This is a genomic window from Actinoplanes teichomyceticus ATCC 31121 (assembly GCF_003711105.1).
Classification (GTDB): Bacteria; Actinomycetota; Actinomycetes; order Mycobacteriales; family Micromonosporaceae; genus Actinoplanes; species Actinoplanes teichomyceticus.
Window position 1 is genome coordinate 6,956,792 of sequence record NZ_CP023865.1, and the last position, 56,681, is coordinate 7,013,472.

The 56,681-nt window shown below is 72.3% G+C and carries 52 protein-coding genes and 1 pseudogene (2 of these 53 running past the window's edge); 16 read left to right on the forward strand and 37 right to left on the reverse strand.

Annotated elements, in window-relative coordinates; all coding sequences use genetic code 11:
• From ACTEI_RS30460 to ACTEI_RS30470, 3 genes are all read right to left on the reverse strand, one after another.
• Positions 1-113 carry the 5' portion of a DEAD/DEAH box helicase gene (locus ACTEI_RS30460; RefSeq protein ID WP_425321059.1) on the reverse strand. 1,558 nt of this gene lie to the left of the window's left edge, so 113 of the gene's 1,671 nt are visible here — the first part of the coding sequence; it begins with the start codon at positions 111-113; the stop codon falls past the left edge of the window.
• A gap of 157 nt (positions 114-270) precedes the next feature.
• Positions 271-885 (reverse strand): trimeric intracellular cation channel family protein, encoded by a 615-nt coding sequence (locus ACTEI_RS30465; RefSeq protein WP_122980788.1) that lies wholly within the window; start codon positions 883-885, stop codon positions 271-273.
• A 7-nt stretch (positions 886-892) separates the two neighbouring features.
• On the reverse strand, positions 893-1,117 hold the full coding sequence (locus tag ACTEI_RS30470; RefSeq protein ID WP_187645876.1) for a DUF3039 domain-containing protein: 225 nt from the start codon (positions 1,115-1,117) through the stop codon (positions 893-895).
• Between the two features lie 189 nt (positions 1,118-1,306).
• Here ACTEI_RS30470 and ACTEI_RS30475 point away from each other — a divergent pair, with 189 nt between their 5' ends.
• Positions 1,307-2,257 carry a pseudouridine-5'-phosphate glycosidase gene (locus ACTEI_RS30475; RefSeq protein WP_122980790.1) on the forward strand — a complete coding sequence of 317 codons (951 nt, stop codon included), beginning with the start codon at positions 1,307-1,309 and terminating at the stop codon, positions 2,255-2,257.
• Between the two features lie 13 nt (positions 2,258-2,270).
• Positions 2,271-3,158, forward strand: a complete 888-nt coding sequence (locus tag ACTEI_RS30480) for a carbohydrate kinase family protein (RefSeq protein WP_122980791.1) — start codon at positions 2,271-2,273, stop codon at positions 3,156-3,158.
• 28 nt (positions 3,159-3,186) lie between these two features.
• Here the strand turns inward: ACTEI_RS30480 and ACTEI_RS30485 are convergent, their stop codons facing one another.
• From ACTEI_RS30485 to ACTEI_RS30550, 14 genes are read right to left on the reverse strand one after another with little or no spacing between them, the layout of a single operon-like run.
• Complete coding sequence (locus tag ACTEI_RS30485; protein WP_122980792.1) at positions 3,187-3,573, reverse strand: DUF3099 domain-containing protein; 387 nt, start codon at positions 3,571-3,573, stop codon at positions 3,187-3,189.
• Between the two features lie 60 nt (positions 3,574-3,633).
• Positions 3,634-4,209 (reverse strand): HhH-GPD-type base excision DNA repair protein, encoded by a 576-nt coding sequence (locus tag ACTEI_RS30490; protein ID WP_122980793.1) that lies wholly within the window; start codon positions 4,207-4,209, stop codon positions 3,634-3,636.
• Between the two features lie 4 nt (positions 4,210-4,213).
• The gene (locus tag ACTEI_RS30495; RefSeq protein WP_122980794.1) at positions 4,214-4,732 is read right to left on the reverse strand and encodes a GAF domain-containing protein; all 519 of its coding nucleotides are present in this window, start codon (positions 4,730-4,732) and stop codon (positions 4,214-4,216) included.
• Complete coding sequence (locus tag ACTEI_RS30500; protein WP_122980795.1) at positions 4,729-5,001, reverse strand: hypothetical protein; 273 nt, start codon at positions 4,999-5,001, stop codon at positions 4,729-4,731. The genes ACTEI_RS30495 and ACTEI_RS30500 overlap by 4 nt, the downstream gene beginning before the upstream one ends.
• A gap of 24 nt (positions 5,002-5,025) precedes the next feature.
• Positions 5,026-6,075 (reverse strand): methyl-accepting chemotaxis protein, encoded by a 1,050-nt coding sequence (locus ACTEI_RS30505; RefSeq protein ID WP_122980796.1) that lies wholly within the window; start codon positions 6,073-6,075, stop codon positions 5,026-5,028.
• A gap of 30 nt (positions 6,076-6,105) precedes the next feature.
• Positions 6,106-6,477, reverse strand: a complete 372-nt coding sequence (locus tag ACTEI_RS30510; RefSeq protein WP_122980797.1) for a response regulator — start codon at positions 6,475-6,477, stop codon at positions 6,106-6,108.
• Positions 6,474-6,749: a hypothetical protein gene (locus tag ACTEI_RS30515; protein ID WP_122980798.1), complete on the reverse strand. Its 276-nt coding sequence runs from the start codon at positions 6,747-6,749 to the stop codon at positions 6,474-6,476. The genes ACTEI_RS30510 and ACTEI_RS30515 overlap by 4 nt, the downstream gene beginning before the upstream one ends.
• A complete protein-coding gene (locus ACTEI_RS30520; RefSeq protein ID WP_122980799.1) occupies positions 6,730-9,093 on the reverse strand; it encodes a chemotaxis protein CheA in 2,364 nt (787 codons plus the stop codon). Before ACTEI_RS30520 ends, ACTEI_RS30515 begins: the two co-directional genes overlap by 20 nt.
• Positions 9,090-9,488 (reverse strand): response regulator, encoded by a 399-nt coding sequence (locus ACTEI_RS30525; RefSeq protein ID WP_122980800.1) that lies wholly within the window; start codon positions 9,486-9,488, stop codon positions 9,090-9,092. Before ACTEI_RS30525 ends, ACTEI_RS30520 begins: the two co-directional genes overlap by 4 nt.
• Entirely contained in the window at positions 9,488-10,360 is an 873-nt protein-coding gene (locus ACTEI_RS30530; RefSeq protein ID WP_122980801.1) for a CheR family methyltransferase, read from the reverse strand. The genes ACTEI_RS30525 and ACTEI_RS30530 overlap by 1 nt, the downstream gene beginning before the upstream one ends.
• Entirely contained in the window at positions 10,360-10,983 is a 624-nt protein-coding gene (locus ACTEI_RS30535; protein WP_203723540.1) for a HEAT repeat domain-containing protein, read from the reverse strand. Before ACTEI_RS30535 ends, ACTEI_RS30530 begins: the two co-directional genes overlap by 1 nt.
• 23 nt (positions 10,984-11,006) lie before the next feature.
• A complete protein-coding gene (cheB, locus tag ACTEI_RS30540) occupies positions 11,007-12,059 on the reverse strand; it encodes a chemotaxis-specific protein-glutamate methyltransferase CheB (protein WP_122980802.1) in 1,053 nt (350 codons plus the stop codon).
• 12 nt (positions 12,060-12,071) lie between these two features.
• Entirely contained in the window at positions 12,072-13,628 is a 1,557-nt protein-coding gene (locus tag ACTEI_RS30545; RefSeq protein ID WP_122980803.1) for a chemotaxis protein CheW, read from the reverse strand.
• Between the two features lie 20 nt (positions 13,629-13,648).
• Complete coding sequence (locus ACTEI_RS30550) at positions 13,649-15,586, reverse strand: methyl-accepting chemotaxis protein (RefSeq protein ID WP_122980804.1); 1,938 nt, start codon at positions 15,584-15,586, stop codon at positions 13,649-13,651.
• 250 nt (positions 15,587-15,836) lie between these two features.
• On the opposite strand from ACTEI_RS30550, the gene ACTEI_RS30555 reads away from it, so the two are divergent.
• Together ACTEI_RS30555 and dtd are read left to right on the forward strand one after the other, a co-directional pair.
• The gene (locus ACTEI_RS30555) at positions 15,837-16,169 is read left to right on the forward strand and encodes a hypothetical protein (protein ID WP_122980805.1); all 333 of its coding nucleotides are present in this window, start codon (positions 15,837-15,839) and stop codon (positions 16,167-16,169) included.
• 67 nt (positions 16,170-16,236) lie between these two features.
• Positions 16,237-16,659: a D-aminoacyl-tRNA deacylase gene (gene dtd, locus ACTEI_RS30560; protein ID WP_122980806.1), complete on the forward strand. Its 423-nt coding sequence runs from the start codon at positions 16,237-16,239 to the stop codon at positions 16,657-16,659.
• On the opposite strand, the gene ACTEI_RS30565 is transcribed toward dtd, so the two are convergent.
• On the reverse strand, positions 16,656-17,441 hold the full coding sequence (locus ACTEI_RS30565; protein ID WP_122980807.1) for a sporulation protein: 786 nt from the start codon (positions 17,439-17,441) through the stop codon (positions 16,656-16,658). The genes dtd and ACTEI_RS30565 overlap by 4 nt on opposite strands.
• A 246-nt stretch (positions 17,442-17,687) precedes the next feature.
• Between ACTEI_RS30565 and sigB the strand changes: the two genes are divergently transcribed.
• Positions 17,688-18,674: an RNA polymerase sigma factor SigB gene (sigB, locus tag ACTEI_RS30570; protein WP_122982511.1), complete on the forward strand. Its 987-nt coding sequence runs from the start codon at positions 17,688-17,690 to the stop codon at positions 18,672-18,674.
• Positions 18,675-18,712: 38 nt separating this feature from the next.
• Here sigB and ACTEI_RS30575 read toward each other — a convergent pair whose 3' ends face one another.
• A complete protein-coding gene (locus ACTEI_RS30575) occupies positions 18,713-21,265 on the reverse strand; it encodes a bifunctional acetate--CoA ligase family protein/GNAT family N-acetyltransferase (RefSeq protein ID WP_122980808.1) in 2,553 nt (850 codons plus the stop codon).
• 60 nt (positions 21,266-21,325) lie between these two features.
• Positions 21,326-22,510 (reverse strand): acetoin utilization protein AcuC, encoded by a 1,185-nt coding sequence (locus tag ACTEI_RS30580; RefSeq protein ID WP_122980809.1) that lies wholly within the window; start codon positions 22,508-22,510, stop codon positions 21,326-21,328.
• 229 nt (positions 22,511-22,739) lie between these two features.
• Here ACTEI_RS30580 and ACTEI_RS30585 point away from each other — a divergent pair, with 229 nt between their 5' ends.
• Positions 22,740-23,444, forward strand: a complete 705-nt coding sequence (locus ACTEI_RS30585; RefSeq protein WP_122980810.1) for an iron-dependent transcriptional repressor DtxR — start codon at positions 22,740-22,742, stop codon at positions 23,442-23,444.
• Positions 23,445-23,769: 325 nt separating this feature from the next.
• Here ACTEI_RS30585 and ACTEI_RS30590 read toward each other — a convergent pair whose 3' ends face one another.
• Positions 23,770-24,306: a hypothetical protein gene (locus ACTEI_RS30590; RefSeq protein ID WP_239082099.1), complete on the reverse strand. Its 537-nt coding sequence runs from the start codon at positions 24,304-24,306 to the stop codon at positions 23,770-23,772.
• Positions 24,307-24,429: 123 nt separating this feature from the next.
• Between ACTEI_RS30590 and ACTEI_RS30595 the strand changes: the two genes are divergently transcribed.
• Positions 24,430-24,906 carry a hypothetical protein gene (locus ACTEI_RS30595; RefSeq protein ID WP_203723541.1) on the forward strand — a complete coding sequence of 159 codons (477 nt, stop codon included), beginning with the start codon at positions 24,430-24,432 and terminating at the stop codon, positions 24,904-24,906.
• Complete coding sequence (locus ACTEI_RS30600) at positions 24,903-25,808, forward strand: alpha/beta fold hydrolase (RefSeq protein WP_122980813.1); 906 nt, start codon at positions 24,903-24,905, stop codon at positions 25,806-25,808. Before ACTEI_RS30595 ends, ACTEI_RS30600 begins: the two co-directional genes overlap by 4 nt.
• Here the strand turns inward: ACTEI_RS30600 and ACTEI_RS30605 are convergent.
• Positions 25,780-26,976 (reverse strand): MFS transporter, encoded by a 1,197-nt coding sequence (locus ACTEI_RS30605; protein WP_122980814.1) that lies wholly within the window; start codon positions 26,974-26,976, stop codon positions 25,780-25,782. The genes ACTEI_RS30600 and ACTEI_RS30605 overlap by 29 nt on opposite strands.
• Before the next feature lie 189 nt (positions 26,977-27,165).
• On the opposite strand from ACTEI_RS30605, the gene ACTEI_RS30610 reads away from it, so the two are divergent.
• The gene (locus tag ACTEI_RS30610; RefSeq protein WP_122980815.1) at positions 27,166-27,711 is read left to right on the forward strand and encodes a hypothetical protein; all 546 of its coding nucleotides are present in this window, start codon (positions 27,166-27,168) and stop codon (positions 27,709-27,711) included.
• Positions 27,712-27,979: 268 nt separating this feature from the next.
• Here ACTEI_RS30610 and ACTEI_RS30615 read toward each other — a convergent pair whose 3' ends face one another.
• The 4 genes from ACTEI_RS30615 to ACTEI_RS37505 form a co-directional block, all read right to left on the reverse strand.
• Positions 27,980-29,305 (reverse strand): hypothetical protein, encoded by a 1,326-nt coding sequence (locus tag ACTEI_RS30615; protein WP_122980816.1) that lies wholly within the window; start codon positions 29,303-29,305, stop codon positions 27,980-27,982.
• Positions 29,306-29,438: 133 nt separating this feature from the next.
• Positions 29,439-32,366: a vitamin B12-dependent ribonucleotide reductase gene (locus ACTEI_RS30620; protein WP_122980817.1), complete on the reverse strand. Its 2,928-nt coding sequence runs from the start codon at positions 32,364-32,366 to the stop codon at positions 29,439-29,441.
• 70 nt (positions 32,367-32,436) lie between these two features.
• On the reverse strand, positions 32,437-32,958 hold the full coding sequence (nrdR, locus tag ACTEI_RS30625) for a transcriptional regulator NrdR (protein ID WP_122980818.1): 522 nt from the start codon (positions 32,956-32,958) through the stop codon (positions 32,437-32,439).
• 341 nt (positions 32,959-33,299) lie between these two features.
• Positions 33,300-33,437, reverse strand: a complete 138-nt coding sequence (locus tag ACTEI_RS37505; protein ID WP_164466189.1) for a hypothetical protein — start codon at positions 33,435-33,437, stop codon at positions 33,300-33,302.
• Positions 33,438-33,687: 250 nt separating this feature from the next.
• Here ACTEI_RS37505 and lexA point away from each other — a divergent pair, with 250 nt between their 5' ends.
• Positions 33,688-34,482 carry a transcriptional repressor LexA gene (lexA, locus tag ACTEI_RS30630; protein ID WP_122980819.1) on the forward strand — a complete coding sequence of 265 codons (795 nt, stop codon included), beginning with the start codon at positions 33,688-33,690 and terminating at the stop codon, positions 34,480-34,482.
• 619 nt (positions 34,483-35,101) lie between these two features.
• Here the strand turns inward: lexA and ACTEI_RS37510 are convergent.
• Together ACTEI_RS37510 and hflX are read right to left on the reverse strand one after the other, a co-directional pair.
• Complete coding sequence (locus ACTEI_RS37510) at positions 35,102-37,069, reverse strand: NHL repeat-containing protein (RefSeq protein WP_187645847.1); 1,968 nt, start codon at positions 37,067-37,069, stop codon at positions 35,102-35,104.
• A 103-nt stretch (positions 37,070-37,172) separates the two neighbouring features.
• Complete coding sequence (gene hflX / locus ACTEI_RS30640) at positions 37,173-38,588, reverse strand: GTPase HflX (protein ID WP_122980820.1); 1,416 nt, start codon at positions 38,586-38,588, stop codon at positions 37,173-37,175.
• Positions 38,589-38,740: 152 nt separating this feature from the next.
• Here hflX and ACTEI_RS30645 point away from each other — a divergent pair, with 152 nt between their 5' ends.
• The gene (locus ACTEI_RS30645; protein ID WP_122980821.1) at positions 38,741-40,201 is read left to right on the forward strand and encodes an NAD-dependent malic enzyme; all 1,461 of its coding nucleotides are present in this window, start codon (positions 38,741-38,743) and stop codon (positions 40,199-40,201) included.
• 44 nt (positions 40,202-40,245) lie between these two features.
• Here the strand turns inward: ACTEI_RS30645 and ACTEI_RS30650 are convergent, their stop codons facing one another.
• From ACTEI_RS30650 to miaA, 3 genes are read right to left on the reverse strand one after another with little or no spacing between them, the layout of a single operon-like run.
• On the reverse strand, positions 40,246-40,968 hold the full coding sequence (locus ACTEI_RS30650; protein ID WP_122980822.1) for a glycerophosphodiester phosphodiesterase: 723 nt from the start codon (positions 40,966-40,968) through the stop codon (positions 40,246-40,248).
• Positions 40,968-41,813: a diaminopimelate epimerase gene (dapF, locus tag ACTEI_RS30655; protein WP_122982512.1), complete on the reverse strand. Its 846-nt coding sequence runs from the start codon at positions 41,811-41,813 to the stop codon at positions 40,968-40,970. Before dapF ends, ACTEI_RS30650 begins: the two co-directional genes overlap by 1 nt.
• Before the next feature lie 8 nt (positions 41,814-41,821).
• Positions 41,822-42,727, reverse strand: a complete 906-nt coding sequence (gene miaA, locus ACTEI_RS30660; RefSeq protein ID WP_164466314.1) for a tRNA (adenosine(37)-N6)-dimethylallyltransferase MiaA — start codon at positions 42,725-42,727, stop codon at positions 41,822-41,824.
• Positions 42,728-42,912: 185 nt separating this feature from the next.
• Here miaA and ACTEI_RS30665 point away from each other — a divergent pair, with 185 nt between their 5' ends.
• Positions 42,913-44,121 (forward strand): DUF349 domain-containing protein, encoded by a 1,209-nt coding sequence (locus ACTEI_RS30665; protein ID WP_122980824.1) that lies wholly within the window; start codon positions 42,913-42,915, stop codon positions 44,119-44,121.
• Positions 44,122-44,200: 79 nt separating this feature from the next.
• On the opposite strand, the gene ACTEI_RS30670 is transcribed toward ACTEI_RS30665, so the two are convergent.
• The 4 genes from ACTEI_RS30670 to ACTEI_RS30685 form a co-directional block, all read right to left on the reverse strand.
• A complete protein-coding gene (locus tag ACTEI_RS30670; protein WP_122980825.1) occupies positions 44,201-44,698 on the reverse strand; it encodes a hypothetical protein in 498 nt (165 codons plus the stop codon).
• Positions 44,699-44,735: 37 nt separating this feature from the next.
• Positions 44,736-46,526, reverse strand: a complete 1,791-nt coding sequence (locus ACTEI_RS30675) for an NAD-binding protein (protein ID WP_122980826.1) — start codon at positions 46,524-46,526, stop codon at positions 44,736-44,738.
• A 177-nt stretch (positions 46,527-46,703) separates the two neighbouring features.
• Positions 46,704-48,191 carry a tRNA (N6-isopentenyl adenosine(37)-C2)-methylthiotransferase MiaB gene (miaB, locus tag ACTEI_RS30680; RefSeq protein WP_122980827.1) on the reverse strand — a complete coding sequence of 496 codons (1,488 nt, stop codon included), beginning with the start codon at positions 48,189-48,191 and terminating at the stop codon, positions 46,704-46,706.
• A 70-nt stretch (positions 48,192-48,261) separates the two neighbouring features.
• Complete coding sequence (locus tag ACTEI_RS30685; RefSeq protein WP_239082100.1) at positions 48,262-48,726, reverse strand: hypothetical protein; 465 nt, start codon at positions 48,724-48,726, stop codon at positions 48,262-48,264.
• Positions 48,727-48,861: 135 nt separating this feature from the next.
• On the opposite strand from ACTEI_RS30685, the gene ACTEI_RS30690 reads away from it, so the two are divergent.
• The 4 genes from ACTEI_RS30690 (at position 48,862) to ACTEI_RS30705 (ending at position 52,283) form a co-directional block, all read left to right on the forward strand.
• Positions 48,862-49,605 (forward strand): amino acid ABC transporter ATP-binding protein, encoded by a 744-nt coding sequence (locus ACTEI_RS30690; protein ID WP_122980829.1) that lies wholly within the window; start codon positions 48,862-48,864, stop codon positions 49,603-49,605.
• 61 nt (positions 49,606-49,666) lie between these two features.
• Entirely contained in the window at positions 49,667-50,551 is an 885-nt protein-coding gene (locus ACTEI_RS30695) for a glutamate ABC transporter substrate-binding protein (protein ID WP_122980830.1), read from the forward strand.
• A 56-nt stretch (positions 50,552-50,607) separates the two neighbouring features.
• Positions 50,608-51,318 carry an amino acid ABC transporter permease gene (locus ACTEI_RS30700; RefSeq protein ID WP_122980831.1) on the forward strand — a complete coding sequence of 237 codons (711 nt, stop codon included), beginning with the start codon at positions 50,608-50,610 and terminating at the stop codon, positions 51,316-51,318.
• The gene (locus tag ACTEI_RS30705) at positions 51,315-52,283 is read left to right on the forward strand and encodes an amino acid ABC transporter permease (RefSeq protein WP_122980832.1); all 969 of its coding nucleotides are present in this window, start codon (positions 51,315-51,317) and stop codon (positions 52,281-52,283) included. Before ACTEI_RS30700 ends, ACTEI_RS30705 begins: the two co-directional genes overlap by 4 nt.
• A 3-nt stretch (positions 52,284-52,286) precedes the next feature.
• On the opposite strand, the gene rny is transcribed toward ACTEI_RS30705, so the two are convergent.
• Both rny and ACTEI_RS38755 read right to left on the reverse strand, forming a co-directional pair.
• Entirely contained in the window at positions 52,287-54,011 is a 1,725-nt protein-coding gene (gene rny / locus ACTEI_RS30710; RefSeq protein WP_122980833.1) for a ribonuclease Y, read from the reverse strand.
• A 2,336-nt stretch (positions 54,012-56,347) separates the two neighbouring features.
• Positions 56,348-56,681, reverse strand: a pseudogene (locus ACTEI_RS38755) (regulatory protein RecX); it runs 402 nt beyond the window's last position.

A 56,681-nucleotide genomic window follows, 5' to 3' on the forward strand; every position in this document is an offset into this window, starting at 1 on the left:
GTGCCGTCGACCAGCATCTGCGCGGCCAGCCGCAGGGCGAACGTGGTCTTGCCGGCGCCGGGGGTCGCCACGGCCATGAAGTCCTCGGAACGGCGGCGGAGGTACTCCACCATCGCCTTGCGCTGCCATGCCCGCAGGGGCGGGAAGATCTCCAGATTCGGCAGTGTCGGGCTCAAGCTCCGGTGATCCCTTCATCCATGGAAAAACCTCCGCGGCGTAGGTCGCGGAGGCGAGGTATCAGCATAGCCGCGGATCCGGGCGATCCGCCGGTTACGGCACCGCCACGGGGGCCGACCAGCGGCGGTACAGCGCCAGCAGGCGCAGCCCGGTCATCAGGACCGCGGCGGTGACCAGCGGCCCCAGGCCGGTCAGGCCGAGCCGGTGGCCGATGGTGACGAGGATCGCCCCGCCGAGGGCGACGACCGCGTAGATGTCGCGTTGCAGCACGATCGGGATCTCTCCGGTGAGCAGGTCACGGGTCAGCCCTCCGCCGATGGCGGTGAGCATGCCCAGCAGACACGCGCCGACCGGCGGCACCCCGGCGTCGAGCGCCTTGAGCGTGCCGGTCGCGGTGAACAGGCCCAGCCCCGCGGCGTCCAGGACCAGCACCGTCCGGCGCACCCGGTGCAGCTTCGGATGCAGCCAGAACACCGCGACCGAGGCGAGCACCGCGGTCACCGCGTAGCGCCAGTCGGCGAACGCCAGCGGCGGGACGGCGCCGATCACCAGGTCGCGCGCGATGCCTCCGCCCAGAGCGGCGGCGAAGCCGACGAACGCCACCCCGAACAGGTCGAAGCGTTTGGCGACGCCGGCCGAGGCGCCGGAGGCGGCGAACACCGCCACCCCGATCAGATCCGCGACGAGCAGTCCGTATCCGCCCGTCACGCCCCGGTCAGGCCTTCATGGCTTCGTAGATCTCCTTGCACTGCGGGCACACCGGCGAGCCGGGCTTCGGCGTCTTGGTGACCGGGAAGGTCTCGCCGCACAGCGCGACCACGTAGGTGCCCATCACGGCACTCTCCGCGATCTTCTCTTTACGCACGTAGTGGAACATCTCCGGACCGGTGTCGGCGTCCTTGGTCTCCGGACGCTCGAGGATCTGGGTGCTCACAGATATCTGCCCTTCAAAAAGATCACTAAAGACATGGAGCAGGCTCCAGCCGACAAGTCTGACACCTCACGCCTGGCCGGTCCAACGACAACGCAGCAGCCCAGCCCCGTACCGTTGCCAGTCCCGGCGGCGCGACGCCGCGCCGGCCCACCGCCTCACCGGCGCGGGCCGGCCGGGCAGGACAAGGAGAACTCTGTGACCGACTTCGCTATTCGCTACGGCGACCACGTGACCCGTGCGCGCCGGGACGGCCGGCCGGTGGTGGCCCTGGAGAGCACGATCATCTCGCACGGCCTGCCGCACCCGGACAACCTGCGGGTGGCCCGGGAGATCGAGCAGACGGTCCGGGACAACGGCGCCGTCCCGGCCACCATCGGCATGATCGGCGGCGAGCTGGTCGTCGGGCTCGACGACGCCCAGATCGAGCACCTGGCGCTGGCCACCGACGTGGCCAAGCTCTCCGTGCGGGATCTGGCGATCGCCGCGGCCCGGCGCGCGGACGGCGCCACCACGGTCGCGGCCACCAGCGCGGTCGCCGCGGCGGCCGGGATCAGCGTCTTCGCCACCGGCGGCCTGGGCGGCGTGCACCGCGAGGCGAACCTCACCTTCGACGAGTCCGCCGACCTGACCGCGCTGGCCCGGACCCCGATCGTGGTGGTCTGCGCCGGGGTCAAGTCGATCCTGGACGTGGGCGCCACCCTGGAGCGGCTGGAGACCCTCGGCGTCTCGGTGGCCGGCTACGCCACCAGGCGCTTCCCCGGCTTCTTCGTCACCGACGGCGGCTTCGACGTGGACTGGCAGCTGGACTCGCCGGAACAGGTGGCCGACTTCATCCGGGCCCGCGCCGACCAGGCGGTCACCCGGGGCGCGCTGGTGCTGGCCAACCCGCTGCCCACCGACGAGCAACTGGACCGCGACCTGCACGACCGCACGCTGGCCTCCGGGCTGGCGCTGCTGGCCGAGCAGGGCGTCACCGGCAAGGCGGTCACACCGTTCCTGCTGGCCCACTTCCACTCCAGCACCGAGGGCAGGAGCCTGGCGGTGAACGTACGGATCATCCTGCGCAACGCGGCCCTGGCCGCCCGGATCGCCGCCGCGGCGAACGCCGGCGACGCGGCCCCGGTGGGCTTCGCGGTCCCGGCCTGAGCGCCGGACCGCGATGGGCACCGTGATCGTCGTCGGTGACCTGGTCACCGACGTGCTGGTCGAGCACGACGGGCCGATCCGGCCCGGCACGGACACCGCCGCGGCCATCCGGGTGAGCGGCGGCGGCCAGGCGGCCAACACGGCCGCCTGGCTGGCCCACGCCGGGCAGGCGACGATCCTGGTGGCCGCGGTCGGGGACGACCCGGCCGGCCGGGACCGGGTCGCCGAACTGGTCGCGGCCGGAGTAGGCGACGCCATCCAGGTGCTGCCGGGCGCGGCCACCGGCAGCGTGGTGGTGCTCACCGGCGCCGACGAGCGCACCATGATCACTGACCGGGGCGCCGGCCTGCTGCTCGACCCGGCGCACGTGAGCGCGGTGATCGCGGCCGCGGCGCCCGGCGGCCACCTGCACCTGTCCGGCTATCCGCTGCTGCACGGCGGGTCCCGGCCGGCGGGCCTGGCGGCCCTGGCCGCCGCGCGCGAGCGCGGACTCACGGTCAGCGTCGACGCGGCGTCCGCGGCCCCGTTGCGCGATGCCGGGGCGGCGGCCTTCCTCGCCTGGGTACGGGCGACCGACCTGCTGCTGTGCAACGCCGACGAGGCGGACGTGCTGGCCGGTCCGGGTGATGCCGGCGAGCAGGCGCGGCGGCTCACCGCCCATGTCGGCAACGTCGTGGTGAAGCGGGGCGCCGGTGGAGCCGTGTGGGCGGCGCGGGACGGCTCGGCGTGGCGGGAGCAGGCGGTACGCGTACCGGTGAAGGATCCGACCGGCGCCGGTGACGCCTTCGCGGCGGGCCTGCTCACCGCGTGGTTGTCGGGTGCGGAACCGGGGGCGGCGTTGCGGTCCGGAGCCGTCCTCGGCGCCGCCGCGGTTCAGCGGGTCGGCGCCCGGCCGCGGTGAGGCCCGGCGTCGTCGCGCCCACCGCGGCTCAGCGGGGCGGCCCCGGGTCGGCCGGGTCGACCACCTCGGCGTCGATGGTGACCGGCTCGGCGCGGGCGGGCTCGGCAGCCGGGTCGGCGAGAGCCATCCGCTGCCGCTCCCGCGCCGCCGCGTCGGCCGCCCGCTCCGCCTTGGTCTTCGGCGGCCGGTCGTTGGCGATCAGCACCGCGGCCCAGGGCAGGAAGACCATGCCGGCCGCGCAGAGGATCAGCCAGACCGGCAGCAACGGCACTTCCAGGCTGATCAGCACCCCGCCCAGGATCAGACAGCCGGCCCGGACGCTCATCATCGCCACATAGCGGATCTCCCGGCTGCGGAGCTGATCGCTGGGGCTGCGCGCGGCGTCGGTGATCACCACCGATGGCTGCTTCTTCACAGGGGTCTCCCGTTCGACCCCGCAATCCTCGCACCGGTCAGGCGTCCACGCCCAACCGACCTAATCTTTGGCGGCTTTCGCCTCTGCCTTGACCGCCTTCTTGTACTCACGCACCCGGGCCAGCGACTCGCCGTCGACGATGTCGGCGACCGAGCGGTACGCGCCCGCCTCGCCGTACCCGCCGGCAGCCTCGCGCCAGCCGGTCGGCTGGACGCCGCACTGCTTGCCCAGCAGCGCGACGAAGATCTGCGCCTTCTGCTTGCCGAACCCGGGCAGCGCGAAGATCCGCCGGTACAGCTCCGCCCCGGTCGGCACGTCGCGCCAGAGCGCGGCGACCTCACCGTCGTACCGGTCGGCCACCACCCGGCAGACCTCCTGCACCCGGGTCGCCATCGCTCGCGGGAAGCGGTGCAGCGCGGGCGGCGTGGCGAAGATCTCCAGCAGCGCGTCCGGGTCGAAGTCGGCGAGTTCGGTCGCGGTCGGCTCGTGCCCGAGCCGCTGGGCCAGCACGAGCGGCGAGGTGAACGCCTTCTCCATGGTGATCTGCTGGTCCAGGACCAGGCCGAGCAGGATCGCCAGCGGGTCGCGGTCCAGCAGCGCGTTGGCCTCGGCGGGGATGGGCAGGGAGAAGCTCATGGGATCATGATGCCGGTCCGGCGCGCTCCTCGATGCGGCGGACCGCCTCCCCGGCCATCCGGGTGAGGTACTCCAGGTCGGCGTCGCCGAAGTCGCGCGGCTGGACGTCCAGGGCGCACAGCCCGCCCAGCACGTGCCCGGTCGACGAGAGCAGCGGGGCGCCGATGTACGACCGCACCCCCTCCACCCGCACCAGCGGGTTGTCCTGGTGCTCGGGGTCGCTGCTGAGGTCGCCGACCGCCCGGGGCGCCCGGTCGCGCAGCAGCGGCACGCAGAACGCCCACTCCATCGGCGTCCCGCCGACCTCGGCGATCCAGTCCGGTATCGGCCCCCGGCCGGCCAGGAACACCTGGGCGTCGTCGAGCAGGGCGTCCACCACGGCGAACGGCGTGCTCAGCCGGTCCGCCACCGCATCCAGGACGTCGGCCAGGTAGGCGCGCTCCTCCTGCCGGTCCAGACCGAGCCGGGCCACGTCCCGCAGCCGGTCCCGGTCGCGCAGCTGTGGGTAGTCCGACAGGTTCACGCGCGCACCGTCCGGGCCAGGGCTTCGTACGTGATCAGCCGCACCTTGAGCGAGCGCCCGGCCACCCGGCTCAGCTCGCCCACCTCCATCACCTGCTCGGCCACCCGCCGCAGGTCGGCGGTGCCGGTGACCGGCCGCTTCAGGCCGAGCGACTGCACGGCGAGGCTCCACAGCCCCTCGGCCATCTTCGGCCCGATCAGATCCGCGAGTGCTCGTACCGCGTCCTGCTCGGTCGGCAACTCGTGGCCGTACTCCTCGATGCGAGCCATCGCGGCGCCTTTCCTGCTGCTCTTTCAGAACAATTCGATGAACGGTTCGGTGCCGTTCTGCGCGGTCGCGCCGGTCTGCTCCGCGTGGGTGTGCCGCTGCCGCGCCATGACGTGCCTGGCGCGCAGGTCCTCCACGTCGATGGCGCGTTGCCGGACCTCGTCGGCGTCGACTTCGCCGCGCGCGTACGCGGCGACGTCCTCGCACTGCCGGCGCACGTCCGCCACGGCGTTCCCGACATGTTCCAGCATCTGCCGGCTGATGTCCTGGAACTGCACGTGGCCGACCGCGCCGGTGGTCTCCGTGGTGAGCGCGTCCGAGCTCTGCTGCACCTGCCGGGCCGCGGTGACGGTGTCCCGCAGGATGCCGCTGACCATCTGCGACATTTCCCGCTGGGCGTTCGCGATGCCGCCGAGCCGGCGCGTCATCGCGGTGTCCTCCTTCATCGGCGGGGTCTCCCGGCCCGCGTCGAAGTGGCTGTCGTCGGAGAGCACCGCGTCCAGCTTGGCGGTCAGGTCGGCGATGCTGCTGCCGATGCCCTGCGCCGCCTCGGACGAACGGTGGGCCAGCTTGCGCACCTCGTCGGCGACGACCGAGAAGCCCTCGCCGGCGTCCCCGGCCCGGACCGCCTCGATCATCGCGTTCAGCGCCAGGATGTTGGTGGCCCGGCTGACCTCCTCGATCTGCGTGACGTGCTGGTTCAGCTCACGCATCTGGTCGACGAGCGCCCGGATCTGGTGGTCGCGGTACAGGAAGTAGGAGATCAGTCGTCCGACCAGCTGGTCGTTGGAGGCGCTCACCTGGCTGAGCTCGGTCTCGGTGCGGCTGAGGGTGCCGGCGAGCTGGGACACGTCGCCGGCCATCACCTCCGCCAGGGAATCCACCTTGACGAGCTGCTGCAGGATGCCACGCGCGGCCTCGTTGGTCTGGTCGATGACGTCGCGCACATGGCCGTCGATCACGTCGCAGTAGGACGGGACCGGCTGCAGCGCTTCGGCCACGACGTCTCCGCGTACGCCCTGCTCAGCCGGTTCGGGCGGCGAGGTGGGGGCGAACCTGCGGAGAAGGCTGGGCATGGGAACCTCCGTTGCGGTGGGACGAGCGGGTCAGGCGCCGGGCAGTACCTGCTTGATGACGCCGAGCAGCTGGTCCGGCCCGACCGGCTTGACCAGCCAGCCGGTGGCGCCGGCGTTCTTCGCCTCGACCCGCTTGGACTGCTCCGACTCGGTGGTCAGCATCAGAATCGGCGTGAACCGCATACCCGGGGTCTTGCGGGCCTCACGGGCGAAGGTGATCCCGTCCATCTGGGGCATGTTGACGTCGCTGATGATCAGGTTCGGCTTCACGCCCCGGCCCAGCTTGTCCAGCGCCTCCTTGCCGTGGCCGGCGGTCTCCACCGCGTACCCGGCCTTGGTGAGGATCGCCTTCAGGCTCATCAGCATGGTGGCGGAGTCGTCGACGAGCATCACGGTGGTCATGGTGGTTCGGTCCCCTGTCGGCCGTTGTCGCCCCTGCTCCCGCTGAGCAGCGGCAGCACCCGGGTCGCCAGGAAGGCGTCTCGCGGTGCTGCTGAAATCTTCGGCCGGAAAAGCAGCAATGCCTGGAGTGCGCCGGTGTGCAGATGGTTGCATCGGCGCAGGCTGACCCGCGGTTTCCGGGTGGAGCGCAGCCAGCCGACCAACTGCTCCACCTCGTCGACGGTGATCACGCCGATCAGCGTGGCGTTCTCGTCATGCAACTCGAGCGGCAAGGCCGAGCACCTCCTTCAGGTTCAGCACCAGCAGCACCAGGCCGTCGCCGAGCAGCGCGGTGCCGGAGAACTCGTCGGCGTAGGCCAGCAGGCCCTCCATCGGCTTCAGGATCACGTCGACCTCGCGGTGGAACTGCTCGACCAGCAGCCCGATCCGCTGCCCGTTGACCGACACCACGAGCACCGCGCGGTCCGCCCGCGGGTCCGGCGACCACGGCATCTCCAAAGTCCGGGCCAGGTCGATCACCGGCACCACCTCGCCCCGCATCACCACCACGTCCTGGTGCAGCACCCGGCCCACGTCGGCGGCCGGCACCCGCACCGTCTCGACCACCAGGTCGACCGGGATGCCGAACCGCTGCCCGGCCACGCTGACCACCATCACCTGGGTGACCGCCATGGACAGCGGCAGCCGCAGCCGGGCGGTGGTGCCGGCGCCGAGCTCGGAGCGCATGGTGACGGCGCCGCCGAGCTTCTCGACGCTGGCCCGGACCGCGTCCATCCCGACGCCCCGCCCGGACAGGTCGGAGATCTGCTCGGCGGTCGAGAACCCCGGCCGGAACACCAGGTTGACCGCGTCGGCGTCGCTCAGCGACTCCAGCTCCTCCTCCGAGATCAGGCCCTTCTCGTACGCCTTGCGTTTGACCCGTTCCGGATCCACGCCCCGCCCGTCGTCGGTCACCTCGACCAGCACCGCGTCGCCGTCGGCCACCGCGGCCAGGGTGAGCCGCGCGGCGCCCGGCTTGCCGGCCTCGGCCCGCTCCCGCGGGGTCTCGATGCCGTGGTCGAGGCTGTTGCGCACCAGGTGCACCAGCGGGTCGGCGAGCGCCTCGATGACGTCCTTGTCGGCCATCGTGTCCTCGCCCTCGGTGACCAGCTCGACGGTCTTGCCGAGGCGCCGGCTCAGGTCGCGGACCAGCCGGGGGAAGCGGCCGAACGCCACCGACAGCGGCAGCATCCGGATGTCCATCACGGCCGCCTGCAACTCCTCGGCGATCCGGTGCAGGCCGGCGTACTGGTCCTTGATCCGGCGGCTGAGCGTCCGGCTGCCGAACTCCTCCTCGGCCGCGGCGGCCAGGAAGGTGAGCCCGTTCTTGGCCACGTTCAACTCGCCGACCAGCTCCATCAGCCGGTCCACCTTCTCCTGGTCGACCTTGAGCACCCGGGTGCCGACCTGCCCGCCCGCGTCGTCGGCCCGGCCGGCCGGCTCCGCGACCGCGGCCGGCGGGGCGGCCAGCGCGGCCGTGACCGGCGGGTCGACCGCCGGCGGGGTGGCGGCCGGCTCGACCGGCGCGCGGCCGAGCACGCCCTCCACCGCGGCGTTCACCGCCTCCCGGTCCGCGCCGGCCAGATCCAGTGGGACACCGAGCGCGTGTGCCGCCGCGGTCACCGAGCCGATCAGGGCCAGCAGCTGGGTGCCGGTCGGCTCGCCGACGGCCAGGGTGCGGTGCGCGGCGGCGAGCACCGCCCGCGCGTCGGCGGCCAGCTCGGCGTCCACGTGCAGCGGCTCGGTGGCCGGGGCGGGCGCCGGGGCGGCCTCCGGCTCCGGTTCGCCCTCCAGGTGCCGGTGGATCGCGGCGGCGTCCAGCTCGACGACGTCGACCTGGTCGGCGACGTAGCGGAAGAGGTGCGTCAGCTCGCCCACGGCGGCCCGGGTGGCGAGCACGAAGGAGAGCAGGCAGGCGTACTCGTCGTAGTCGTCGCGCGGCGGCCAGACCCGCGGGCCGAGCACCGCGAGCTTGTCCAGGCCGGGCACCTGGCGGACCAGGTACAGCGGGTCCTCGGCGCGGAAGAAGCAGTCCCGGTCCGGCAGGTAGCGGACGAACCGCAGGGTGGCCGAGGTGGTGTCCAGCCAGGCGGCGGTCTCGATCAGCCATTCGGTGCCCAGCTCGGCGAGCCAGTCCGGGGGCGGGTCGATCGGGCGTACCGGAGCGGGCCGCTCCGCGGCGGCGGCGGGCTCACCGCCGAGCGGGGCCCGCAACCTGGTGATCAGTCCGGCCGCGTCCTGGCCGGCGGTGGCCGGCAGCCGCTCGTGCGCGGTGACGTGCGCCAGCCAGCCGCGGATCAGGTCGAACGCGGCCAGCAGGTCGTCGGTCATGCCGGAGTCGAGCGCGAGCCGGCCGCCGCGCACCGCGTCCAGCAGGTCCTCGGCCGCGTGGGTGAGCCGGGTCAGCTCCGGGAAGTCGAACAGCCCCGACGAGCCCTTGAACGTGTGTGCCGCCCGGAACACCTCGTTGACCAGCTCCGGGTCGCCGGGGTTGCGTTCCAGCTGGAGCAGGCCGTCGTCGACCGAGGCGAGCAGGTCGTTCGCCTCGGCGAGGAACTGGGCGAGCAGCGGGTTCATGCCACCGGGCCCTTCGCCGCGGTCAGCATCGTGGCGACCCGGACCAGACGCTCCGCGCCGACCGGTTTGACCAGGTAGAGGTTCGCGCCGGCCTGGTACGCCCGGTCGGCGTCCCCGGGCCGGTCCTCGGTGCTGATCATCAGCACCGGGGCGGCCGTCCCGACGGCCTCCGAGCGCAGCGTCTCCACGCACGTGTAGCCGTTCATCTTGGGCATGTTGACGTCCACCACGAACAGGTCGAACGGGGTGCTCATGGCCGCCTCCACGGCCTCCAGCCCGTTCGCCGCCTCGGCGACCTCGAATCCGGCGTCGCGCAGCAGGCTGGTGTGGTAGAGCCGCACGGTGGCGGCGTCGTCGACGACGAGCACCCGGGGATGCGTGGTCTCCGCGGTCATCAGTTGGCTCCGGTCGGTCTCTGGTAGACGATGCCCTCCGGCAGGCGGGTCGGGGTGAAGATCGGCGAGATCCGGCTCATCGACTCGGAGTGCCCGAGGAAGAGGTACCCGCCCGGGCGCAGCGCGCCGTACAGGTTCTCGGCGGCCCGGCGGCTGGAGAGCTCGTCGAAGTAGATCAGCACGTTGCGGCAGAAGATCACGTCGTAGTCGCGGAACGCGCGCATCGACGCGGTGTCGCAGACGTTCACCCGGTGCAGGGTCACCGCGCTGCGGATGCCATCGTCGACCTGGTGGCGGCCGGACCCGACCGGCACGAAGTACTTGTTCAGCCAGGCCTTGGGCACCCGTTGCAGGGAGCGCTCGCCGTAACTGGCGTGCGCCGCCTTGGCCAGCACCGCGCTGTCGATGTCCGCGCCGTGGATCTCCACGTCCACGTGGTCGATCTGGTCCCACTCCTCCAGCAGGCGCAGCGCGATGGAGTACGGCTCCTCGCCGGTCGAGCACGGCAGGGACAGGATCTTGAGGGCGCCGGTGATCCGGCGCACCCCGCCACGGGCCGAAAGGACCTGCGGCAGGACCGTGCTCAGCAGCGCATCGAACTGGTAGTCCTCGCGCAGGAAGTACGTCTCGTTGACGGTCAGCTGGTTGATCAGCTCCTGCAGCAGCTCCGACCGGTCCCGGGTGCGCAGCGCGGCGAACCAGCTGGCGAACGTGCTGTGCGAGGAGTTGCGGATGCACGCCTCCACCCGCTTGTCGACGAAGTACCGCTTGCCCGCGGTGAAGTGGATGCCGGTGCGCTTGTAGAAGTACTCGGTGAACCTCGCGAAGTCGGCGTCGGACAGGCCGGCGCCGGTGCTCGTCGCGTCGGCCATCACGCCGTACCGGCCAGCCGGGGCAACGCCGAGCGGACGGTGAACTGCAGGAACGGGTCGTCGGGAAAGCGCCGGGCGGCGGCTTGCAGGACCGGGACGTGCTCGGCTGTGGCGGCGGGCAGCAGCGCGTCGATGGCCGCGGTGACCACGTTCGCGTGCGGATCCTCGTCGATCATCCGGGCCAGCCAGGACTGGGCGTCCGGGTGCGGCAGGTCGGCGAGGACCATGGCGGTCATCACCCGTACGTCGTGATCCGGCGCCGCGAGCAGGTCCGGTATCAGCGCGGGCGTCGAGCGCGGCATGGTGGCCAGCGCCTCCGCCACCGCGGTACGCAGGCCGGCCTCGTCGCTGGCCAGGTGCACCGCCAGACCGGCGGCCACCGCCTCGGTGTCGTGCGCGGCCAGCGTGGTCAGCACCGCGTCGCGGACCCGCGGCTCCTGCTCGGGCCCGAGCCGGGCCAGCAGCTCGGGCACCGCCTCGGGCATCCCGTCCAGGTCCAGCGCCGCCTCCCGGCGCCGCTCCGGGTCCGGGTCGTCGAGCCGCCGGATCAACTCGTCGGGCGTCGCCGACGGCGGCGCGGGCTCCTCGGGCGACTGCGGGATCTGCTTGCGGACCAGTCCCATAGTGATCAACCCCTTCCGCGCGATCAGCGCACCCAGTCGGCGAGCCGGTCGGCGATCTCGTAGGCGGGCAGCACCTCGGTGGCCCCGCCCCGGCGGGCCAGCTCGCCGGGCATCCCCCAGACCACCGCGGTCTCCTCACTCTCGGCGATGGTCCGTCCGCCACCGGCCTCGACCGCGGCCATCTCGGCCGCGCCGTCGTCACCCATGCCGGTCAGCAGCACGCAGACCAGCCGTTGCGGATCGATGTGGCGCCGGGCGGAGGCCACCATCCGGTCCACGCTGGGATGCCAGCGGTACTCCGGGGCGGCCGGCACCGACTTCACGATCAGTCCGTCGGTACGCCGGGCCACCACCACGTCGGCGCCACCCCGGCCGATGTAGACGTTGCCGCGGCGGACCGTCATGATCCGGGCGACCTCGTGCACGCCCAGCGCGCACTCCTCGTTGAGCCGGCGGGCCAGCGCCGCGGTGAACGAGGCCGGGATGTGCTGGGCCAGCACCACCGGGGCGCCGAGCGTGCCGGGCAGCCGGGGCAGCAGCTCGGACAGCAGCGCCGGGCCGCCGGTGGACGAGCCGATCAGCACCAGGTCGACCACCCGTCGCGCGCCCGGTGGCGGCCGCTCGGCGACCGGCGCGGCGGCCCGCATCCGGGCGGCCGGCCCGCCGGCGCGCTTCAGCTTGGCCTTGGCCGCGCCGCGCACCTTGCGCACCAGCTCGGTGGAGACCTCGTCGATGTTGAGCGACACGGTGCCGCCCGGCTTGGGTACGTAGTCGACCGCGCCCAGTTGCAGGGCCTCCAGCGTGACCAGGGCGTTGTGCTCGGTCAGCGAGGAGACCATGACCACCGGCGTGGGCTGCCTCTCCATGATCCTGGCGAGGCAGGTCAGCCCGTCCATCTCCGGCATGTTGACGTCCAGGGTCACCACGTCCGGGCGTAACCGGTCCAGCTGCTCCAGCGCGTCGAGGCCGTTGCGGGCGGTGTGCACCTCGAAGTCGCCGGCGTCGGCCAGCATGCCCTTGAGCGCCCGGCGCATCAGCGCGGAGTCGTCGACGACCAGTACCGACGTGGGTGCCACCCCGGCCTCCCGTCAGACCCCGGCGAGCGCTTCGTCGCCGACCGCCTCGCAGACCTCGGCCGCCATCGCGGCCTGCTCGGCCGCGAGCAACTGATCGACCTGGACGAGCAGGAGCATCCGCTGCTGCTCGGGCAGGTTCGCCACCCGGGAGATCACCCGGGCCTGCTCGGCGGACAGCTCCGGGGCCGGTTCCAGCACGTTGCGGCCGACCCGGGCGACCTCGGCGACCGAGTCGACGATGAACCCGGTCCGGGCGCCGCCGATGATCAGCACCACGATCCGCTGCCGCTCGTCGCGCTCGGTGCGCCCCAGCCCCAGCCGGGTCCGCAGGTCGACCACCGGCAGCACGCTGCCGCGCAGGTTGACCAGACCCTCCACGAACTCCAGCGACTTGGGCACCCGGATCAGCGCCTCCGGCACCCGGATGATCTCCTGCACCGCGTCGACGTCGACCGCGTACTCCTCGTCGTCCAGCCGGAACACCACGAACAGCTCCTCGTCGCCGCGCCCGTCGTCGGCCACCTGGATCGGCTGCGTGCTCATCTCCTGGTCGTCCTCCCGGTATCCGGCGAGCTCGTCGCGCACCTCGGGTGAGTCGAACATCCGGTTCACGCTGAGCACCGAGACCAGCCGCCTGCCGTCCTCCAGCCGGCACACCGACTCCACCTCGGTCACCCGGCCCGCCCCGGCCACCACCGCGGGCAGCGGGGCGACCAGATGGTGCGGCACCCGCAGCACCTCACGCACGGTGTCCATCACCACCCCCACCACGCCGCCGGCCAGCGACACCACGACGATCCGGTTCTGCGGCTGCAACGGGGTCACCGGCAGTCCGAAGACCTGCCGCATGCTGACCACCGGCAGCAGCCGGCCGCGCAGGTCGATCACGCCGAGCACCCGGCTGCCCGCGTTCGGCACGTGGCTGACCGACTCCGGGGCCTGCACGATCTCCTGCACCTGGTCGATCGGCAGGGCGTACTCCTGGCCCTCGACCGCGAAGCTGACCAGCTCCAGGGTGTCGTCGAGCTCGCCCTCCGGCTCGGCGGCGCCGGCCGTGCGGGCGGTCACCTCGCGCCCGCCGGCGCCCCGCTTCTCGGCCAGCCGGGCGAACTGGCTGCCGATCAGCCGGTCCACGTCGAGCACCGTGGTCATCTCCCCGCCGTCCGACTTGATCACCCCGACCAGCACGTCGGAACGGAGGGTCGACTGCACCGCCTCGGCCGGCTCGACCGCCTGCGGATCGATGCTGATCACGCTGGCCACCCGGTCCACCACGAAGCCGAGCGGCACCCCGCCGTCCACCACGATCACCCGGGTGGTCTCGTCGTGCGCCGCCGGCGCCATCGAGCAGCACAGCCGCAGACTGACCACGGGCAGCACCCGGCCGCGCAGGTTGGCGAGCCCTTCCAGGGACGGTGGCCCGAGCGGAACCTTCACCACCGCCGGCATCCGGATGATCTCCTGGACCCGGCGCATCGGGAAGGCGTACCGCTCCCCCGCCATGTCGAAGGTGACGTAGTCCGCGGTGTCCTCGTCGAGCTCCGCGACGTCGTCGATGCCGGCGCTCATCAGCTGGTGCCTCCCGCCGGCTAGGCCGCGTTCTGCAGCTCGTCGGCCAGCGCGGCGATCTCCTCGACCGCGGCGGCCAGTTCCTCGGCTCCCTGGGCCTGCTCACGCGCGGCGGTGGCGGCCTGCCCGGCCAGTTGCTCGGCCTGGTTCGCGGACGAGGCGATCTGCCCCAGACCGGTCTTGACCTCGCCCAGCACCTTGGCGATCGAGTCGGCGCCCTCCCGGACCTCCACGTTGCCGCTGCGCACCTGCTGCATGTCGCGTTCGATCTCGTCCAGCCGGGCGGTGGTGGACTTGGCCGCCTCCACCTCGGCCAGCGAGAGCCGGCTGGTCTCCTCCAGCGCGCCGCGCACCTCGACGACCCGGTCCTGCACCGCCTTGACCAGGTCCTTGATCCGGTCGGCGTTGTCGGCCGAGTCGCGGGCCAGATTGCGGATGTCGGTGGAGACGACCGCGAACCCCTTGCCGAACTCGCCGGCGCGCGCCGACTCCACCGAGCCGTTCACGGCGAGCATGTTGGTCTGGATCGAGACGTTGGCGATGGCGTCGACGATCTTGTCGATCCGCCGGGAGATCTGCTCCAGCTCGGTGACCCTGCGGACGTTCTCGATGCCCTCCCGGGCGGCCCGGCCGATGGCCTCGATCATCGAGTTCACCGCGTCCTTGTTGGTCGCCAGGAGCTCCAGGATCGCGTCGGAGCGCTCCACCGCGGTGGTGCCCCGCTCCGCGGACAGCTGCGCGCCCCTCTCGATCGCGGTCACCGCCTCGGCGGTCTGCTCGCCCTTCTCGGCCGCCGTCCGCGCCCCACTGTTGATCTCGTTGATCGCCACGTTGATCTGGCCGGCCGCCCGGTTGATCTCCTCGACCGCCGCGGACAGCTGCTCCGCCGCCGACGCCACGTCCTCCGCGCTCTTGGCGATGTCGGTGCTGCTGCGCAGCGTCTCGGCCACCTCGGCCAGCGCCTCGGCGGCCTGCTCGCTCTGGCGCAGCGCCTGCGACTGCTGGCTGACCGTCTGCAGCGACTGCTCGCACGCCGCGGACTGCTGCTCGGCCGCCGCGGCGATCTCCTCGGACCGCTGCCGGGCGCTGCCGGCGGAGCGTCTGGCCTGTTCCGCCGCGCCGGCCATCTCCATCGCGCCGGCCATGATCGAGCCCATGTCGGCCCGGATGGTCTCCAGCTGCGTGGTGATCGCCTTGCCCTTGTCGGCCTCGCCCCGGGCGGTCTCCGCGGAGGTCTGCACGGCCGCCGCGATGTCGGTCACCGAGTTGCGCACCTCGTCGATCAGATCCCGGATCTGCCTGGCGCTGCGCTCGCTGGTCTCGGCCAGGGTACGGACCTCGTCGGCCACCACGGCGAAGCCCTTGCCGTGCTGGCGGGCCCGCGCCGCCTCGATCGCGGCGTTCAGCGCCAGCAGGTTCGTCTGGTCGGCGATGTGCGCCACGGTCTTGACGATCTCGCCGATCTCGTCGGCCTGCTTCTCCAGCTCGGTGATCGTCGCGACCGAGTTGGTCTGCCGGGCGGACGCGCTCTCGACGTTGGTCAGCAGCCCGACGATCCCGGTCCGGGTCTCGTTGAGCAGGGTCTGCAGCACCTGGCTGAGGTCGGCGACCTGACGGGTGGTGGCCTCCTGGCGGCCGACCTGCTCCTCGATCTGGTTCACCGCGGCCAGGCTCTGCTGGGTGGCGCCGGAGGCCTCCTCAGCGCCCGCGGCGATCTGCTGCATCGACTCGGTGAGCTGGCGCGACGCCTCGGCGGCCTCCGCGTTCTGCGCGGAGATCTGCGCGGTGGCCGTGGCGATCCGCTCGGCCGCCTGCTGCTGCTTGGCGACCGACCGGGCCTGTCGCCGGGTGGCGTCGCCGTCCGCTGCCCGGGCGGTCCGGGCCGGCGCCGCGGCCCCCGGCCGGGCGGTCCGTCCGATTTCGGGGGAACGTCCGCTGGCGGTGCTGGTGAGGGGCATGGGTGGTCTCCCGTCTGAGTCCGGTCGATCCGGCGCGGCGCAGGGTCCCGGAGCCGTGCTCGCCTCGATCTCCCCGGGACGTGCGCCGCACCGTGGTCGCCGGGCTCGACACCGTCTCCGGCCAGGAAAATCGTGGCACTCACGGGAACAGCTACGAGCATCTATTGGCCTACTTCAATGCAGCCGGGTGCGGGTTTGCCGGGCGCGCGGGTGGGCACTCCGGGACGAGGCGAGACACCGGAGGTGCACGATGAGCGAATCACCCGTCGAGGACGAGATCGTCGGTACCGACTACGCGGCCGACGCGGTGCGCGAGCCGAATTCGTACCGGGCGGACCGGGGCTCCGCGGAGGACCCCGGGCTGTCCAGCACGATCGCCGCCGGCACCGACCCGGAGGAACTGCGCAACGGCGGGCCGGCCACCGGGGGCGTGATGACGACGACCGGCGGGACCGCCGGGCCGGCCAGTTTCCCGGACCGGCCGCGGACCGGCCCCGGCGTGGCCAACACCACCACCGGCGACGCCACCACCGGGGCCCTGCACACCCCGGCCGACCAGTACACCAGCGACAGCGCCGGCTGATCCGTCCGATACCGTCCGGACCCGGGCCGCCGCGAACCGCGCGGCGGCCGGGACGGGCGGGAGCGGCATGCGGGCGCTGGTACAGACGGTCAGCCGGGCGAGTGTCACGGTCGACGACACGGTCGTCGGCGAGATCACCGACGGCCTGCTGGTGCTGGTCGGGGTCACCCACGACGACACCCCGGCGAAGGCGGCCGAGCTCGCCCGCAAGACCTACGAGCTGCGCATCCTCGATGCCGACCGGTCAGCGTCGGACGTCACCGCGCCGCTGCTGGTGGTCAGCCAGTTCACGCTGTACGGCGACGCCCGCAAGGGGCGCCGCCCGACCTGGAGCGCGGCCGCCCCCGCCGAGCTGGCCGAACCGCTGGTCACCGCGTACGTGGAAGCGCTGCGCGCCCGGGGAGCGACCGTGCAGACCGGGCGTTTCCGGGCACACATGCTGGTGGAGAGCGTGAACGTGGGACCCCGCACGATCCTGCTGGAGCTCTAGAACAGGCCCCGGCGGCGGGCCGACTGGCGCAGCCAGCTGTCCAGTTGAGCGGTCCAGTCCACCTGGTCCACGGTGGCGTAGTCGACGTCGAAGCTGCCGAACGCGTCGTGACCCTCGGTGAACAGGCCGCCGCGCTTGTCCGGCTCCAGCACCACCTGCAGCTTGCGCGGCGTGGGCAGGAAGGTCAGCTCCAGCTGGTTGATGCCGCTCGCGTACTGCGCCGGCGGGTAGAACTCGATCTCCTGGTAGAACGGCAGCTCCTGCTCGACGCCGTAGACCCGGCCGCGCTCCACATCCGCCCTGTGGAAGCGGAACCCGAGCCGCAGCAGCGCCTCCAGGATGCGCTCCTGCGCCGGCAGCGGGTGCACCTGCACCGCGTCCAGATCGGACTTGTCCACCGCGCGGGCCACCTCCAGTTCGGTGGCCAGGCCCATCGTCATGCCGTGCAGGTGCTGGCCGTACACCTCGGTGATCGGCGTCTGCCAGGGCACCTCGAAGCGGAACGGCACCTCGTGCCGGGCGCCCTGCTCCAGCCGGAACGAACCGGTCAGCCGCTGCCGGTGGAACTCCTGATCGGTCTGGTACTCGTTGTCGCCGCTCTCCACCTCGACCCGGGTCATCAGGCCGATCGCGACATACTCGACGTCGACCGGGTGGTCGCCACCGAGAATGTGCACCCGACCCTCCAGCGAGCCGCCGGGACGGCAGTTCGGGTTCGTCAGCACGGTGTCGACGGACGGGCCGCCCACGCCGAGCGCCTGCAACATGCGCTTGAAGACCACGATGATCCCTCCTCGGCCAGCACATTATCCCGGAGCGACAACCGCGAAGCGTCCCTTTCACCCGAGCTTGTCGGCTTGCCGGGCTCAGGGTTCTCCCTGATTCATGCCACCTGGACGCTGGCCTCACCTCCGCTTAACGCGGATGCGACGAAGCTTCTCGGCACCGGCACGGATGTGGCTGGCAGGCACGAGAGCGGGGAGGGGACTCAAGTGGTCCTGGAGACGAAGGCGATGGTTGAGGACATCATGGCCGGCACTGTCGAGCCGGAGGCCGACCTGACGACCGGCGACGCCGAGCCGCTGGCCGACCTCGACGCGACCGACGAGCGGGGCGTCTCCGCCGACCTCGTCCGGGCGTACCTCAACGGCATCGGCCGCACCCGCCTGCTCACCGCCGTCGAGGAGGTCACCCTCTCCAAGCGGATCGAGGCCGGCCTCTACGCCGAGGAGAAGCTGCCGTCCGCCGGCGCCGACCTGGCTCCGCTGCTGCGGATCATCGTCGCCGAGGGCCGGGCCGCGAAGAACCACCTGCTCGAGGCGAACCTGCGGCTGGTGGTCAGCATCGCCAAGCGGTACACCGGTCGCGGCATGGCCTTCCTCGACCTGATCCAGGAGGGCAACCTCGGCCTGATCCGCGCGGTCGAGAAGTTCGACTACACCAAGGGCTACAAGTTCTCCACGTACGCCACCTGGTGGATCCGCCAGGCGATCACCCGCGCCATGGCCGACCAGGCCCGCACCATCCGCATCCCGGTGCACATGGTCGAGCAGGTCAACCGGATGGTCCGGGCCCGCCGCGACCTGGCCGCCCAACTCGGCCGGGAGCCGAGCATCACCGAGATCGCCACCGCGATGAGCGTGCCGGAGTTCCAGGTGATCGAGCTGATCTCCTACGACCGGGAGCCGGTCAGCCTGGACCAGGCGGTCGGCGAGGACGGCGAGAGCGCCCTCGGGGACTTCGTCGCCGCGGTCGACCCGAACCAGCCCGGTGAGGGCGTGGCCCAGGGCGAGCTGCGCAACGAGGTGGAGATCGTGCTGGCCACCCTGACCGAGCGGGAGTCCGCGGTGATCCGCCTGCGCTTCGGCCTGGACGACGGCCGTCAGCGCACCCTCGACGAGGTGGGCCGGGAGTTCGGTCTCAGCCGTGAGCGGATCCGCCAGATCGAGAAGGTGACGATGCTGAAGCTGCGCGACCCGGAGCGGGCCTCCCGCCTGGAGGCGTACGCGGTCTGAGCGGGTCCGGGGCCCCGGCGGTTCGCCGGGGCCCCGCGCTATGCGCTGCGCAGACGTCGGGCGCCGGTGTCCGGGCGGACCCTCGGGTCGCCGAACTCGACCGCCGCGTGCAGCACCGAGAAGCCGTCCGGCCGGGTCAGCACCGGGTTGAGCAGCAGCGACCGCACCCGCGGCTGATCGTCGGCGAGCCGGCCCACCCGCAGCAGCAGATCGATCAGCGCGGTCCGGTCCACCGGCGTCGACCCGCGGTACCCGTGCAGCAGCGGGGCCGCCCGCGGCTCGTCGACCAGAGCCTCGGCGGCCCGGTCGGTCAGCGGCGCGGCCCGCCACGCCAGGTCGCCGAGCAGCTCGCTGGCCACCCCGCCCAGGCCGAACCCGACCACCGGGCCGAACGCCGGGTCCTCGACCACCTCGATCACGCACGCCACCCCGGGCGCGACCATGGTCTGCACCAGCACCTCCGGGCCGAAGGTGGTGGCCAGGTCGCGGTAGGCGGCGCGTACGTCGTCCTCGTCGGCCAGGGCCAGCCGCACCGCGCCGAGGTCGATCCGGTGCCGCAACCCACCGCCGGCCGCCTTGAGCGCGACCGGATAGCCCAGCTCGGCCGCCGCGGCGACCGCCTCGTCCGCGCAGCGGACGAGCGTCGAGGGAACCACCGGGATCCCGTACGCGGCCAGCAGGTCCGTCGCGTTCGTGGCGCTCTCCGCGGCGGCCGGGTCCACCCCGGGCAGCGCCGGCAGGACGCCCGGCGGGCGGCGCAGCCACTCCGCGTAGTTCACCACCCGGGCCAGCGCCCGCACCGCCTCCTCCACCGACGGGTACACCGGCACACCCGGCGGCGCCGGGCCGAAGACCGTCGTCGCCACGGTGGGCTTCTCGCCGGCCAGCGCCACACTCGCCAGCGCCACCGCGAAGTCCGCGTCCTCCTCGGAGAGCTGCTGACCGGGCACGGCCGGCGCGAAGACCACCACCAGGGCGTCCACCCGGTCGTCGACCGCCGCCTCGGCGAGCGCGTCGGCCAGCTCGTGCGCGGTCGCCAGCGGGCTCAGGTCGTACGGGTAGCCCTCGGCCACCACCAGGCCGGCCGCCCGGCACGCCACCTCGGCCAGCGCCGCCAGCGCGGACGAGTTGCCGACCACGGCGACCCGCCGGCCGGCCGGCAGCGGCTGGTGCGCGAGCAGCATCCCGACGTCGAAGAGCTCCTGCACGGTGTCCACCCGGATCACCCCGGAACGGGCGAACAGCGCGGTCACCGCGTGCGCGTCCGGACCGGGCATGTCCCCCGCCAGCCCGGGCGGGCGGGTCGCCGAGGCCACCGCGACCACCGGTTTGACCCGGCTCATCCGGCGCGCCAGCCGGGCGAACTTGCGCGGATTGCCGAACGTCTCCAGATAGAGCAGCACCACGTCGGTGCCCGGATCGTCACGCCAGTACTGCAGCAGGTCGTTGCCGGAGACGTCGGCCCGGTTGCCGGCCGAGACGAAGCTCGACAGCCCCAGGCCGCGCCGGTCCGCCTCGGCCAGCAGCGCCACCCCGAGGGCGCCGCTCTGCGCGAAGAAGCCGACCCGCCCGGCGGCCGGCAGCCGCGGCGCCATGGTGGCGTTCAACCGGATCGCCGGATCGGTGTTGGCGATCCCGAAGCTGCTCGGGCCGATCACCCGCATCCCGGCGGCGTGCGCGGTCTCGATCAGGCTCCGCTGCCGGGCCGCGCCCTCCGGGCCGGACTCGGCGAAACCCGCCGAGCCGATCACCACGCCGCCGGCGCCCGCGGCCGCCGCGTCGGCCAGGGCCTCCGGCACCCGCTCGGCCGGGACCGTGATCACGGCCAGGTCGATCGGGACCCCGGCATCCGCCGCTCTCCGGTACGCCGTGAGCCCGGCCACCCGCTCCGCCGAGGGATGCACCGGCACGATCGCGCCGGTGTAGCCGCCGTCGCGCATGTTGCCCAGGATCGCCGCGCCGATCCCGTGCCCGCTGGCGCTGGCGCCGTAGATGGCGATGCCGCGCGGGGCGATCAGCCGGGCGATCGACCGCGACTCGGTCAGGTGCTCGCGCGACTCCTGCACCTCGCGCGACTTCTCGGTGGGCGCGATCGGGAAGCTCAGGTGCACCACGCCGTCGGCGTACCGGCGCTGCACCTGGTAGCCGGAGTCGCCGAAGACACGCAGCATACCGCCGTTCTCCGGGAGCACCTCGGCGACGAACCGGGTGATGCCGTGCTCGCGCGCCGCGTCGGCCAGGTGCTCCAGCAGCACCGAGCCGATCCCGCGACCCTGCTGGGCGTCCTCCACCACGAAGGCGACCTCCGCCTCCGGGGAGTCCTGGCCGAGGCGTTCGTACCGGCCGACCGAGGTGATCCGGCCGTCCGCGGTGACCGTGACGAACGCCTCCCGGTCGCGGTGGTCGACGTTGACGAACCGCTGCAGGTCGCGTTCCGGGATGCGCGGGTAGGGCGAGAAGTACCGCAGGTAGCGGGTACGGTCGCTCATCCGGGAGTGGAACTCCACGATGGCCGGAGCGTCCTCGGGACGGATCTGTCGCAGGTGCACGGCACTGCCGTCGGCCAGCAGGACGTCTGCGCTGCGCTCCACTTCGCCGCCTTCCTTGCCTCGCGGAGGTCTCCGGGGTGTCCGCCCGCCGCGGGGCGTTGCTCAGTCGCGGGGGTCGTGCGGGTCGAGGCCGTGCAGCGGGAAGACCGCGAGCCGGGCGGCCAGGATGGCGCGGTCCACCGGATCGTTCTCGGTGCCCGGCGACCACGGCTGCACCGGCGGCTGAACGCCGTCGGTCATCGTCTCCGGCACGACCGCGCCGGGGCGGCGCTCGGCGGCCAGCGCGCGCCAGCCCGGCGGGATGGGCAGTCCCGGGTCCAGGGGCGCCCCGCTGGCCACCGCCAGCAGGTGCGTCCAGGCCCGGGGCACCACCTCGACCAGGGCGTACCCGCCGCCACCCAGGGCCACCCAGCGGCCGTCGCAGAGCTCGTCGGCCAGCGCGCGCATCGCGACGTACGCCGCCCGCTGGCCGTCCACCGACAGCCGCAGGTCGGCCAGCGGATCCAGCCGGTGCGCGTCGGCGCCGCACTGGCTGACGATGATCTCCGGGGCGAACGCCCGGACCACCGACGGCACGATCGCGTGGAAGGCCCGCAGCCAGCCGGCGTCCCCGGTGCCCGGCGGCAACGGCACGTTCACCGCGCTGCCCTCGGCGCCCCGGCCGCCGGTCTCGTCGCAGAAGCCGGTGCCCGGGAACAGTGCCAGCGGCGTCTCGTGCAGGCTGACCGTCAGCACCCGCGGGTCGTCGTAGAAGATCGCCTGCACCCCGTCGCCGTGATGCACGTCGACGTCCACGTAGGCCACCCGCTGCGCACCGTGGTCGAGCAGCCAGGCGATGGCCACCGCGGGATCGTTGTAGACACAGAAACCGGACGCCCGCGCGGGCATCGCGTGATGCAGCCCACCGGCCACGTTGACCGCGCGGCGGGCGGCGCCGTGCCAGACCGCGTCGGCGGCCGCGATGCTGGCGCCGCAGATCCGCGCCGACGACTCGTGCATGCCGTCGAAGACCGGGTTGTCCGGGGTGTTCAGCCCCCAGCCCATGAAGAACGGGTCGATCGGGGCCTGGCGTACCGCGTCCAGGTAGTCCGCCCGGTGCACCCGGGTCAGCTCGTCCTCGGTGGCCGGCCGCGGCGTGATCAAGTGCACACCGGGACGCTGCAGGACGCCCAGCTCGCCGGCGAGCGCCATGGTCAGCTCGACGCGCACCGGGTTGAGCGGGTGATCGCCCATGTCGTAGTCGAGCAGCGCCGAGTCCCAGACCACCGCCGTCGTGTCGTCCGCCATGCGGACATGCTCCCACGCCGGAGCCCCGCCGAGGGTTTCCCTCGTCCGTGCGGCCGGTGGCGGGAACGTCGCGGTCGTGTCTCCGGTAGGGTCTCCTGGCACTTGTTCGCGGCGGATGGCCACCCTTCGCAACGCGGTAACATCGCTGCTAGGAGGACCGCATCGTGAACGACCTTGTCGATACCAGAAGTAGGCTGGACGTTCGCCGTAGCCGCTGGGAGGTCGGAGCATGAAGGCGTCGATACACAAGCACGACCTCGTCGACACCACCGAGATGTATCTGCGGACCATTCTCGAGCTCGAGGAGGAGGGCGTTCCTCCACTGCGCGCCCGGATCGCCGAGCGTCTGCACCAGAGCGGTCCCACGGTCAGCCAGACGGTCGCCCGCATGGAGCGGGACGGTCTGCTCACCGTCGAGGGAGACCGCCACCTGGTGCTGACCGAGCAGGGGCGCAACACCGCCATCTCGGTCATGCGCAAGCACCGACTCGCCGAACTGCTCCTGGTCAACGTGATCGGCATGCCGTGGGAGGAAGCCCACGAGGAGGCGTGCCGGTGGGAACACGTGATGAGCGACTCGGTCGAGCGCCGGGTCTACGAGCTGCTGAACAAGCCGACCCGCTCGCCGTACGGAAATCCGATCCCCGGCCTGGAGCAGCTCGGGCTCCCCGAGGACGACGCCACCGACCTGCCCGCGCACGGTGAGCGCAACCTGGCGTTCCCCGGCCTGACCGGCAGCGTCGTGGTGTCCCGGATCTGCGAGAGCGTCCAGACGAACTCCGACGTGCTGCGGCAGCTGCACGCCGCGGGCATCGATCCGGGCACGATCGTGACGGTCGCGCAGGAACGGGACGGCGTCACCATCGACAAGTCGGGTGACAAGATCCGGCTGCCGCGCGAGGTCGCCTCGCGGGTGTTCGTCGCAGCTCACTGAGCCAGCGTCTCCCGGGTTTCGCGGGTCCCGGGCCCCGGAGGGGTCGCGGGCCCCGGGGCCGGCGACCGCTGCGGGGGCGGCGCGTCCGCCGTGCTGCCCGGCGCCCGCTGTCCCGGCCGCCGGCGCGGCGCCCTGGGATCGGCCGCCGGTGCGGCCCTCGGATGGCCGCCGGTGCGGCCCTGGGATCGGCCGCCGGTGCGGCCCTCGAATGGCCGCCGGTGCGGCCCTGGGATCGGCCGTCGGTGCGGCCCTCGGATGGCCGTCGGTGCGGCCCTCGGATGGCCGCCGGTGCGGCCCCGGGAGCAGCTGCCGGTGCGGCCCCGGGTCAGCCGTCGGTCGTGTCCATCGCCTTGGCCAGATCCAGCAGCCGGGCGTTCATTCCGGTGACGGCCGCGGCGCTGGCGCCCTCGGCGAAGGTGAACTTCAGCGTCTGCAGCTGCTCCGCCTCGCTCAGCCAGCCGATCTCCACGGACGGGCCGTGCCCGCCGCTCGCCGCCGTGTTCAGCCGGTAGCCGGCCTTGCCCAGCCCTTTGACCTTCACCGCCTTCTTCGGCATCCGGTCGGCCAGGAAGATCTTGGCGTCCGCCTTGGTCTGCTCCACCACGGAGATCGACAGGTCCGGCCAGGGGCCGTCCACCGTCTGGACCACGCAGGTGGAGGTGTCCTCGACCTGGTCGGCGGCCGCGATCGAGAACCGGACGCCGATCTTCTCCTCGATGAACGCCCAGTCCCACAGGATGCAGGCGCCACCGGCGGAGGCGGCCGGCACCTCGGCGACGGTGACCGGCGGCAGCGCGGCGGGGGCGCGCTGCGGCCTCCCGGTGCAGCCCGACACGGCAAGCAAGGCGACGACGCCAAGCACGGCGGAAACCGTACGCACTAGTGACCCCTCCCCGGCTCGGGGCACACCCTATTGCCCGCCCGGCCGGGAGCGGAAGTGGCATCCGCTTGACACCATCTGTCAAGTAGCGGAAGGATACGGTGGGTGACGAAGTCGGACGCGCTCGCCGAGCAGATCATCCGGCTGCTGGAGACCCGCCTGATCGATCCGCTGGAGATCCTGCTCGACGGGGACGCCGGCGTCGGACAGGTGCGTGAGCGGCTGCACCGGCGCGCCCTGGACTGGGCGACCGTCATCGTGCACGGCTCCCGGCCGGAGGCGGTGCACACCATCGCCCGGCTGATCGCCACGCTGCACACCGACGCGCACGCGTTCGCGCCGCCGGTCGAGTGGTGGCGGACGCCGCTGGGGCAGGCGGTGGTCCGCCGGATCGGGCACCCGTTCGCCCAGTCGGTGTCCTACGCGACCGCCGGCGCCATGCTCGGCATCACCCGGCAGGGCGTGCACGACCTGATCCGCCGGGGCCGGCTGCCCCGGCATCCGGACGGCGGCGTGCCGGTCAGCGCGGTCCAGCAGCGGTTGCTGGAGACGGAATCAGGTCAGGACGAGGAGAACCAATGATCCACGACAGTCTTGTCGACGCGGGGAACGTGCAGATCGCGGTCCGGGACTTCGGCGGCGACGCCCCGCCGCTGCTGCTCCTGCACGGCGCGGGCGGCAACCTCGCACAGATGACCACGCTGGCCCGCGCGTTGCGGCCGCACCACCGGGTGGTCACCCTCGATCTGCGCGGGCACGGCCGTTCCGCGGACGGCCCGTGGAGCTGGGACGCCGCGCTGGGCGACCTGGCCGCGGTCTGCGTGCAGCTGGAGCTCACGCGGCCGGCGGTGGTCGGGCACTCGCTGGGCGGGATGCTGGCCGCGCTCTGGGGCGAGCGGCACCCGGAGTCGCCCGGCGTGGTCAGCCTGGACGGCAACCCGCCGCCCACCCGTCCGGAGCAGCTGCCCGGACTGGACCGGGAGAAGGCCGAGGCCGAGCTGGAGCGGCTGACCGGGGCCTTCGACATGATGCAGGCCGCGGCCGGCCAGACGGTGGAGGCGGCCGAGCTCGCCGACCTGGTCGAGCGGCAGCAGATGGCCGCACGCGACATGGGCGCCAACGAGAAGGTGTGGATCGAGGGCTTCCGGCGCAACATGGTGCACGGCAAGGACGGCCGGACCACGTTGCGCCCCAGCTTCGAGACCACGACCGCGGTACGCGCCCTGATGAACGAGCTCGACCTGGCCCCGGTCTACGCCGCGACCACCTGCCCCGAGCTGCTCGTGCTGGCCACCCGGGACCTGCCCGAGCAGGAGCCGTTCGCCGATCTGTACGCCGCGCACCGCCGGTTCCTGCTCGCCCAGGCCCAGGCGGCGCCGAACCTGCGCTATCTGCAGCTCGCCGACGCCTCGCACGCCATGGTGATCGAGCAGCCGGCGGTACTGGCCTCGCTGATCACCGGCTTCCTGGACGAGCACCGCTGAGCGGCTCGGCGGCATGGGCGGCGGCCAGGCCGACGGCCAGCGCGCCGAAGACGCACAGCAGCCCGTTCCGGACGCCGACGTGCTCGGCGAGGAACCCGATCAGCGGCGGCCCGGCCAGGAAGGCGCCGTAGCCGATCGAGCCGGCGACCGAGACCCGCATGGCGGCCCGGACCGGGTCGTCGGCGGCGGCGCTCATCCCGATCGGGAAGCCGAGCGAGGCGCCGACCCCCCAGAGCAGCGTTCCGGCCAGCGCGAACGGAACCGAGCCGGCGAAGACGACGAGCAGCAGCCCGGCCACGGCGCAGCACGCGGTCAGCCGCAGCACGCGGACCCGGCCCCAGCGGTCGGTGGCCGCTCCGCCGTACATCCGGCCGAGGGTCATCGCGCTGACGAAGACGCCGAACCCGATCGCGCCCACCGCCTCGCCGGCGTGGTAGCCGTCGACCAGGCTGATCGCCAGCCAGTCGTTGGCGGTGCCCTCGGTGAACCCGAAACCCAGCAGGATCAGGCCGATCAGGACGGTCCGCGGCTCGCGCCAGGCCTGCCCGGCGGTGAGCGCCGGCCGTGCGCCGGGCTCCGGCTCGACGTGCGGCAGGAAGCGGCGGACCACCGCGACCTGGACCGCGACGATGGCCGCGGCGGTGAGGTAGAGCTGTGCCCCGACCGGCACGCCGATCGCCGCGGTGAGCGCGCCCAGCCCGGCGCCGCCCACCGTGCCCAGGCTGAAGCCGGCGTGGAAGCGCGGCATGACCGTCCGCCCCAGCCGGCGTTCGACGTCGGCCGCCTCGACGTTCATCGCGATGTCCCAGGTGCTGGTGCCGAAACCGCAGAAGAGCAGGCCGAACCCGGCCACCCCGACCGACCCGGCCAGCGTGCCGGTGGCCAGCAGGGCCAGCCCGGCGGCCATCGCCACGCCGCCGGACAGCACCGAGCGGGCCGGACCGATGCGCTGCACCAGCGGGCCGGCCAGCGGGATGGATGCGACCGAGGTGGCGGTCATGCAGAGCAGCAGCAGGCCGAATCCGGCGGTGGAGAGCTCCAGCGCGGCGCGGATCGCCGGGGCCCGGGCCAACCAGCCGGCGATGGCGAGCCCGTTCATGGCGAACGTGATGCCGAGGGCGGTTTTCGCGGAGCTGACCCGGGCGGGCTGGAGGTCGAGGCTGGTCACGACGTCAACTTACACGTTAAAGCAACAATCGTGACCGGGCTTTCTCCGCGGGCCGGACGGCCGGACGGGTGATCATGGTGGGCGCAGGCCCGGCAGCGGGGGCGTTCCGGGCACATCCCACAATGGGCATTGGCGACACGAACGCGCCGGCTGCGCCGAGCGCGTCGATGGATACGGAAGGAGGGCGACATGGGCCGGCCCGAGGAACTGCAGGCGGAGGCACGATCCGTGCTCGCGCTGCTGGAGCCGCTCGGACCGCTCACCCCGACCGGCAGCTACGTGTCCGGGCTGATGGTCTGGCGCGACCTCGACGTGATGCTGCTCGGCGGCCCCGGCTTCGCCCCGGCCGACGTCCTGGCGCTGCTCGGCAAGGCGGTCGACATACCGGGCCTGACCGGTTTCTCCTACGCCGACGAGCGCGGCGACCGCTCCCCCACCGGTGAGAAGCGCGATGAACGGTTCCGGGTCACGCTGACCGTCGGCGAGTGGCGGATCGACCTGTCCATCTGGTTGCACGACGACCACGCGAACGTCAGCGAATGGCACCGTGAGCTGGCCGGCCGCCTCACCGATGAGGAGCGCCAGGCGATCCTGGCGATCAAGAACATCTGGCACCAGCGTCCGGAGTACCCGGACGAGGTGAGCGGCTTCGACATCTACACGGCGGTCCTCGAAGGGGTCCGCACCGCGGTCGAGTTCGGCGTCTGGCTACGTGAGAACCCCACCAAACGCTGAGCCGCCACGGGCCCGCCACGCCCACGACGGCGAAGACCCGGGCGGGCGGTACGCAGCAGCGCACCGCCCGCGGCGAACCGGCCGGAAGCGAGGCCACCACAGGAGGCACGCGCGCCGGTTGTCACCCGATCGCTCGATCCCGGACACCGATACGGGCGCCGGGTACCGCCCGCTACGGCAGGACGAGTTGCATCAGCAGGCCCTCAGCGGTCACCAGCAGCGTCTGGGCGTACGTGACGGTGGCCGCGCCCGGAGCGTGCTTGATGCCCTACGCCCGCGTCTGCAACTGGGCGACGAGGCCGGCCAGGGCGGCCTCCTGGTTCTGCACCAGGAGGCGGTCGCCGGGCCGGTCGCGGAGCGCGTAGGCGATCCGGCCCCGCCGGGTGGGCTTCCCGCCATCGAAGTCGGTCTTGGCCGGTGAGCGGCCGTCCCGGCGCAGCCACGCGGCGGCAGCGTCGGGTGCGGCGAGGGCGCGCAGCGTGTGATCGACGGCCTCGACGACACAGTGCGCGATCTTCGAGGCCGCAGCCGCGCCCTTGCGCTCGACGTCCTCCCAAGCGCCGATCAGGAAGTCGGCGATGCTGGGATCGATGGCTCGCAAGGCCGCGTGCAGCTCCGTCCGGGCGGCGACCGTGCCGGCGTGCCACGGCTCGACGACCTGTGCGCCGATGTCGCCGGCGAGTTCCTCGGCATCACCGTCCTCGGTGGCCAGCAGCAGGTCGCCGCCGATGATGCCGCCGACGACGCTGCCCGCGGCGGCCGACATCCGCAGGCGATGAGCCGTCGGCTTCAGCGCGGTGTAGCGCTGCCACGCCCGCGCGGTCCGCGCGGTGGCCCGGTCCACGGCTGCGCCCGGGATGCTGACCGCCAGCCTCTCGGCCAGGCCGGCGGCCACGTCGGTGCGCGCGGCGAGGACGCCGAGCAACGCGGGCGGGACGCCGGGCAGCCGCACGTCGGCCAGGCGGGCCACGTTCGACCGGGTGAGCAGCGACACCCGCCACGTCTCCACGCCGGTGCCGGGGAAGACGGCGCGGGCCAGTCCGGCGGTCGCCGACAGCTGCGACCGGTGCGACGCCGCCGGGGTGATCCGATCAAAGAGCTTGAACTGGTCGACCGCCAGCGACGCGGCGTTCGGCATCGCGGCCCGGCTGATGTCCCGGATCATCCGGTCGAGCCGCATCACGTCGGCCAGGACGGGATGCGTGGCGCCGCCGGCGAGAGTAGCCAGGGCCGTCGTGCGCACATCCAGCACCGGGGGCCTCACCAGGTTCGGCAGGCTTGCCGACAGCCGGTTCAGGCCGATGGCTGACCGCGAGACCTCCTGGATCAGGCGCATCCGGGCGCCGGCGCCGAAGTCGTAGCCGCGCAGCACGGAGCCGATGGCACGCTCGGCATCGCGCACCCGGCCGGCGGCGGCACGGATCTCGCCCGGGCTCGGTGCGACCCGGCGTGCCGCGGCCCCGGCCGGCTCAGCCGCCTCGGCGACCGCGTCGCCGGTGAAGTGGTCGGCGTACCCCGGCTCAGGCGGTACGCCCGGGTCGACCGACGCGTCCGGTCCGGCCTCCGGATCCGGCTCCACGTCCTGGAACGACATGAGTTCCTCCTGGCACGTGTCCCCCCGGAGCAGATCGCTCCGGGGGGACCCCGGTGGTGTCAGAACCCGCTCGCCGAGCCGCGCTGGTCGTCTCGGCTCAGTCCCCCGGAGGGGACCCGGCGGAGACGGCCGGTCAGCTGCAGCCCGAGGTGGAGCCGCAACCCTCGCAGACGTAGCAGCTGCCCGCGCGGCGCATCTTGGTGCCACAGGTGAAGCAGAGCGGCGCGTCCGCGGCGTGCCCGGTGACCAGCTCCAGCAGCTCGGTCGAGGAGCCCGCGGTGGCCGGCGCCGCCTTCTCCTCGGCCGCCGCCGGGGCCGAGCCACCCGCCGACGCCTTCGCCTCGGCGACCGTGACGGTGGACGAACCCGCCGGGGTGGCGACCGGTGCGGAGGCGGCCATGCCCGCCAGGTCCACCCCGGCGGCCTCGGCGGCCGCCTCGGCCTGCGCCTGCGCGGTCCGCTCCTTCGCGGTGAAGATGCCCAGCTCGGAGCGGGTCTCGTAGGGCAGGAAGTCGAGCGCCAGACGCCGGAAGATGTAGTCCATCACCGACGATGCCATGCGCACGTCCGGGTCGTCGGTCATCCCGGCCGGCTCGAAGCGCATGTTGGTGAACTTGCTGACGTACGTCTCCAGCGGAACGCCGTACTGCAGGCCGATCGAGATCGCGACCGAGAACGCGTCCATGACGCCGGCCAGGGTGGAGCCCTGCTTCGACATCTTCAGGAAGACCTCACCCAGGCCGTCGTCCGGGTAGGACGAAGCGGTGAGGTAGCCCTTGGCGCCACCGACCGAGAAGGACACCGTCTCGGACGGGCGCTTCTTCGGCAGCCGCTTGCGGATCGGGCGGTACTCGATGACCTTCTCGACGACCTTCTCGACCTCGGCGACGGCCTTGTCGGCAGCCTCGGTCCCGGCCGGCTCGGACTTCTTCTTGGCGGCCGACAGCGGCTGGCCCACCTTGCAGTTGTCCCGGTAGATCGCGAGCGCCTTGAGGCCCAGCTTCCAGCCCTGGTAGTGAATCTCCTCGATCTCCTCGACGGTCGCCGTCTCCGGCATGTTGACCGTCTTGGAGATGGCGCCGGAGATGAACGGCTGCACCGCGGCCATCATCCGGACGTGACCGATCGGGGCGATCGACCGCTCACCCATGGCGCAGTCGAAGACCGCGTAGTGCTCCGGCTTGAGGCCGGGCGCGTCCACCACGTTGCCGTGCTCGGAGATGTGCTCGACGATCGCCTCGACCTGCTCCTCGGGGTACCCGAGGCTGCGCAGCGCGCGCGGCACGGTCTGGTTGACGATCTGCATCGAGCCGCCGCCGACCAGCTTCTTGAACTTGACCAGCGCCAGGTCCGGCTCGATGCCGGTGGTGTCGCAGTCCATCATCAGGCCGATGGTGCCGGTCGGGGCGAGCACCGACGCCTGGGCGTTGCGCCAGCCGTTCTTCGCACCGATCTTGTTGCCGGACTGCCACTGCTTGGTGGCCTCGCGGACGATCTCGGTGGCGACCGGGCCCTGCGGGCGGATCTCGTCGTTGGCGGCGGCGTGCTTGCGCATGACGCGCTGGTGCGCCTCGGCGTTGCGGGCGTAGCCCTCGTACGCGCCGACGATGCCGGCCAGCTCGGCCGAGCGGCGGTACGCCGTACCGGTCATCAGCGAGGTGATCGCCGCGGCGACGCTCCGGCCGCCCTCGGAGTCGTACGGCAGGCCGGACGCCATCAGCAGCGCGCCCAGGTTCGCGTAGCCGATGCCGAGCTGGCGGTACGCCCGGGTGGTGACCCCGATCTTCTCGGTCGGGAAGTCCGCGAAGCAGATCGAGATGTCCATCGCGGTGATGACGAACTCGACGCTCCTGACGAACTTCTCCACCTCGAAGCCACCGTCGGCCCGGAGGAACTTCATCAGGTTCAGCGACGCCAGGTTGCACGACGAGTCGTCCAGCGACATGTACTCCGAGCACGGGTTGGACGCGGTGATCCGGCCGGTCTCGGGGTTGGTGTGCCAGTCGTTGATGGTGTCGTCGTACTGCAGACCCGGGTCGGCGCACTCCCACGCGGCCTGGGCGATGTCGCGGAACAGCTTGCGGGCGTCGATGGTCTCGATGACCTCGCCGTTGAGCCGGCCGCGGAGGCCGAACTCGGCGCCCTGCTCGTAGGCCCGCATGAACTCGTCGCTGACCCGCACCGAGTTGTTGGCGTTCTGGTACTGCACGCTGACGATGTCGGCGCCGCCCAGGTCCATGTCGAAGCCGGCGTCCCGCAGCGCGCGGATCTTGTCCTCCTCGCGCGCCTTGGTCTGCACGAACTCCTCGATGTCGGGGTGGTCCACGTCGAGGATGACCATCTTCGCGGCACGCCGGGTGGCGCCACCGGACTTGATGGTGCCGGCGCTGGCGTCCGCGCCGCGCATGAAGCTGACCGGGCCGCTCGCGGTGCCCCCGGAGGACAGCAGCTCCTTGGACGAGCGGATCCGGGACAGGTTGACACCCGAGCCGGAGCCGCCCTTGAAGATCAGACCCTCTTCCTTGTACCAGTCGAGGATGGAGTCCATCGAGTCGTCGACGGAGAGGATGAAGCACGCGCTGACCTGCTGCGGCGACTTGGTGCCGACGTTGAACCAGACCGGCGAGTTGAAGCTGAACACCTGGTGCAGCAGCATCCACGTCAGCTCGTGGTCGAAGACCTCGGCGTCGGCCGGGGTGGCGAAGTAGCCGTACTCCTCACCGGCCTTGCGGTAGGTCTGGACCACGCGGTCGATCAGCTGCTTCAGCGACCACTCCCGCTCGGGCGTGCCCACCGCGCCACGGAAGTACTTGGTCGTCACGATGTTCGCGGCGTTGACGCTCCAGAACGACGGGTACTCCACGCCGCGCTGCTCGAAGTTGATCGAGCCGTCCCGCCAGTTGGTCATGACGACGTCGCGGCGCTCCCACTCCACCTCGTCGTACGGGTGGACGCCTGCCGTCGTCCACACCCGCTCCACACGCAGCCCCCCGGCCGCCGCGCCGTTGCCGCCATTCGCCCGGCTGCGCTGGCGACCTGCAGTGATGCCGTCTCCGGCCATATGGATGTGCTCCCCCTCGTAGGTACTGCTGACAGGTGTAGCTCTGTGGTGGTGCAGTGTGGCCGGGTTCTCAGCCGTTGATCTTGGGTGCGCGGCCCGGACCGGACCGCGGCGCGACGGTGTGTCGCGTCCCGGCTTCCCGGACGGGTGGCGCCTCGCGAAGCGCGGCGATCTCCTTCTCGAACTCGTCCAGCGAGTCGAAGGACTTGTAGACGCTGGCGAACCGCAGATAGGCGACCTGGTCGAGTTCACGCAACGGCGTGAGAATCGCCAGGCCGACCTCGTGGCTCGGGATCTCCGCAGCGCCTCGCGCCCGGACGGTCTCCTCGACGCGCTGCGCGAGCAGAGCGATGGAGTCCTCGTCGACGGGGCGGCCCTGACAGGCCTTCCGTACCCCACTCATGATCTTCGTCCGGCTGAAGGGCTCGGTCACGCCGCTGCGCTTGACCACCGCGAGCACCGCCTCCTCGACCGTGGTGAAGCGTTTGCCGCACTCCGGGCACGAGCGGCGCCGACGGATCAGCTGACCGTCGTCGGCCTCGCGCGAGTCGACGACGCGCGAATCCGCGTGCCGGCAGTACGGGCAGCGCACCGCGATCTCCCCCTTCAGCCCCCGCCCGGCGACTTCCAGACACGCCGAAACACAGCCTCACCCATGCTGAGCATCGGCGCGGCTGTGAACGAACCTGTGGAAAACCGGGGAGAGAAAACCCAACCTGTGGATGGCTGACATCTCTGTAACCACTAGATGTTGGGGGAGACGCTATGCCGGAGCGGACGCCGACGCAAGTTCAGTGACGTGCCGACGCGCCGTATTTTGCACCTCACCACCAGGGGTGAACGCCTGATCACCGGGCGCGTCGGGGAACCGGACCGCGGCGGGCGCGTGAACCGGACAGGGACGCCGCCCGGCGCCCAGCCGGGCACGACGCGTCAGGCCTGCGAGGCGGTGGTGAACAAGACGACACTCGCCAGCAGGGCCATGACGAAGAAGAGGCTGAGCAGCACCACCCGGCCACGCCGGGTCAGCCGCAGGGACGGTTCGGCGTGTCGCGCGCCACCGGTCACCATGACTGATCCCCTTTCGGACACCCGTTCGATAGAACGCCCGTACGACGGTCTATCAGAACGGCAGTACGAAAATCCAGTTCCGCCGAACGACACGCCGAGAGAACGTCGTACAGATGTTTGAATATGTCGCACCCGCCCATTACGGTTTGCTGTCAAGAGGGGTCAGCCGGACAAACGCCATCCCCACGGCACCGTCCGGCTCCGCGACGCACCACGTGCCGACAGGCACTGGCCGACAGGGAGGGCGGACGTGTCGACCGACGACCGCACGAGCCGAGAGCAGCAACCGACCGGGAAGCCTGAGACCGGCAGCGCCGCGACCGCCATGCGGCGCCGCACGCCGAGCCGGGCCCGCTCCGCCGACGCCCCGCAGCTGCGGTCGGTGACGCCGGTCGGCCACCTGACCGAGCCGGTCGCCCGCGACCTGACCGTCCGCCAGCGGCGGATCCTCGAGTTCATCCGCGAGTGGGGCGAGAAGTACGGCTACCCGCCCAGCGTCCGCGAGATCGGCGAGGCCGTCGGCCTGGTGTCGCCGTCCAGCGTGGCTTACCAGTTGAAGGCCCTGGAGACCAAGGGCTACCTGCGGCGCGACCCGAACCGGCCACGCGCCGTGGACGTCCGCTCCCCCGGTGAGCTCGGCGACGACGACGCGTTGCGGGCCGCCCGCCCGCAGCCGGCCTACGTCCCGCTGGTCGGCCGGATCGCCGCCGGCGGCCCGATCCTCGCCGAGCAGGCGGTCGAGGACTTCTTCCCGCTGCCGCGCGAGCTGGTCGGCGAGGGCGAGGTCTTCATGCTCGAGGTCAAGGGCGACTCGATGATCGACGCGGCGATCTGCAACGGCGACTGGGTCGTCGTCCGCCAGCAGCCCACCGCCGAGGCCGGCGACATCGTCGCCGCGATGATCGACGGCGAGGCCACGGTCAAGAGCTACCGCCAGCGCGACGGCCACGTCTGGCTGATGCCGGCGAACCCGGCCTTCGACCCGATCCCCGGCGACGACGCCACGATCATGGGGCGGGTGGTCGCGGTTCTCCGCCGGGTCTGACCTTCCCGGTACGCCCCGGACCGCCCGCCGAGCCGGTGCGCCCCGCCCGCGGGGGTCCGCGACGGGGCCGCCGCCCCGGGCCGCAACGCGCCCGCGGGCGGCGGCCGCCGGCCCGAGCCCCGAACCGATGGCGCCGCCGGCCACTCCCGGCGCCGCCGGCCACTCCCGGGGGTGCTGGTCACTCCCGGCGGTGCTGGTCACCTCGCCCGGTTGAACCGCCCTCACCACCAGCCAGGCAGCCGCAGCTGGCTCTCGGCGTCGTCAGCCGGCGCGCCCAACCGCCATGAGCACCAGCCCACCAGCCCCAGCTGGTTCTTGAAGTGGCCACCCAGCGTCCATGACCACCCTCAACACCAACCGGACAGCCCCAGCCAGCACTGACGGTGGCCACCCCGGTACGCAAGAGCACCCGCACCACACCAGCCGGCCCTCACGGCAGCTATCCGGCACGCAAAAAGCACCCCACCACCAGCCCCCAGCTGGCGGTCGCGGTGGCTCTGCGGCGTGGTCGAGCACCCTCGACGCCGGCCGAGGGGTGAGCCGGCTCGGCGCTGACAGGTGTGCGCGACGCGACAGGGCCGGCACCCCGCGATGCGGGATGCCGGCCCTGTCGGTCGACTCAGCGGTGCTCGGGCCCGGCGTCGTCGCGGCCCTGCGTCGGGCGGCCGCCGCCGTACACACCGGGCTTGCGCGGCGGCTGGCCGCCACCACCCTGCGGCGGACGCGGGTGGCTCCCGCCGCCCTTCTGGCCGCCGTAGACGCCGCCACCACCGGCCGCGCCGGCCCGGCCGGGCTGCGGCTGGGGGCCGCGAGCCGGCGGCTGCGCGGCGCGCGGACCCTGCGGGCCACGCGGGTGCTGCTGGGCGCCTCGCGGAGGTTGCGACTGGGCGCCCCGGAGCGGCTGCTGCTGTGGACGCTGCTGCGGGTTGCGAGCCGGCGGCTGCTGCTGGGGACCACGCGCGGGCGACTGCGGACCACCCGACGACGGCGGCTGCGCACCACGCACGGGCGACTGCGCACCACCCGACGACGGCGGCTGCGCACCACGCACGGGCGACTGCGGACCGCGGGGTGGCTGTTGCTGGGAGGCACGGGCCGGCGGCTGCTGCGGACCGCGGGGCGGCTGCTGCTGGGGACCGCGAGCCGGCGGCTGCGGACCGCGCGGGGGCTGCGGGCCCCGGGCCGTCGGCTGCGGGCCGCGCGGGGGCTGCTGCTGGGCCCCGTGGGGCGGCTGCTGCGGGCCACGCGGGGGCTGCTGTCCGCCGGAGCGGGCGTACTGCGGGCCGCCGCCGTACACCGGCGGCCGCTGCGGGGCGCCGCCACCGGACGACGGGCCGGACTTGGCGCCGTACACCGGGCCGTTTCCGCCGGCGTAAGCGGCGCCGGAACGCTGCGGCGGACTGCTCCCCACGCCGATCAGCTCGGTCTCCGGGTCGGCCTTGTCGATGGCGCCGCTCGGCGCGTCGTCGACGTCCAGCCCGGCCGGGTTCGCCTTGCGGAACCGGACGATGCCGAAGACACCCGCCGCGACCAGAACCAGGCCGAGCGCGCCGATGCCGCCGACCAGGTACGTGATGTCGTCGATGGTGAGGCTCGACAGGAACGACGAGTTGGCCGTGCCGCCGGACTGCTTCTTGGAGATCGCGGCGACCGTGGTGGCCGGTTCGTACTTGCGGATCCAGTTCGCGGTGGTGTGGTCGCCGTTCATGTCGGAGACCGTGTAGAAAGTCTTGTCGTCGGCGCTGTACGAGATGGCCTCACCGAACGGCTCGTTCGGCAGGCCGGTGGTGCGCGGCTTGGACTTCAACGCGCCGACCACGTCGCCGTTCTTGACGTCCCACTCGTGCGCGTCGGTGTAGGTGCGCAGCACCACCCTCGACCCGTCGTGCGAGACCGACCCGCCGGTGATCACCCGGTTGAAGACCCGGGCGAAGGAGTTGCCCTCGGTCTCGGTGGCCTGCACCGACACCTCGCCCACCTTGGTCAGCGGGACGCCGGACCTGCTGTTGGCCTTCAGCGGCTGGGACGGCTTGTAGAGGTACGCCGTGCCCAGCTCCTTGGTCACGATGTACGGCGTGCCGTCCGGGCCCATCAGCAGCGCCTCGGCGTCGTGCTGGTCGCCGTCCGGGTAGGTCAGCCGGTGGATCACCGGTGACTTCTTGCCGCTGGCCGACATGCTCCACAGCGCCACCGAGGGACGCGGGTCCTCCTTCTTGAAGACCGCGTTGTCACCGGTGTCGGCGATCCAGATCGTGCCGTCCTTGGGGGAGACGACCATGTCCTCCGGGTCGCGCGGGGTGCCGTCGAAGGACACCCCCTCGCCCTTGAGGTTGCATGCGGTGTCGAGGAAGAAGATCTTCCTCCGCTGCGAGTCCGTGCTGTCGTTGATGACGATGAAGCCGTTCTTCGTCACCACCAGGCCGGAGATCTCGTCGAGCAGAGGGCTCTTGATCTTGCATATCTTCTCACCAGGCGTCGCCTTGGCGCTGACCGTCGCCGTCGGGGTCGGGTCAGCGGCGAACGCGCCGGTGCCACCGACCGACACCAGGCCCACACCTAGCACGATCGAGAACACGAGACGCCGCATCCGCACAGTGTCGCATGCGGCGTCCCCCATCGGTATGACGCGTGGATCAACCCTGGTCAAAGGTCACCAGGTGTCTGTTTTCGCATCAGTACACATGCAACTCTCAGCAGCGGAACGGCTCCAGGTCGGCCGCGAGCTGCTCGCCGACCCGGACCTGCAGCTCCGTGCCCTCGTCCAGATGACGTGACTGGAGCACCTGACCGGTCCGGTGCACCCGGGCGACCAGGTCCCCCCGGTCGTACGGCAGGACGACCCGCAGATCCACCGCCGGCCGCGGGAGCCGCCGCGCGATGGCCGCGTGCAGCTCCTCGATGCCCGACCCGCTGCGGGCCGACACGAAGACGGCATCCGGCCAGGCCCGTTTGAGCCGCAGCACGGTCTCCTCGTCGGCCGTGTCCATCTTGTTGACCACGAGCAGCTCGGGAATCCGGTCCGCGCCGACCTCCCCGAGCACCTCGCGCACCGCGCTGACCTGACCCTCCGGGTCCGGGTGGGCGCCGTCGACGACGTGCACCACCAGGTCCGCGTCGGCCACCTCCTCCAGGGTCGAGCGGAACGCCTCGACGATCTGGTGCGGCAGGTGCCGGACGAACCCGACGGTGTCGGAGAGCGTGTAGACCCGGCCGTCCTCCGCGGCGGTGCGCCGGGTGGTCGGGTCCAGGGTGGCGAAGAGCGCGTCCTCGACCAGCACGCCGGCCTGGGTGAGCCGGTTGAGCAGGCTGGACTTGCCGGCGTTGGTGTACCCGGCGATCGCCACCGCCGGTGTGCCGCTGGCCTGGCGGCGGGAGCGCTTGGTCTCCCGGACCGTACGCATGGCCTTGATCTCGCGCCGCAGGCGTGCGATGCGCTGGTTGATCCGGCGCCGGTCGGTCTCCAGCTTGGTCTCACCGGGACCGCGCAGGCCCACGCCGCCACCGGCGCCGCCGCCCCGGCCGGAGCCACCGCTCTGCCGGGAGAGCGTCTCACCCCAACCGCGCAGACGCGGCAGAAGATACTGCAACTGGGCCAGCTCGACCTGTGCCTTACCCTCTTTGCTCTTCGCGTGCTGGGCGAAGATGTCCAGGATCAGGGCGGTCCGGTCGACCACCTTCACCTTGGTCTGCTGCTCCAGGTTGCGCAGCTGCGACGGGGACAGCTCGCCGTCGCAGATGACCGTGTCGGCGCCCGTCATGACGACCACGTCACGCAGCTCGTCGACCTTGCCGCGGCCGATGAAGGTGGCCGCGTCGGGCTGCTTGCGCCGCTGGATCAGGCCCTCGAGCACCTGGGATCCGGCGGTCTCGGCGAGCGCGGCGAGCTCGGTCAGCGAGTTCTCCGCGTCCTCGACACTGCCCTCGGTCCAGACACCGACCAGCACGACGCGTTCCAGTCGCAGCTGGCGGTACTCGACCTCGGTGATGTCGGTCAGCTCGGTGGAGAGACCGGCCACCCGCCTGAGCGAGTGCCGCTCCTCCAGCTCCAGCTCACCGGTGGTCAGGTCCGGCTCGTCAAGGACGGGTGCCTGGTACGTGTTTCGCAAAAGTGACCTCCTCCGCCCGATCGTGGCATGCCACGCGGGCGACCGCATCCACATAACCGTGGCTGACTCATGGGTAACCACCGCAAAGCAAGCGAACATTCCGGCCGAGCGACAATTTGACGGCTCACCCCACCAACGTCGGAGGGACAACCGTGGTGACCACCCGCCTGCCGAGCGCAGGATTCTCGATCACGATCCGCATCGCCGTTACCGCGGACGCCTCGTCCATCGGCCGGCTCACCACCTGCGTGGGTGAGGCCGGGGCGATCGTGACGGCGCTGGACGTGGTGGACTCCGACCCCACCCGGGTGCTGGTCGACCTGACCTGTGACACCGCCGACTCGGCGCACGCCGACCAGGTCGTCAAGCAGCTAGAGGAGCAGGACGGCGTGGACGTGCGGAAGGTGTCCGACCGGACCTTCCTGCTGCATCTGGGCGGCAAGATCGAGGTCTCCTCGAAGGTCGCGCTGCGCAACCGGGACGAGCTGTCCCGGGCGTACACGCCGGGCGTGGCCCGGGTCTGCATGGCCATCGCGGAGAACCCCGCGGACGCCCGCCGGCTGACCATCAAGCGCAACACCGTGGCCGTGGTCAGCGACGGCTCGGCGGTGCTCGGCCTGGGCAACATCGGCCCGGCCGCGGCGATGCCGGTGATGGAGGGCAAGGCGGCGCTGTTCAAGCGGTTCGGCGGGGTGGACGCCTGGCCGGTGGTGCTGGACACCCAGGACACCGACGAGATCGTCCGGATCGTCAAGGCGATCGCCCCGGCCTACGGCGGGATCAACCTGGAGGACATCGCCGCGCCGCGGTGCTTCGAGATCGAGGCCCGGCTGCGCGAGCAGCTGGACATCCCGGTCTTCCACGACGACCAGCACGGCACCGCGATCTGCGTGCTGGCCGCGCTCACCAACGCGCTGCGGGTGGTGGGCAAGCGGATGGAGGACGTCAAGGTGGTGGTCTCCGGCGCCGGCGCGGCCGGCACCGCGATCATGAAGCTGCTGATGCGCCAGGGCGTGGCCGACATCATCGCGTACGACCGGAACGGCGCCCTGCACCGCGGCATGACCGGGCTGAACCCGTCGATGGCGTGGCTGGCCCAGCACACCAACAAGGCGAACTACTCCGGTGACCTGCCCGGCGCGATCGTCGGCGCGGACGTATTCATTGGCGTCTCCGCCCCGAACCTGCTGACCGGTGACGACATCGCCCGGATGGCGGAGAAGGCGATCGTGTTCGCGATGGCCAACCCGGATCCGGAGGTCGACCCGCGGGAGGCGCGCAAGCACGCCGCGGTCGTCGCCACCGGCCGCTCCGACCAGCCCAACCAGATCAACAACGTACTGGCCTTCCCCGGCGTCTTCCGCGGCATGCTGGACGTCAGCGCCGAGGAGTTCACCGAGGAGATGGCGCTCGCGGCGGCCCGGGCGATCGCCGACGTGGTGGGCGAGGACAAGCTCAACCCCACGGTGATCATCCCGAGCGTGTTCGACCCGCGGGTCACGCCCGCGGTGGCGGCCGCGATCCGGGCGGTGGTGCGCGGCGTGCCGGCTCCGAGCAACCCGGCGGCGACCCCGGAGTCCGAGCTCGACCAGGCTCCCGAGGGCATCTTCTGACGGCTTCCGGGGTACGGCCTGGGCCGTGCCCCGGACGCCCGCGCTCAGGCCGCGGCCCAGCCGGTCAGCTCGCCGACGTAATCGGTGATCAACCCGGCCACCCCGGCGGCCACCAGCTCGCGCCAGCGGCCCTTGTCGTTGGCGGTCCACGGCATCACGCCGACCCCGGCCCCGGCCAGCTCGGCCATCGTCTGCGCCCCGGCGAGCACGTCGGCCACCGACGGGTTGCAGTACGCCACCCCGAGCTCCCGGCACAGCTCCACGGTCTCCGCGTCGAACCGGAACAGCAGCAGGCCGCGACGCACCTCCGGGGCCACCTGGCGGGCCTTGCGCACCACGTCGGCGTCGAAGCTCTGCACCACCGTGCGGTCGCAGAGGTCGTACTCGGCGAGCGTGGCGAGAACCGTCTTCACCTCGTCCAGGGTGGCCGGCGGTTTGATCTCCAGCAGCAGCTCGGCGCCGGTGGGCCGGAGCGCCTCCAGCGCCTCGGCGAGGGTGGGCACCCGCAGGCCGGCGTGCCCGGGACCGAACCACGAACCGGCGTCCAGCCGGGCGATCTCGTCGGCGCGCAGGTCCCAGACCCGGCCGGAGCCGGACGTGGTGCGGTTCACCGTGCGGTCGTGGATCACGACCGGCACGCCGTCGGCGGTGACCCGCACGTCGAACTCGATGAAGGTGGCGCCGGCCCGGGCGGCGGCGACCAGGGCGGGCAGGGTGTTCTCCGGGGCGACCGCGGAGTACCCGCGGTGGGCGACACGGTGCAGCATCAGGCCAGCGCCGCCACGTCGACCCGGCCGGAGCCGACCAGCACCGCCGGGCCGGCCAGCCACCAGGCGCCGTGCTCGTCGCAGGTGATCACGAGCCGGCCGCCGAGCACGTCGACCGCGGCCGAGCCGGCGCTCAGACCGGCCTCGCGCAGCGCGACCGCGCCGACGGCGAGCGCGCCGGTGCCGCACGACATGGTCTCGCCGGAGCCCCGCTCGTGCACCCGCATCCGCACGTGCCGGTCGACGCCGGGCAGGTCGCCCGCGGGCTCGACGAACTCCACGTTCACCCCGGCGCCGAACAGCGCCCGGTCGACCAGCGGAGCGGTGCTCAGGTCCAGGCCGGCCAGCCGGACGCCGTCGTGCAGGCCGCAGACCAGGTGCGGGTTGCCGCAGTCGACGGCGACGCCGGGGACGGTCAGGGCGCCGACGGTCGCGGTGCTCGCGGCGTACACCCGGGGGGTGCTCATGCGTACCCGGATGGTGTCGGCCTCGACCACGGCGACCATGACGCCGGCGCGGGTCGCCACCGGCAGGCCCGCCGGGCCGGCCGTGGCCAGGTCGTTCGCCACCAGGTAGCGGGCGAAGACCCGGACGCCGTTGCCGCACATCTCGGCGATCGAGCCGTCGCTGTTCCAGTAGTCCATGAACCACTCGGCCTCGCCGGCCTGCCCGGCGCCCTCCGGGTGTTTCGCGGCGCGCACCACCCGCAGCACGCCGTCGCCGCCGATCCCGCGCCGCCGGTCGCAGAGCGCGGCGACCAGCGCCGGCGTCAGCTCCAGCTCGCCGTCGGGGTCGGGAAGGATGACGAAGTCGTTGGCGGTGCCGTGGCCCTTGGTGAAAAACACGCGGTCCATCATCGCGCAAGCCGCAGCGCGTCGGCCACGAGTGTCGGCGCCGCGCCGTCCAGCCAGGTGATCCGCGGGTCGCGGCGGAACCAGGAGCGCTGCCGGCGCACGAACCGGCGGGTGCCGCGGACCGTGTCCGCCCGCGCCGCGTCCTCGGTCATCGTGCCGTCCAGCTGGGCGAGCGCCTGCTGGTAGCCGAGCGCCCGGGAGGCGGTGCGCCCGTGCCGGATCCCCGCCGCGTCCAGCGTGCGCACCTCGTCGAGCAGCCCGTGGCGCCACATCTGCTCGACCCGCACGGCGATCCGCTCGTCCAGCTCGGCGGCGTCCCGGTCCACCCCGATCTGCACCGCGTCGTAGTACGGCTTCGGGTCCGGCAGCGCGGCGGTGAACGGCTGCCCGGTCAGCTCGATCACCTCCAGGGCGCGGACGATCCGGCGGCCGTTGGAGGGCAGGATCCGCTCCGCGGCGGCCGGGTCGCGCTCGCGCAGCCGGGCGAACAGCGGGGCCGGACCGGTCTCGGCCAGCTCCGCCTCCAGACGGGCCCGGACCGCCGGGTCGGTGCCGGGGAACTCGAACTCCTCCAGGACCGCCCGGACGTACAGCCCGGAGCCGCCGACCAGCAGCGGCACCCGGCCGCGGGCGTGGATGTCGTCGATCGCCGCGCGGGCCAGCGCCTGGTACTCCGCGACCGCCGCGGTGACCGTGACGTCCCAGATGTCGAGCAGGTGGTGCGGCACGCCGGCGCGCTCGGCCGGGGTGAGTTTCGCGGTGCCGATGTCCATCCCGCGGTACAGCTGCATCGAGTCGGCATTGACCACTTCGCCCCCCAGCTCGTGGGCGAGTGCGATGCTCAACGCGGACTTTCCCGCCGCCGTCGGCCCGACGACGGTGAGCACCCGAGGACCCGGACTCAACGACACGGAGCAACCGTAGGACAAGGTTGTGTCACGGTCGTCGGCGGGAGCTTTCCCCTAACCGGGTTGGACCTGTGACAATGCGCGAGAAAGAATGCCCCTGAGAGGGATGGCGTTCCACTGCGCTGTGGCGGTGGCCGGGGGTCGGATTGGCTCTTCGGCGCCGGGAGAACGAGGATGAGCTCATGAACGACTGGACGGCCTTCGGGCGCGTGGATGCCGACGGCACCGTGTACGTGAAGACCGCCGAGGGCGACCGGGTGGTCGGCTCGTGGCAGGCCGGCACTCCCGAGGAGGGCCTGGCCCACTTCGCCCGGCGATTCGAGGACCTGGTGACCGAGGTCGACCTCGTCGAGGCTCGCCTCAAGTCGGGCGCGGCCGACGCGGCGCACTCGCAGAGCAGCGTGAAGCGGCTGCGCACGACGCTGGACGAGGCGCACGTGGTCGGCGACATCGACGGCCTGGCCGCCCGGCTGGACCGGCTCGCCGCGCTCGCCGAGGAGAAGGCGGGCGAGGCCAAGGCCGCCCGCGAGGTGGCCCGGACCGAGGCGCTGGCCCGCAAGACCGCCCTGGTCGAGGAGGCCGAGACGATCGCCGCCGAGGCCACCGGCTGGAAATCGGCCGGCGACCGGCTCAAGGAGATTCTCGACGAGTGGAAGACGATCCGCGGCGTCGACAAGAAGACCGACGGTGAGCTGTGGAAGCGGTTCGCCGCCGCCCGCGACGGCTTCACCCGGCGCCGGGGCGCGCACTTCGCCACCCTGGACGGGCAGCGCAAGCAGGCCCAGGCCGCCAAGGAGGAGCTGGTCAAGGAGGCCGAGGCCCTGGCCGACTCGACCGAGTGGTCCAGCACGGCGAACCGGCTCAAGGACCTGATGGCCGAGTGGAAGGCCGCGCCGCGCGCCGCCAAGGAGGCCGAGCAGCGCCTCTGGGAACGCTTCCGGGCTGCCCAGGACGCGTTCTTCACCCGGCGCAGCGAGGTCTTCTCCGCCCGCGACGCGGAGTACCAGGGCAACCTGGAGCGCAAGCAGGCCATCCTGGCCGAGCTCGAGGCGATCGACGTGGACGCCGACCCGCGCGGGGCGCAGAACCGGTTGCGTGACGCCCAAGCCGCCTGGCACGACGCCGGCCGGGTGCCGCGGGAGGCCGCCGCCGGGCTGGACCGCCGCTGGCGGGCCGCCGAGGAGCGGATCCGGGTCGCGATGGACTCGGCGTGGCGCAAGACCAGCCCGCAGGACAACCCGCTGCTGCGCCAGATGCGCGACCAGGTCGCCGAGGCGGAGCAGCGTCTGGAGCGGGCCAAGGCGGCCGGCGACGCCCGCCGGATCAAGGAGGCCGAGCAGGCGCTCGCCGCCAAGAAGCAGTTCCTGGCGCTGGCCGAACAGGCCGGCTGACCGCTCGTCGGGCGCCGGGGCGGTGGTCCGTGGGGCCGCCGCCTCCGGCGTCGTCCCGGTGCGCCGCCTCCGGGGTGGGTCAGCCGACCGGGACGGCCACCGCGGGCACCGAGAGCCGGCGGGCGCCCTCCGGCCAGATCCGCTGGACGCGCTTGCCGCGGGACACCGCGTAGGCCACCGTCTCGGCGGTGCCGCCGCGGACTCCGGCCGGGCTGCCGTCCCACACGGCGATCAGCAGGTCGCTGCGGTCGACCACCTCCCGGCTGGCCGCTTCGTACGACAACTCGGGCCGGCCGGGCACGGTGAGCCGGGTGACGTCGGTGGCCCGCCGGAGCAGCTCGCGCAGATCCCGGTCCTCCTCCGGGGCGGCGCCGATCTCCGGCACCGGCAGCACCGCCTCGAACGTGCCGCGGCAGGCCCGGACCGCCTCCGCGAAGATCCGGTCGGCCCCGTCGGCCAGACACGTCACGCCGTGCACCGGGCGGTGTCTGCGCAGCTCGGCGACGATCGCGCTGCGGATCAGGCGGCGGGCGGACGGTTCGAGCCCGATGTGGCCCGTCACCCCGATGCGAATCATCGTTCCCCCTTGCCGCTGTCGGCTTCTCACTACCTGATCACGCCGGGAACAATGCCCGGTTTGCTCCAGTGTCCGACAAACGGACGACCTGGAAGCCCGCCTCGCCCAGAATATCCGGAATGTCGTGAATTGCCGATCGGCAGCGCTCTCGGCCCTCCGGCGGCAACTCATCCCATTCGCCGAGGTAGGGGCGATGATGGCGGGCCGGCGGGACCCCGCTCGCCCGGGCCTCGGCGAGGGTCGCCTCCACCCACCGCCGCGACTCCCGCCGTGCCAGTTCCTCGATCTCCCGGTCGGTGAACCGGAAGTCGTCGGCGCCACCGTCGCGCGGCACGATCGCACAGCCGGCCCGGCGCAGCTTCGGACCGATGTCGGCGGCCTGCAGGCGGTTGGCGCGGCGCAGCGACTCGTCCAGATCGGACCAGGCCGCCATCGCCGGCCGCGAGCCCAGCCGGTCCCCGCACGCCAGCCGGGCCACCACGTACCGTTCGTGGATCAGGCGGGCCAGGCGCTCGGACAGGTCCTCGGCGATCAGCGTGGGGTCGCAACCGGCGGCCGCCGGCGAGAACAGTCTCAGCCGACCGTCCAACGGGTCCAGCAGCGGCGGCGCGTGCTCCGGGCTGAACGCGTCGGAGAGCTCGGCCAAGCCGTCCACGGCCACCACCACGTCGCCGACGACCCGGTGCCAGAGGCGGTACTCGGTGAGGGCCAGTTGCAGCCCGAACTTCTCGTCGGCGTAGCAGATGAAGGCCCGGTCGTACCGGGTCGGGGCGCCGGCCGCCTCGGCGAGCAGCTCGGCGACCCCGGCCTCGTACGGAATGATCCGGCAGGCGTCCCGCAGGATGGCGTGCCGCCGGGCGATCCGCTCCAGCACCCGCGTCGCGTCCGGGGCGACGAAGTCCACCTCGACCCGGCGGTCCGGGTCGTCGCGGCGCAGCCGCCAGTGCCGGGCCAGCTCCACCAGCAGCGCCCGGGTCAGTGGCGAGTCACCGGCCAGCAGCACCCGCGGCGCCGTCCCGCCGGGCCGGACCGGCAGCGGCTGCCGGGTCAGCAACACCTGCACGGCGAGCTGGTCGATCTGGAAGAAGTCCAGCCGCTGCGCCGCCGCGTCCGGTGCGCCGAGGCGGCGCGCCTGCAGCGTGAGCGCCCAGTCCGGCTCGTGGATCTGGGCGTAGATGGCCAGGTCCCGGCGGTCGCGGCCGGCCAGGCGCGCGGCGGTGGCGGCGATCGCGAGGTTGACCGCGCTGGAGCCGGTGCAGGCGTAGATCACCGCGGCGTGCCCGGCGGCCGCGCCGCGCAGCACCTCCGCCTCGCGGGCATCGCCCTGCACCCCGAGCAGGCTCCGGGTGCGCAGCTCCAGCGGACCGATCGGCCGCTCGCGCACCAGCACCACCCGGCGTCCGGCCAGGTGCAGCCGCTCGGCCAGGGTGCGGGCGACCGAGGTGTCCCCGCAGACCACCACGTGGCCGCGGGCGCGGCGGGCACGCCAGCGGCGCATCTCGGTGGCCAGCAGCAGGCGGCCCGCCTCGACGACGGCGTAGAGGGTGACCACCGGGGCGGCGAAGCGGGCGATCTGCAGGGCCGGCGGGAACCGCGTGCCGCCCTCGAGCGGGTCGGAGCCCAGCACGAAGAGCTGGATCGTGCCGTAGGCCAGGTTGAGCGGATCCCGGCTGCCCGGGGCGCCCTCGCGGAGGTATTCGTCGAGGCCGACGTAGCCGAGAACCAGGGCCGCCGCGCCGATCAGGGCGAACACCACCCGGGTCAGGGTCACCGCGGGCTGGCGCTGCTCGCCCCGGCCGGACAGCGGGGCGCGGGCGAAGTGGGCCATCGGCACCCTCCGGGTGGACGTCGACGGCCTCAGTGTGGCACGCCGTCGACGCCGCGGCTACGTACCGTCGTCGATACGATCGCCCCGGAGTGTCCGGTCCGGACCCGCGCCGGCACGCCGGCGGTCAGAGCGAACAGGCCTCCGCGGCCGGCGGCAACGGCGCCGGCACGCCGGCGGTCAGAGCGAACAACCCTCCGCGGCCGGCGGCAACGGCGCCGGCACGCCGACCGTCGGCAGGCCGAGCGAGATTCCCTTGAGCTTCGGCGTGGCGCCGGCCTCGAAGGCGTCACCGGCCCGGGTACGGCGGTGGCTCAGCGGCGCGCCGTCCGCGTTCAGGTGATGCGGCGCGGCGTAGGTGATCACGGTCTCGACGATGTCGCCGGGACGCGGGGCCAGGTCACCGGTGGCGAAGTGCACCAGCCGGCCGTCCCGGGCCCGGCCGCTCATCCGGCCGGTGCGCTCGTCCTTGCGGCCCTCGCCGACCGCGACCAGGACCTCGACCTTCTCGCCGACGAGCTTCCTGTTCTCCGCCCAGGTGATGTCCTCCAGCGTGGCGATCAGCCGGTCGTACCGCTCCTGGACGACCTTCTTCGGGACCTGCTCCTCCATGGTGGCGGCGGGGGTGCCCGGTCGCTTGGAGTACTGGAAGGTGAAGGCGCTGGAGAAGCGCGCCCGGCGGACCACCTCGAGGGTCTGCTCGAAGTCCTCGTCGGTCTCGCCCGGGAAGCCGACGATGATGTCGGTGGTGATCGCGGCGTCCGGCATCGCGGCCCGCACCTTTTCGATGATGCCCAGGTACTTCTCCTGGCGGTAGCTGCGGCGCATGGCCTTGAGCACCCGGTCGGAGCCGGACTGCAGCGGCATGTGCAGCGAGTGGCAGACGTTCGGCGTCTCGGCCATCGCGGCGATCACGTCGTCGGTGAAGTCCTTCGGGTGCGGGCTGGTGAAACGGACCCGCTCCAGCCCGTCCACCTCGCCGCAGGCGCGCAGCAACTTGCCGAAGGCGAGCCGGTCGCCGAACTCGACGCCGTAGGAGTTCACGTTCTGTCCGAGCAGGGTCACCTCGAGGACGCCCTCGGCGACCAGCGCGCGGACCTCGGCCAGGATGTCGCCCGGGCGGCGGTCCTTCTCCCGGCCGCGCAGCGACGGGACGATGCAGAAGGTGCAGGTGTTGTTGCAGCCCACCGAGATGGAGACCCAGCCGGCGTAGGTCGACTCGCGCTTGGTGGGCAGGGTCGACGGGAAGACCTCGAGCGACTCGAGGATCTCGACCTGCGCCTCCTCGTTGTGCCGGGCGCGCTCCAGCAGCGCCGGCAGCGAGCCGATGTTGTGGGTGCCGAAGACCACGTCGACCCAGGGGGCCTTGCGGACGATGTCGCCCTTGTCCTTCTGCGCCAGGCAGCCCCCGACCGCGATCTGCATGCCCGGGTTCTTCAGCTTGGTCGGGCGCAGGTGACCGAGGTTGCCGTAGAGGCGGTTGTCGGCGTTCTCCCGGACCGCGCAGGTGTTGAAGACCACGACGTCGGCCGCGTCGGCATCGGTGGCGCGCACGTAGCCGGCGTCCTCCATCAGGCCGGAGATCCGCTCGCTGTCGTGCACGTTCATCTGGCAGCCGTAGGTGCGCACGTCGTACGTGCGGGGGGCGCCCTGAGTCTCGGTAGTCATGGCAATTGACCAGGGTACTGCTTACCCGGCCGGCCGTTCACACGGCAGCTGCGTTCCCGCGGCGTCCGGCTCAGGCGGCGGGGCGCTCCGGGGCCGCGACGGGCCGCCAGCGGGAGCGGTGGCAGCCGGGGTGCGCCGCACAGGCCGGGTCGGCGCCGGTGCACGGCCGGACGTGCCGGCGCTCGGCGCCCTCGGCGGTCTCCCGCTCCTCGACGTGCACCGGGCGCAGCGTGCCGTCCGGGTCGGCGCAGACGTACCGGGACGGGTTGAGGGTGTCGTCGGGGACCAGCACCGCGACGCCCAGCCGGACCGCGACGGCGCTCGCGGCGGTCTCCTCGGCCACGCTGTCCGGCGCCAGGTAGACGTCGATGACTGTCGGGAAGTCACCACCGACGTGATAGACGTCGCAGAGCAGGGCGTCCGGCTGCCCCTCCACGAGCTCGGCCACCGGCCGCTCCAGGGCCCCGGCCAGCGCGTTTCGCACACGCTCCGGCTCGATGCGCTCGGCTGCGGACCAGTTCCAGAGGCCAGCCATACCCACCATGGTGTCCGCCCTGTCCCCTTCCAACCCGCTGCGTTACCGCTCCGTGACCATTCTCGTCACCATCCGATACCGACGGGCCCCTAGGGTGTCTCCATTCGAGTGACCCGACGAGCGGATGGACACGGGGTGGCAGACGAGGCTCTCATCGTCCTAGAGAACGTGAACAAGTGGTTCGGCCCGCTGCACGTGCTGCAGGATGTGGACCTGTCCGTCGCACGCGGCGAGGTCGTCGTCGTGATCGGACCCTCCGGCTCGGGCAAGTCCACGCTGTGCCGGGCGATCAACCGCCTGGAGCCGATCGACTCCGGGACCATCACCTTCGACGGCCGGCCGCTGCCCGCCGAGGGGCGCGCGCTCGCCCGGCTGCGCAGCGAGGTCGGCATGGTCTTCCAGTCGTTCAACCTGTTCGCGCACAAGACCATCCTGCAGAACGTGATGCTCGGCCCGGTGAAGGTCCGCAAGGAGAAGCCCGCGGCGGTACGGGAGCGCGCGATGGCGCTGCTGGACCGGGTGGGCATCGCCAGCCAGGCGGAGAAGTTCCCGGCCCAGCTCTCCGGCGGCCAGCAGCAGCGCGTCGCCATCGCCCGGGCCCTCGCCATGCAGCCCAAGGCGCTGCTCTTCGACGAGCCGACCAGCGCGCTCGACCCGGAGATGGTGGGTGAGGTGCTGGACGTGATGACCTCGCTGGCCCGCGACGGCATGACCATGGTGGTCGTCACCCACGAGATGGGCTTCGCCCGGCACGCGGCGAACCGGGTGGTCTTCATGGCCGACGGCCAGCTGGTCGAGCAGGCCTCGCCGGAGGAGTTCTTCGCCAACCCGAAGAGCGAGCGGGCCCGCGACTTCCTCTCCAAGATCCTTACCCACTGATTCACCCACTGACCGGCCGCCGAGCCTTCCAGCGGTTCGATCGAACAAGGAGAACAGAACCATGCGTTTGCAGCGTTTCGCGGCTGTCGCCACGGCTACCGCCCTGGCCTTCGGCCTGACCGCGTGCGGCAGCAAGGATTCCGACGGGGGTTCCGACGCGGGCGCGGGCAGCAAGTCGTTCGCCGCCGGCAGCACGATGGAGCGGCTGAACAAGGCGCAGTCCATCAAGGTCGGCACCAAGGTCGACCAGCCCGGCTTCGGCCTCAAGGGCCTGTCCGGCAAGCCCGAGGGCTTCGACGTCGAGGTCGCCAAGATCATCGTCAAGGAGCTCGGCATCCCGACCGACAAGATCGAGTTCGTGGAGACGCCGTCCAAGGTCCGCGAGGACGCGATCGTCAACGGCACCGTCGACTTCGTCGTGGCCACGTACACCATCAACGACGAGCGCAAGAAGCGCGTCGCGTTCGCCGGGCCGTACTACGAGGCCGGCCAGAACATCCTGGTGAAGGCGGACGACGCCGGCATCACCGGCCCGGACTCCTTCAAGGACGGCACCAAGAAGGTGTGCTCGGTCACCGGCTCGACCCCGGCCGAGAACATCAAGAAGTCGGTCAAGGACGTCGCCACCCAGGTGGTGCTCTTCGACACCTACGACAAGTGCATCACGGCCCTGGACGGCGGCCAGGTCAACGCGGTGACCACCGACAACGTCATCCTGCTCGGCTACATCGCGAAGAACCAGGGCAAGTACAAGCTGGCCGGTGACAACTTCACCAAGGAGCCGTACGGCATCGGCGTGAAGCTGGAGGACAAGGACTTCCGGACCTTCATCAACGACACCCTGGAGAAGTCGTTCCAGGACGGCAGCTGGAAGAAGGCCTGGGACGACACCGCGGGCAAGTTCGGCGCCGAGCTGGGCGCCGCGCCGGCCATCGACCGGTACTGAGTCCGGACCGCTGACCGTTTCGTCATGGATCGGGAGTTGAGGAGGAAGTCCACCCCGTGAGTGTGATCATCGACAGGTTCGACGTCTTCGCGGGCGGCTTCTGGCTCACGCTCCAGATCTGCGTACTCGCCGCGATCGGCGCCCTCGTCCTGGGCGCCGTCGTGGCGGTGCTCCGCATCTCGCCGGTGCCGCCGCTGCGGGCGGTCGGCACCGCGTACGTCACCGTGTTCCGCAACATGCCGCTGACCGTGGTGATGTTCTTCGCCGCGTTCGCCCTGCCGGCCCTCGGCTCGAACGCGGACTTCCTGCGCATCCCGGTGCTCGACTCGGTGTTCACCCGGCTCGGCACCGACCTGCCGTACTTCCGTTTCGCCCTGATCGCCCTGGTGCTCTACACCGCCGCGTTCGTCTGCGAGGCGCTGCGCTCGGGCGTCAACGCGGTGCCGGCCGGACAGGCCGAGGCGGCCCGGTCGCTCGGCATGACGTTCACCCAGAACCTGTGGCACGTGGTGCTGCCACAGTCCTGGAAAGCCTCCGTGGTGCCGCTCGGGTCGGTGATCATCGCGATGATCAAGAACTCCGCCCTGGTCGGCTTCTTCGGCGTGGTCGGCGACCTCTCGCAGACCGCGGACCAGCTCACCTCGGCGGAGGGCCTCGCGTTCGTGCCCGTCGCCATCGGCGTCTCGATCGGATACCTGATCATGACCGTACCCCTCGGGGCCCTCCTCGACCGGATCGAGCGGCGGCAGGCGGTGGCGGCCCGATGAGCCAGCAGAGCGTCCTCTACGACGTCCCGGGCCCGCGTCAGCGGCGGATCACGCTCATCGCCAGCGTGCTCATCGCGGGCGCGCTGCTGGCCGGCGCGTACTTCTTGATCTACCTGCCCCTGGACGAGAAGGGGCAGTTCTCGATGGATCTCTGGGGTCCGCTGGTCGACCCCGGCAACGAGTACTTCTCCCAGGTCTGGGACCGCCTCGGCGCCGGCGTGAAGAACACCCTGACCGCCGCGGCGCTGGCGATCGTCACCTCACTGATCGTCGGCACCCTGCTGGGGGTGCTGCGGATCCAGCTCAAGGAGCTCAACCGGCGCCGCTTCACCGGCTTCGCCACCCCGGTGGCCTACCTGCTGCGTGGGCTCAGCATGGCGCTGTCCGCGATCACCCGGGTCTGCGTGGAGATCTTCCGCGGCCTCCCGGTCGTCCTCACGATCTTCTTCGTGGCGCGTGGCCTCCCCGAGTTCGGGGTCAGCATGGACACGCTGTGGTACCTGGTGCTCGGCCTGACCATCTACAACTCCGTGGTGATCGGAGAGATCCTGCGCTCCGGTATGGAGGGCCTGCCGCCCGGTCAGCGGGAGGCGGCGGCCTCGATCGGCCTCTCCGCCACCCAGACCACCATGATCGTGCTCCTGCCGCAGGCCTTCCGGATCATGCTCCCGGCGCTGATCAGCCAGCTGGTCGTGGTGCTCAAGGACACGTCCCTCGGCTTCATCATCAGCTACGAGGAGACGCTGAACATCGGCAAGCAGATCATCGGCGTGCTCAGCAACCCGATCCAGGTCTACGTGGTGATCGCGGTGCTGTTCATCGTGGTGAACTACTCGCTGTCGAAGCTGGCGCACTTCGTGCAGCACCGGCTGTCCCGCGGCCGCAAGACCGCCGGCCTGCCGGCCCAGCAGCCGCCGCCGGCCGCGCTCACCGCGCAGAGCGAGGGCGGCGGCGGGGTCAGCTGACGCTCACCGGGCCAGTTCGGTCACCCGGGACTCCCGGACCACGGTGACCCGGATCTGGCCCGGGTAGGTCAGCTCCTCCTCGATCTGCTTCGCCACGTCGCGGGCCAGCACCGCGGCGCCGATGTCGTCGACGTCGTCCGGCCGGACCATCACCCGGATCTCCCGGCCCGCCTGCATCGCGAAGACCTTCTCCACCCCGACCTTGCCGCCGGCGATCTCCTCGATCCGTTCCAGGCGCTTGACGTACGCCTCCAGGCTCTCCCGGCGGGCCCCCGGACGCCCGCCCGAGCAGGCGTCGGACGCCTGCGTCAGCACGGCCTCGATGGTCTGCGGCGGCACCTCGTTGTGATGCGCTTCGATGGCGTGCACGATGTCCTCGTGCTCGCCGTACTTGCGGGCCAGGTCGGCGCCGATCAACGCGTGACTGCCCTCCACCTCGTGGGTCAGCGCCTTGCCGATGTCGTGCAGGAACGCCGCCCGCTTCATGGTCGGCACGTCCAGGCCCAGCTCGGCCGCCATGATCCCGGCGATGTGCGCGGTCTCCACCAGGTGCTTGAGCACGTTCTGGCCGTAACTCGTGCGGTACCGCAGCCGGCCCAGCAGCTTCACCAGCTCCGGGTGCATGCTGGTGATCCCGACGTCGACCAGCGCCTCCTCGGCGGCACGGTCGCACAGCCGCTCCACCTCGTTGCGGGCGCTGTCGAAGACCTCCTCGATCCGGTGCGGATGGATCCGGCCGTCCAGCACCAGCTTCTCCAGGGTCAGACGGCCCACCTCCCGGCGTACCGGGTCGAAACAGGACAGCAGCACCGCTTCCGGGGTGTCGTCGATGATCAGGTTGACCCCGGTGGTCGACTCGAAGGCCCGGATGTTGCGGCCCTCCCGGCCGATGATCCGGCCCTTCATCTCGTCGCTCGGCAGGTGCAGCACGCTGACCACGCTCTCCGCGGTCTGCTCGCTGGCGATCCGCTGGATCGCGTCCACCACGATGTGCCGCGCCCGCGTGTCCGCGGTGCTGCGGGCGTCCGTCTCGATGTCCCGGATCAGGATCGCGGCCTCCCGCTTCGCCTGGCCCTCGATCGACTCGATCAGCTCGGCGCGGGCCGCCTCCGCGGTCAGCCCGGCGATCCGCTCCAGCTCCCGGCGCTTGGTCTCCTCCGCCGCGGCCAGCTCCGCCTCACGCGTGGCCAGCGCGGTCTCCCGCCTCGTCAGCTCGGACTCCAGCGACACCAGCCGGCGCTCCCGCTCGACCAGGCGCTCCACCTCCTCGGCGTGCAGCCGCTCCCGCTCGTCGATCCGGGCCGCGCGGCGCTCCACCTCCGCCGACTGCTCCTTGACCGTGGCGTTGAGCAGGGCGATCTCCCGCTCACCGGAACGCCGGGCGGCGGCGCGCAGCTGCTCGGCGTCGGCCTCGGCCTGCCGGTGGGCGTGCTCCAGGACGGTGTCGGCCTCGCTGTGCGCATTTTCCAGCACCCGGCGGGCCTCGGCCCGTGCGGCGGCGGCCTCGGCTTTGGCGGCGGCGGCCTCGGCGCGTACCGAAGCCGCCTTGGCGTTCGCGTCGGCAACCTTCGCCTGAGCGTCGCCGACCTCCTGCTCCTGCCGATCGTGGGCGTCCTGCCGCTCGATCCGCAGCTGACGCAGCGCCCGGGCGCCGAGCATCAGACCGGCGATCACCGACACGGCGAGCACGACGATCGCCACTACCAGCACCCAGTATTGGGGGGCCATCTCGCCGCGTCTCCCTTCGCCGCCGGCGCGGTGTGCACGCGCGCGGGCTCTCTGCGGGATGCCCGACCAAGGCAGATGACCACAGACGGCACCGGGCCCCGGCTCACACGCTCCGGCCGTACGGCTACCAGCTTCACCTCTCGGCGAGGCCGGATGCCGCGTGTTCCGGCTTCCTGACCGATTCGTCACCGGGAATCGGAACGGCTTCCGCCGCTCCGGTCCGGTTCACCGGTTCTCTCCGGTCCGGGCCGCGGATTCGCCGCCCACCCGGCCCGTCCGGGACGGAAGCCTGCGGACCCCCCGGAGCTTCCGCACCCGACACCGGCCCACCGGCACCCGGCCCGTCCAGGACGGAGACCCGCGAACCCCCCGGAGCTTCCGCACCCGACACCGGCCCACCGGCACCCGGCCCGTCCAGGACGGAGACCCGCGAACCCCCCGGAGCTTCCGCACCCGACAGCGACCCACCGGCACCCGGCCCGTCCAGGACGGAGACCCGCGAACCTCCCGGAGCTTCCGCACCCGACAGCGACCCGCCCGGATCGACGGTCCGCCGGCACCCGCCCCATCCAGCGACGGGGGCCCGCGGATCTGCGGTCCTTCCAGGCCTTCGCGCAGGACACCAACCGCCTCGATCGGCGGCTCGCCGGCATCCGGCCCTTCCGGGACGGAGTCCTGCGGGCCTTCCGGTCCAGCCCTTCGACGCCGGATGCCTGCTGGCTTCCGACCCGTCCGGGTCGGCAGCCGGTCGGCTTCCGGTGCTTCCGGGTCGGGAGCCTGCGAGTCTTCCCGCCGCCCGGAGGCTTTGCCGCTCGGCATCCCAGCCGGGTGGCGCAGCCTCCGAAAGGGCGGCCGGTCAGCGGCACGCTTTCCGCATCGCCGCCCGTGCCAACCCTCTCCCGTCGACCTTCCGCTGCCCCGGGGCCGGCTTGGCCGGTCGGCGCTCGCCGGAGCGAGAGTCGGACCGCTGAGCCGCCGTCCGATGGCGGGCTCCGGAGCTGAAGTCGGCTCGCCATCGGCAACGGAGTGTGACAACGCCTTGAACGACTGCTCGTCTCTCAAGGCTCTGCCGGACCCCGTCGGCGTGCGATCGGCTTCCGCATCCGGGCCGGTTGCTGATGGCTCGGATCAGAGAATGTGGAGTTGTGAGGTCGACCGCTGGTGTGTCTCACCGCCCACCGCGCGGTCAGCAGTGAGTGGACATCTCAACGGACAGGGCCCGCCAAGTGATGCCGTAATGTAATGCGATCTATGTTGTGTGTGTTGCTTGCGATGGTCGAGCAAACCTTGTGTAACGCGAGGCTAGGTCGCAAGTGCCGCTTCGGTCAAGGACTCATGATTCGGCAGCGGATGGGACGTACGGCACAGACGTGCTTACGCCCAGCTCACGATAACGCCCGGATATTTCCGACCTGCCGTACCATCCGGTGCCTCCGCCGCTGGACGGCCCTCTCGGATCGCCCGTCGCGCCGAGCCTCCCAGCCATTATCCCGCGCTCCACCGGCCGGCCACGCACTGCACCGAGCGTGACAATCGACAACTCGACGGGCGCCGAGCCGGAGCTTCCCCTGCGAAGGGGAAGATATCCTCGCGTACGAGGCATATCGCCCCGACCGTCGTAGACCGGCATCAATGCCGCCCGGTGGATCCGGCGCTCCGTGGCGCGCGGCGGCCGCAACAAGGATCTCGCCCGTTGCCCCGAAGATCCCGGCGGGAGCGGTGCAGGGCTTGGTTCCGGCGCCATGCGCTTCATGGGCGTCTGTTACGAAGCGCAACCATGAGTCGTTGGCGCACCACCGCGAACCGGCTCGGGATGAGCTCTGGAATGCGGGCGGCCGAGCAACGTGCCGGTCGCCGGAACCCACCAGTGACCCAACGACCCGCCGGCGCCCGACGGTCCGCGGGCCGGCTGATGATCCACCGGCTGCCTGACAGCCCAACGGTCGGAACCTGAACGAATCCCGCCCGCCGAGGTCTGCAACCGTCCGCCAGTCGCCCGGCAAACCCAGCGCGGGTGATCCCCACGACCCGCCGGTCCCCACGACCCGGCGGTCCCCAAGGACGCGCGGCCCCGGCACCCCCATCGATTCCCGCCGACCCGCGGCCCGGGCACTCCATCGGTTTGCCAGCGACCCGCGGCCCCGGCACGCCATCGGCCCCGGCGACCTCCGGCCCCCATAGGTTCCCAGCGACCCGCAGCCCCGGCACCCCATCGGCCCCGGCGACCCCCGGCCCCCATAGGTTCCCAGCGACCCGCAGCCCCGGCACCCCATCGGTCCCCAAGCGGTGTGCGGCGGAATCGACGAGGTCCGCGTGTGAACCCGCCGGGTCGACGGTCAGGTGAGGGTGTCGTCGGCCTGGTCGGCCAGCGCGTCCGCGTCCACGGCGTCGGCGAACTCGGCGGCCTCCGCGTCGCGGGCGGCCAGCGCGTCCTTCACCGCGCGGATGGCGACACCGGCGGGATAGCCCTTGCGGGCCAGCATGGCGACGAGCCGGCGGAAGACCGCCTCCGGGGTGCCCCGGGCGGTGCGCAGCTTGCGGTCCACCAGGGCCCGTGCGGCCTCCGCCTCCGACTCGTCGTCGACGGCCTCCAGCGCCTCGCTCGCCACCTCGGCGTCGATGCCGCGCTGTCGCAGCTCGTTGGCGAGCGCCCGGCGGGCCAGACCACGA

Excerpts from the sequence above, each read along its gene's own strand:
- ACTEI_RS30545 (WP_122980803.1), bottom strand. The coding sequence starts at position 13,628 with ATGAGCGCCGGCATCGACGACGTCGCGGAGCTCGACGAGGACACCGCG.
- ACTEI_RS30535 (WP_203723540.1), bottom strand. The coding sequence starts at position 10,983 with ATGGGACTGGTCCGCAAGCAGATCCCGCAGTCGCCCGAGGAGCCCGCG.
- ACTEI_RS30695 (WP_122980830.1), top strand. The coding sequence starts at position 49,667 with ATGCGTTTGCAGCGTTTCGCGGCTGTCGCCACGGCTACCGCCCTGGCC.
- ACTEI_RS30650 (WP_122980822.1), bottom strand. The coding sequence starts at position 40,968 with ATGCTGCACCGTGTCGCCCACCGCGGGTACTCCGCGGTCGCCCCGGAG.
- ACTEI_RS30665 (WP_122980824.1), top strand. The coding sequence starts at position 42,913 with ATGAACGACTGGACGGCCTTCGGGCGCGTGGATGCCGACGGCACCGTG.
- ACTEI_RS30610 (WP_122980815.1), top strand. The coding sequence starts at position 27,166 with ATGGGCCGGCCCGAGGAACTGCAGGCGGAGGCACGATCCGTGCTCGCG.
- ACTEI_RS30675 (WP_122980826.1), bottom strand. The coding sequence starts at position 46,526 with ATGGCCCACTTCGCCCGCGCCCCGCTGTCCGGCCGGGGCGAGCAGCGC.
- ACTEI_RS30585 (WP_122980810.1), top strand. The coding sequence starts at position 22,740 with ATGAAGGCGTCGATACACAAGCACGACCTCGTCGACACCACCGAGATG.
- ACTEI_RS30670 (WP_122980825.1), bottom strand. The coding sequence starts at position 44,698 with ATGATTCGCATCGGGGTGACGGGCCACATCGGGCTCGAACCGTCCGCC.
- ACTEI_RS30490 (WP_122980793.1), bottom strand. The coding sequence starts at position 4,209 with ATGAGCTTCTCCCTGCCCATCCCCGCCGAGGCCAACGCGCTGCTGGAC.
- ACTEI_RS30685 (WP_239082100.1), bottom strand. The coding sequence starts at position 48,726 with ATGGCTGGCCTCTGGAACTGGTCCGCAGCCGAGCGCATCGAGCCGGAG.
- ACTEI_RS37510 (WP_187645847.1), bottom strand. The coding sequence starts at position 37,069 with ATGCGGCGTCTCGTGTTCTCGATCGTGCTAGGTGTGGGCCTGGTGTCG.
- ACTEI_RS30505 (WP_122980796.1), bottom strand. The coding sequence starts at position 6,075 with ATGCCCAGCCTTCTCCGCAGGTTCGCCCCCACCTCGCCGCCCGAACCG.
- ACTEI_RS30500 (WP_122980795.1), bottom strand. The coding sequence starts at position 5,001 with ATGGCTCGCATCGAGGAGTACGGCCACGAGTTGCCGACCGAGCAGGAC.
- sigB (WP_122982511.1), top strand. The coding sequence starts at position 17,688 with ATGGCCGGCACTGTCGAGCCGGAGGCCGACCTGACGACCGGCGACGCC.
- ACTEI_RS30525 (WP_122980800.1), bottom strand. The coding sequence starts at position 9,488 with ATGACCGCGGAGACCACGCATCCCCGGGTGCTCGTCGTCGACGACGCC.
- dtd (WP_122980806.1), top strand. The coding sequence starts at position 16,237 with ATGCGGGCGCTGGTACAGACGGTCAGCCGGGCGAGTGTCACGGTCGAC.
- ACTEI_RS30550 (WP_122980804.1), bottom strand. The coding sequence starts at position 15,586 with ATGCCCCTCACCAGCACCGCCAGCGGACGTTCCCCCGAAATCGGACGG.
- ACTEI_RS30600 (WP_122980813.1), top strand. The coding sequence starts at position 24,903 with ATGATCCACGACAGTCTTGTCGACGCGGGGAACGTGCAGATCGCGGTC.
- ACTEI_RS30615 (WP_122980816.1), bottom strand. The coding sequence starts at position 29,305 with ATGTCGTTCCAGGACGTGGAGCCGGATCCGGAGGCCGGACCGGACGCG.
- rny (WP_122980833.1), bottom strand. The coding sequence starts at position 54,011 with ATGGCCCCCCAATACTGGGTGCTGGTAGTGGCGATCGTCGTGCTCGCC.
- ACTEI_RS30530 (WP_122980801.1), bottom strand. The coding sequence starts at position 10,360 with ATGGCCGACGCGACGAGCACCGGCGCCGGCCTGTCCGACGCCGACTTC.
- ACTEI_RS30580 (WP_122980809.1), bottom strand. The coding sequence starts at position 22,510 with ATGGCGGACGACACGACGGCGGTGGTCTGGGACTCGGCGCTGCTCGAC.
- ACTEI_RS30520 (WP_122980799.1), bottom strand. The coding sequence starts at position 9,093 with ATGAACCCGCTGCTCGCCCAGTTCCTCGCCGAGGCGAACGACCTGCTC.
- ACTEI_RS30510 (WP_122980797.1), bottom strand. The coding sequence starts at position 6,477 with ATGACCACCGTGATGCTCGTCGACGACTCCGCCACCATGCTGATGAGC.
- ACTEI_RS30620 (WP_122980817.1), bottom strand. The coding sequence starts at position 32,366 with ATGGCCGGAGACGGCATCACTGCAGGTCGCCAGCGCAGCCGGGCGAAT.
- ACTEI_RS37505 (WP_164466189.1), bottom strand. The coding sequence starts at position 33,437 with ATGGTGACCGGTGGCGCGCGACACGCCGAACCGTCCCTGCGGCTGACC.
- ACTEI_RS30705 (WP_122980832.1), top strand. The coding sequence starts at position 51,315 with ATGAGCCAGCAGAGCGTCCTCTACGACGTCCCGGGCCCGCGTCAGCGG.
- miaB (WP_122980827.1), bottom strand. The coding sequence starts at position 48,191 with ATGACTACCGAGACTCAGGGCGCCCCCCGCACGTACGACGTGCGCACC.
- ACTEI_RS30555 (WP_122980805.1), top strand. The coding sequence starts at position 15,837 with ATGAGCGAATCACCCGTCGAGGACGAGATCGTCGGTACCGACTACGCG.
- ACTEI_RS30480 (WP_122980791.1), top strand. The coding sequence starts at position 2,271 with ATGGGCACCGTGATCGTCGTCGGTGACCTGGTCACCGACGTGCTGGTC.